Genomic DNA, 44,396 nt, shown 5'->3' on the forward strand with positions numbered 1-44,396 from the left:
CGGGAGCCGTCGGGGCGAGCGGCCGTCCGTTGGGCGGGCGTCGACCGGGCGGCGGGCGGCAGGGGCGGCGGAACGGTCCCCGGAGCGAACTGGTCGACCACGACGGTGCCGCCCCGGCCCAGGCCCGCGATCCGCCCCTCCTCGGCGAGGCGGCGGTAGGCGTCGGTCACCACGCCGCGCGAGACCCGCAGGTCGGCGGCGAGCACCCGGGTGGCGGGCAGCCGGCTGCCGACGGGGAGCCGGCCGTCACCGATCGCCTCCCGGAGCCGCCGCGCCAGCCAGTCCGCGAGTCCACCGGCGGGCGCCTGCCCGGGGTCGAGCTGGAGGAAGTCCGCACCCGCCGCTATGGACCTGTCGATCGAATGATCATTGGACCTGTGCACCGGTCCATTGTGCCGGGAGGGTGAAGGCATGACGACCACCACCGCCCCGACCGCCACCGCCACTTCCCCCTCGGACGCTGCCCCCTCGGACGCTTCGCCCGCGGCTGCTTCCCCGTCGCGCCCCGACCAGGCCTATGTGCACGGCTACTCCCCCGCCGAGGCCCGCCGCCTGGGCGACCAGGCCGACACCCTGGCCGGACTGCTGCACGCCGGAACGGTGTACCCGCCCGGCAGCCGGGTCCTGGAGGCCGGCTGCGGGGTCGGCGCCCAGACGGTGCACCTGCTGGAGGCCAGCCCGGGCCTGCTGCTTACGGCCACCGACATCTCGGCCGACTCGCTGGCCCGGGCCCGGGCCCGGGTCGCGGAACAGTTGCCGGAGGCCCAGGTCTCCTGGCATCACGGTGATCTGCACCGGCTCCCCTTCCCCGACGGTTCCTTCGACCACCTCTTCGTCTGCTTCGTACTGGAACACCTCGCCGACCCGGCGGCGGCGCTGACGGCACTGCGCCGGGTGCTGCGCCCGGGCGGCACCATCACGGTGATCGAGGGCGACCACGGCTCGGCGTTCTTCCACCCCCGCGGCGAGGCCGCGCAGCGGGTCGTCGGCCACCTGGTCCGGCTCCAGGCGGACGGCGGCGGGGACAGCCTGGTCGGGCGGCGGCTGTACCCGCTGCTCGCCGGGGCCGGGTTCCGCGACGTCTCGGTCGCGCCGCGCACGGTGTACGCGGACGGCGGCCGGCCCGACCTGGCCGAGGGGTTCACCCGGCGCACCTTCGTCGCGATGGTCGAGGCGGTCCGCGCCGACGCGCTCGCGGCCGGCCTCGACACGGCCGAGGACTTCGACCGCGGCGTCGCCGAGCTGCGCCGCACGGCCGAGCCGGACGGGTCGTTCCACTACACCTTCTTCAAGGCGGTGGCGGTCAACCCGTGACCGGCCGTCGACGGTGCGGCGCGGTCACTCCGGGTCGTCCCCGAGGGTGCCGAGGAGGGTGCGCAGGGCGGCCACGAAGGCGGCGGTCCTCGGCTCGTCGAGGTCGCCCAGGATGCGGCGCTCGGTCGCCAGGTGGTCCGGCAGGGCCCGGTCGATCAGGGCGTAGCCCTCCTCGGTCAGCTCGACCTCGCGGCTCCGGCGGTCGGAGCCGCTCGGGGTGCGGGTGACCAGGCCGCGCGCCTCCAGCCGGTCGAGGCGCTGGCTGATCGCCCCGGAGGTGACCATCGCGCACTGCATCAGCATGGTCGGTGTGAGCCGGTACGGCGGGCCGCTGCGGCGCAGGGTGGCGAGCACGTCGAAGGAGGCGAAGTCGAGGTCGTGCCGGGCGAAGGTCTCCTTCAGCTCGGCGTCGACCAGTCGGGACAACCGCTTGAGGCGGCCGATCACCTCCATCGGCGAGACATCCAGGTCGGGGCGCTCGGCACCCCACTGCTGCACGATCCGGTCCACATGATCCACGCGCTCTGCCATACGCCCAGCCTAAACGATGCCTTAGCGGTGAGATACCTCACAGCACCCGCCCCTCTGCCGGACCTTGCGGAGATTCCTTAGCGCTGAGATATATTGGCTTAGTGCTAAGGAATCGACTCGCCATCGTGCTGCTGACCGCCCTGGCCCCCGCCATCTGGGGCTCCACCTACCTCGTCACCACCGAACTGCTGCCGCCGGGACGCCCGCTGCTCGCCGGCGTGCTCCGCGCCCTGCCCGCCGGACTGCTGCTGATCGCCCTCACCCGCCGCCTGCCGACCGGCAGTTGGTGGTGGCGCTCGCTCGTCCTCGGCGCCCTGAACATCGGTGCCTTCTTCGCCCTCCTCTTCGTCGCCGCGTACCGCCTCCCCGGCGGGGTCGCCGCCACCGTCGGCGCCGTACAACCACTGATCGCCGCCGGCCTCTCGGCCGCCCTGCTCGGCGACCGGCTCTCCCCTCGCACCCTCCTCTCCGGCACAGCCGGGGTGGCCGGCGTCAGCCTGCTGGTCCTGCGGGCCGGCGCCCAGTTGGACGCCCTCGGCATCGTGGCCGCACTGGGCGGCGCGGTGGTCATGGCGACCGGCGTCGTCCTCTCCAAGCGCTGGACCTCCCCGGCGCCGCTGCTCGCCACCACCGGCTGGCAGCTCACCGCCGGCGGCCTGCTGCTGCTCCCGGTCGCCTTCCTGGTCGAGGGACCGCCCCCGTCCCACCTCACCGGTGCCAACCTGCTCGGCTACGGCTACCTGAGCCTCATCGGCGCGGCCGTCGCCTACGCGCTCTGGTTCCGCGGCATCCGCGCCCTCCCTCCGACCTCGGTCACCTTCCTCGGGCTGCTCAGCCCCGTCGTCGCCACCGCGCTCGGCTGGCTCGTCCTCGGCCAGGACCTCTCGCCCGTCCAGGCCCTCGGCGCGCTGATCGTGCTCGGCTCCCTCGTCGCCGCCCAGACCCAGCGCCCGCGCACCCCGTCGGGGACGGTGACCGGCCCGCCCGTCGGCGTACCCTCCGACCACAGCGGTCGACCGACCAACGACCGCACCCGCCAGTCCGCCTGACCGAGCGGCCGCCCCACCTCCTTCCCTTCGTTTCCGATCCGTCCGACCCGCCCCAAGGAGAACCACCCATGAACATCACCGTCTTCGGCGCCACCGGCAACGTCGGCAGCCGGGTCGTGGCCGAGGCCGTCGCCCGCGGCCACCAGGTCACCGCCGTGCTGCGCGACCCCCACCGCCCGCACCCGTTCCCCGCCACCGTCCGGATCGCCACCGGGGACGCCCGCGACCCCGAGGACGTCCGCCGCCTCGCCGCCGGCCAGGACCTGCTGGTCACGGCCACCCGCCCGGCCCCCGGGCGGGAGGACGAACTGGCCGTCGCCACCAAGGGTCTGCTCGCCGGACTGGCCGGCACCGGCGTCCGACTGCTGGTCGTCGGCGGCGCAGGAAGTCTCACCCTGCCCGGCGGCGACGGCGTCACCCTCGCCGACTCCCCGGACTTCCCCGCAGGCCTGCTGCCCATCGCCAACGCCTGCGGCGAGCAGTTCTCCCTCTACCTCGCCGAGACCGAGGTCGACTGGACCTACCTCAGCCCCTCCGCCCTCCTCGCACCGGGCGAGCGCACCGGACTCTTCCGGCTCGGCCGCGACGAACTCCTCGTCGCCGCCGACGGCAGCTCGACCATCTCCATGGAGGACCTCGCCGTCGCCCTCCTCGACGAGGCCGAGCGGCCCGCCCACCGCCGCACCCGCTTCACCGCCGGCTACTGAGTGCCGCCCACCGGCATCACTCCCCCGCCCTCTCCGCCCGAAACGCCCCATCACCGACACGATGGGGTGTTTCGGGCGGAGAGGCATGACGCCGCGTCAACTGCTCGACAGCGCACTAGATCAGGAGAGTGCGGGGCTGTACTGGGCAACCGGGTCGGGGTGGTGCAAGCACCACCGGAAAGACGGGTGCACGCCTGATCGACCACGATCGATCCGACCGTCAGGATCGTGCCATGACCACACGAGACCTGAACCGCACCACCAGCACCCCCACCACCGGCACCTCCACCCGCCGGACCAATCGCACCCGCCGCACCACGTTCGGCCGGCGCACCGCCGCACTGCTCGCCCTCCTCACCCTCGCCTCCGCGACCGGCACCACCGGCGCCGTCGCGGCGCCCACCGGGGCGGCCGCCCCCGCCGTCCCCGCCCGCTACACCCACCAGCAACTCACCTGGCAGCCCTGTGCGGAGGAGGCCACGTTGGAGTGCGCCACCATGACCGCGCCCAGGGACTGGCACCATCCGGGCCGCGGACCGGACATCACCGTCGCGGTCTCCCGGCACCGCGCGACCGATCCGGCCCGGCGGATCGGCACCCTGCTCACGGCCGCGGGCGGCCCCGGCGGCCAGGGACTGCTCCGCCCGGCGGACCACGCGCGCAACGCGCCCGCCCTCGGCGCCTCCTACGACATCATCGGCTTCGACCAGCGCGGCGTCGGCCACAGCACCCGGGCCGTCTGCCAGACCCCCGAGGAGTTCCGCTCCTTCCTCTCCGGGGACTTCCGGGACGACACGCCGGCCGGCCGCGCCCGCGTGATCGCCAACTCGGCCGCCCTCGCCGCCAGCTGCGAGCAGCGCAGCGGCGGCCTGCTGCCCTTCCTGACCACCGAGCAGACCGCCCGGGACATCGACCTGCTGCGCGCCCTCCTCGGCGAGCGCCGGATCAGCTACTACGGACCGTCCTATGCCACGATGATCGGCGCCTACTACGCCACGCTCTTCCCGCACCGGATCGAGCGGATGGTGCTGGACAGCAACATCGGCTTCGACGGCACCTGGGAGAGGTTCCAGCTGGGCCAGCCGATGAGCTTCCAGCGGCGCTTCGAGGAGGACTTCCTGCCGTGGCTCGCCGCCCGCGACGCCACCTACCACTACGGCACGACCCCCGCCGAGGCGAAGGCCCGCTGGGAGGCCCGCCGCGCCGCGCTGCGCGAGCACCCGATCGTCGACGGGCAGCTCACCCTCGGCCCGAACCAGCTGGACAACGGCACCATCCAGGGCATCTACCGCGAGAACAACGGCTTCACCCTGCTGGCCACCGCGCTGACCGCACTCGACGACTGGCCGGCCGCCGACCCGGCCGCCCGCACCACCGCCCGGCGGGTCTTCGGCGACTACCTCAGCCCGGAGTTCCTGGCCGAGTTCTTCGCCGTCACCTGCGGCGACACCCCCTGGACCCGCGACCTCTCCCTCTGGGCCGCCCGGGGCGCCGAGAACGCCGCCCGCTGGCCGCTGGTCGGGGCCCGCACCCTCGCCTTCGCCGCCGTCTGCGCCTCCTGGCCGACCCCGACCGCACCCCGAGTCCACGTCACCGGCGCGGGCCTGCCCCCCACCCTGATGCTCAACTCGGTGCACGACCCCGCGACGTACTACGAAGCCGCCCTCTCCGCCCACCGAGCCCTGCGCGGCTCCCGCCTGGTGACCGTCACCGACAACGGCGACCACGGCCAGTACCCCAGCCCCAACCCCTGCGTGCGCAACGCCGTCGAGTCCTACCTCCTGACCGGCGCGACCCCCGCCGGCGACCTCACCTGCCCCTCCCCCACCACATCCTGACGCTCTCCCGACGCTCCCCCCGACCCGCTGCTAGTTTGTACCGGCATCACCAACTGCTCTGATCGAAAAGGTACTTGTCCATCGTCCAAGGGGGGCTTGGAAAGATGCCACGACGTCCACTGTCCGTACTCCTCGCGGCTGTGCTCGCACTGCTCGGCACGGCGGCACTCGCTCCGGCCGCGGCCTCGGCCGCGCCCGCCACCGCACCCGCACCCGCACCCGCACCCGCACCCGCACCCGCACCCGCACCGACGAACAACCTCGACCCCGCGACCAATCCCACCCTCGCCGCCGGCTGGACCGGCTGGCAGGACCTCGGTGGCTACGCACTCAGCGCCCCGACCGTGTCGTCCTGGGCCGCCGGCCGGCTCGACCTGTTCGTCGTCGGCGGGGACAACGGCCTCTGGCACCGCTGGTACGACAACGGCACCTGGAACGCCTGGGAACCGCTCGGCGGCAACCTGACCGGCAACGTGTCCGCCGTCTCCTGGGGGCCCGGCCGCATCGACGTCGTCGGCGCCGATGCCAGCAGCTTCCACCTGGTTCACCGCTGGTACGACAACGGCACCTGGTACGCCTGGGAGGACCTCAGCGAAGGCCTGACGACGGTGAACCCGGCCGTCTCCTCCCAGGGCCTCGGCAAGCTCGACCTCTTCATCACCAATGGCGGGTCGCTGCTCCACCGCTCGTACAGCAACGGCACCTGGACGCAGTGGGGAAGCATCGGCACCGAGGCCGTCAGCTCCCCGGCCGCTGTCTCCTGGGGTCCCGGCCGCATCGACCTGGTCGGCCGCGCCACCGACGGCCGACTGCGCCACAACTGGTACAGCAACGGGACCTGGGCCGGTTGGGAGACCCTCGCCGCACGGACCGACGGCAGGCCGGCGATCTCCTCCCGGGGGACCGGGCGCCTGGACGTCTTCGCCCCGATCGCCGACAACCACATCTGGCAGCTCTCCTACGACTCCACCGGCTGGGACCAGTGGGACGACCTCGGGGGCGTCGGCATTCCGACCGTGGGTGCCGTCTCCTGGGGGCCGAACCGGATCGACCTGTTCACCTTCGGCAAGCAGCAGCAGATCGAGCACGGATGGTACAGCTGACCGCCCTGCGCGTCCCGGCCCCGCCGGCGGGGAACCGCTGACGGCGACCCCGGTCACCGGCAGCCCGACCGTGACCCGACCCTGACCCGACCCAGATCGCGACCACCGTCGCCGGGTCTCCCCCCGGAGGACCCGGCGACGGTGCGCGCGGCGGGTGCGGGTGGGCGGCCCGCCGATTCAGAGGCTCAGAAGGTCAGGAGGTGAGGGAGCCGGAGTGGCTCGGAGGTCGGGGACTCAGGGGCGGTCCAGGGTGATGGAGTTGATCGGGCCGAGGTCGGCGTAGACGCCGGCCTGGGCGGCGATGTCGTAGCCGCAGCCGGCACCGTTGTAGCCGGTGCACAGGTGGGCGTGGGCCCCACCGGACTGGTTGTTGAGCACCCAGTGCCAGCCGTACTGGTTGCGGAGGTTGTGGGGACCGTAGCTGTAGAAGACATCGGTCGGCGGCCGGCTGGTGTCGGAGTCCTGGGGGTAGATGCAGACCGCCCCGTACGGACACCCGTCCCAGGAGCCGTCGGCCGCCTGGGCGCCGGAGCTCCCCATCGTGGTGACGGCGGCCGCCGCGAGGGCGAGCGCAGCGAAGGTGTGCATGATCTTGCGCATAGCGGTTCTCTTCCAGTTGCCGGTCCGGCCCGGATTCGGCCGGTGTTCAGCAGCGTAGGAAGCCACCGCTCGCAGCGGTCCCTGACAGATGACAGGGTGGCGCGAGGCCGGGGCCGCACGGCCCCGGAGTGCAACGGCCCGGAGGCGCACGGCCGGAGCACGGATCAGCTCGGCGTCGCGAAGGTGTCGCAGCGGGCCGGGTCGCCGGAGCGGTAGCCGGCGGTGAACCAGGCCTTGCGCTGGTCCGAGGAGCCGTGGGTCCAGGTGTCCGGGTCGATCCGGCCGGTCGACTGCTTCTGGATCCGGTCGTCACCGACGGCCGCCGCCGCGTCCAGGCCCTGGGCGATGTCCTGGTCGGTGAGGGTGCGGATCAGCGGCCGCCCGGTGGAGGCCTGCGGGGTGGTGGTGGCGTGGTGCGCCCAGACACCGGCGTAGCAGTCCGCCTGGAGTTCGAGCTTCACCGAGGCGCTGTTGGCGCCCTGCCGGTCGCGGCCGACCTTCTGCATGGTGCCGGTCAGGTTCTGGATGTGGTGCCCGTACTCGTGCGCGACGACGTACGCCTCGGCGAACGGGCCGCCGGAGGCACCGAAGCGGGTGGCCAGCTCGTCGAAGAACCCGAGGTCGAAGTAGGCCCGCCGGTCGGCCGGGCAGTAGAACGGGCCCACCGCCGAGCTTGCCGCGCCGCAGCCGGTGGACACCCGCCCGGTGAACAGGACCGTCTCGGCGGGACGGTAGGCCACGCCGGACCGGGGCAGCTGGCCGCCCCAGTAGTCCTGGAGGCTGTTGGTGACGGCGACGATCCGGCAGTCCTGACGGCTGTTGGCGTCGGCACCGGTCCGGCAGACCTGCTGCACCTCGCCCGCCGTGGTGCCCCGGCCGGACCCGGCACCCGCGTCTCCCCCGCTGTCGGAGAGCCCGAGGACGCTCGGGTCGACGCCGAAGAGCACCGCGATCAGGACGGCGATCAGACCGGCCGCACCGCCCCCGACGGCGACCTTCCCGCCGGGGATGCGGCGCCGGTCGTCGACCTGCGAGGTGTCGAGGTCGCCCTGGTCGTCGAACTGCATGCCTGCCGTCCCTCGTGGTGCCGACGACGCCCCACGACGCCGCGCGGCCGACCCCGGCCGCCCGGCCACGCTAGCCGCTCGACCTGCCGGCGCAGAGGAAGGACGCGCAGGTCAGAGGTGGTTCTCGTCCTCCCCGGGTGGAGAGCCGCCGAACGGACCGGCCCGCCCCGCTCTGCCGCCCGCACCCGGCCACCACCACCCGCCCGCCACCGCGCCGAACCTGCCGCCGGCGGTGCCGCCGGACCCACCCGGAGGCAGGTCCGGCGGCCGGCCCGCCTACCGGGCGGCGACCGGTGCCGGGGCGTACCCGGCCGGCCGGGTGGTGAACGTGCCCCGGCCCTGGGTGCGGCTGCGCAGGGCGGTCGCATAGCCGAACAGCTCGGCCAGCGGCACGACCGCCGTCACCACCGCCGTGGCACCGTGCGGGTCCGAGCCCTGGACCCGGCCGCGACGGGCGGCGAGGTCACCGAGCACCCCGCCCACCGCCTCCTGCGGCACGGTCACCGTCACCTCGACGACCGGTTCCAGCAGCACCATCCGGCAGGCCCGCATCGCGTCCCGCAGCGCCGTCCGCCCGGCGGTGCGGAAGGCGAGGTCCGAGGAGTCCTTGCTGTGGGTGGCCCCGTCGGTCAGGGTGACCCGCAGGCCGGTGACCGGGTGGCCGCCCAGCGGGCCCTCGGCGAGTGCGTCCCGGCAGCCCGCCTCGACCGCCTGGACGTACTCCTTGGGCACCCGCCCGCCGGTCACGGTGGACGCGAACACGAAGCCCCCGCCCTCCTGCGCGCCGACCGGTCCGTCCAGCGGCGCCACGTCGATCACGACCTGGGCGAACTGGCCGGCACCGCCGTCCTGCTTGACGTGGCGGTGGACGTGGCCGGTGACTCCGCGTTCGACCGTCTCCCGATGGGCGACCTGCGGGCGGCCGACGACGACCTCCAGACCGTTGTGGTCGCGGCGGATCTTCTCCACCGCCACCTCCAGGTGCAGTTCGCCCAGACCCGACAGCACCCGCTGCCCGGTCTCCGGGTCGGTGCGGACGACCAGCGACGGGTCCTCCTCGGCGAGCCGGGCCAGCGCGACCGCCAGCCGGTCGGTGTCGACCGAGCGCCGTGCCTCGACCGCGACCGTCACCACCGGCTCGGCGGTGACGGGTGGTTCGAGGACCAGCGGCGCACCGGGCGCGCAGAGCGTGGCGCCCGTGCGCGCGGCCTTGACCCCGACCACCGCGACGATGTCACCGGCGACCGCCGAGTCCGTCTCGGTGTGGCTGTCGGCCTGCACCCGCAGGATCCGGGCGATCCGCTCGGTACGGCCGGTCGTGGCGTCCAGCACGGTGTCCCCCTTTCGCAGTGTTCCGGTGTAGAGGCGCAGATAGGTCAGTCGGCCGGAGGCGGTGACGTTCACCTTGAACACCAGCGCGGTGAGCGGCCCGGCGGGATCGGCGGCCCGCTCCACCTCGGCACCCTCAACACCCTCAGCGCCCCCAACACCTTCGGCACCCTCCGCACCCATGGCAGATCCACGCACCGCGGGAACGTCCAGCGGCGAGGGCAGGTAGGCCGTGACGGCGGCCAGCAGCGGTTCGACACCGCGGTTGCGGTAGGCCGATCCGCACAGCACGACCACGGCCTCGCCGCTGTGGGTGAGGTCCCGCAGCGCTGCGGCCAGGGTCGCGGTGGAGAGTGCCGTGTGCTCGTAGTACTCCTCCAGTGCGGCCGGATGGAGCCCGGCCACCGCCTCGTCCAGCCGTCGGCGCCGGTGCTCGGCCTCGGCCCGGAGCTCCTCCGGTACCGGCCCCTCCCGCAGACCGTCCCGTCCTGGGCCGTCGTCCCAGGTCAGAGCACGCATCGTCAGCAGGTCGACGACACCGGTGAAGTCGCCCTCCCGCCCGACCGGCAGTTGGACGGCGAGCGGGACCGGGTGCAGCCGTTCCCGGATGGAGGCGACGGCCGCGTCCAGGTCGGCGCCGGCCCGGTCCATCTTGTTGACGAAGGCGATCCGGGGCACGCCGTGCCGGTCGGCCTGGCGCCAGACGCTCTCGCTCTGCGGTTCCACCCCGGCGACGGCGTCGAACACCGCGACCGCCCCGTCCAGCACCCGCAGCGAACGTTCGACCTCGTCGGCGAAGTCGACGTGCCCGGGGGTGTCGATGAGGTTGATCCGATGGCCGTCCCAGAGGCAGCTGACGGCGGCGGCGAAGATGGTGATGCCGCGTTCGCGCTCCTGCGGGTGGCAGTCGGTGACGGTGGTCCCGTCGTGGACCTCGCCGCGCTTGTGGGTCTCGCCGGCCAGGAAGAGGATCCGCTCGGTGACGGTGGTCTTGCCCGCGTCCACGTGGGCGAGGATGCCCAGGTTGCGGACGGTGGTGATGCCGGCCAGGACGGCGGCAGCAGCAGCGCTGCTGGTGGTGGTGACGGCGTTGTGCGTACGGCGGACGTCGGTGCGCATGGCCCGGTGCCTTTCGAGGTGGAGCGAGGTGCTGGGGCAGCGCGATTGCGGCGACGACGCGCCCGGCCCTGCCTCCCCCGTCCGGCCCAACCGCTGACTCGCCTTCACCCCGCCCGGCCCAGCCCGGTCAACGCAGGCATGGAGGCGGGTCGAGTGCCCGAACCACAGAACCCAGGGCACACAGGGCACACAGGGCACACAGGGCACACAGGGAGCCGGGCACTCGGACGGGCAGAAGGCAACAGGAAGGCAGAAGAGCCGGAAGGCGGCGGACGACCGGAGGGGTGACCCGAGGTCAGCGGTGCGTCGCGCGGATCCGGTGCCGGCCGCGCAGCGGGCACCGGAGGGACGAGGACACCAGGATCACCTCGTACCGGGACGAGGGGACGACGGCAGCGGTGCGGTGTCGCACGACCGGTCCTCCCTCGACTCATCACGGCGCGCACCGCCACGGAACCACGGCGGTGCGTCTCTGGGTGCCGAGTGTAGGGAGCGGACCGCCGCCGGGTCACGTGGTTTTCCCGACTCGCCCTCCCCCGGCCGACGGTGCACCGGCCGTGCGACAGAAGGGTCCTGATTCTGAAACAGCACCGCGTACGCACCGATCGGGACACCTAGGCTCCGCCGCATGACTCTTTCAACGACCGCTGTCGCCGCCGCCGGTGCGGCCTGGGTGTGGACACCGGACGACGCCGAGGTGGTCGAGACCGCCGAGTACACGATCCTGCGACTGCCCGAACATGTCGCCTTCGACCTCTCGGTGGCCTCCTTCACCCCGGCCGGACCGCTCCCCGCGGCGGTCGACGCCGTCCTCGACCGGGCCCGTGCCTTCGGGCCGCCGATCCTGGACTGGCAGGTACTGGTCGGCTCCCCGACCGGTCTGGCCGCCGAACTCGCGGGCCGGGGCGGGCGGGTGAAGCTCGGCCTGGAGCTCCTGGCCGCGGACCTGAGCGGGGGCGCGCCCCCGTTGCGACCGCCGACGGTGGACGTGTCGCTCCGCTGGGTGACGGACGTCGCGACGGCGCGGGACGCGGCGGCGGTCGAGGTCACCGGGTTCGGCGGCGCGCTCCCGCCCGAGGCGCGGATCGAAGCGACCGCGGTCAAGGTCGCGAAGGCCCTTCCGGCCGGCGAGGGCGGCACGGTTGTCGCGTACGTGGACGGTGAACCGGCCGGTTGCGGCGGCGTCTCCGTCGTGGACGGGGTCGCGCGGCTGACGGGCGGAGTGGTCGCACCGCCCTGACGGGGCCGGGGCGTGTACCGCGCGGTACTCGCCGCCCGGCTCTCCTACGCGGCGACGCACGGCGCGACAATGGCCCTGGTCAAGGCCAACAGCACCACGTCCGGCCCGATCCTGCGCAGGACCGGCTTCACGGCCTTCGGCCCGGAACCCGTCTACGCCGTCCCCCTGCACTGAGACCCCGCACCCGTCGGAGCACCGTCCCCGAACAGAGCCGCCCGACCACAGCCACCCGAACGGACCCGCTTCCGAGCAGAACCGCTTCCGAACAGAACCGCCCCCGGACGGAACCGCCCCGCGCCTCCCGCGCGTCGAAGCGCGTGTGCGTACGCACCGGCCGCCCGCCACGGCTGTGCGGAGACAGCAGAGCCGGCGGACACGGCGGAGTCGGAGCAATCCGGGGAGGCTCTCCAGATGTTGATCCCACTCGTCCTGCTGATCGCCGGTGTCGGCCTCGTCCTCGTGGGCGTCAACAAGCTGAACGGCGCCGAGCCCACCTGCTACGGCCGGCCCATGTCACCCGGCGACGTCTGCCACGTCCAGGTGAAGGGCTCCTTCGGTGACGGCATGCCGGAACCTCACGACACCACCTACCAGGAGCAGTTGGACGGTCTGACCAGCGGTGGCTGGACGGCGATCGGCTTCGGCGTCGTCCTGCTGGCGCTCGCGGCCGTGATCACGATCTCCTGGGCCGCCACCGCCGCCCGTCAGGACCGGGAGTACTGAGGCCGATCACGCTCCGCCCTTCACGTCGCACCCAACCGCTCCCGCAGGGGCACGGAAGCCCTGCGGGAGCGGCCGGAGTGACGCCCGTCAGCCCTTCGCGGCCGCGTACGCGGTCTCGGCGGTGAAGCCCCAGCCCGGGGCGGCGTCCCAGGGCACCAGCAGCGCGTCGTCCGTGGCGTAGACGTAGCCGGCGCCCCGGGTGAAGGCGGCGTCGAGGGCGGTGCGCATCGCGGCCCGGTCCGGGGTGTCGTACACCAGGTGCCAGAAGGCCGTGCCGCTGGCGTCGAGGGCCGCGCCGGAGTAGTAGCCCGCCGTGGGGTTGAAGACGTTGCCGCCCAGCCAGGCGCCGGTGTAGTCGTCGAAGTCGCCCTCGAAGGTCACGAAGACGTCGGCCGTGCGGTGGCCGGGTTCGAGGTAGCAGTCGGCGACGGCGGTGCCGGGGTTGTTCACCACCAGGTCCTGGGTCTGCGGGGCGACGGCGTAGACGGTCTCCTGGACGTAGCGGCGCAGGTCCGCGTAGTAGTCGCGGGCGGTGTTGCCGGGGCCGCAGTCGCGCCCGGTCTGGTCGAAGAAGATGCCGTCGACGTGCAGCCGGTGGTCGGCGGTCCTGAGGTAGTTGTCGACGACCGCGCGGACGGCGGACTGCGGGAGCGAGCCGTGGCCCGTGTCGACGTAGCCCAGCACCCGGGTGGCGGTGCCGTGCGCGGTGACCCCGGCGCGCAGCGCGTCGGCCTGCGCCTGCCAGGCCGCGTCGAAGGGGGCGTAGCCGTTGGACGGGTTGAGAACGACGATCGACGGTGCCGGGTGGGCACTCGCCGCGGCGGCCAGCATGGGCTCACCGGGAAGGACATAGGCCGGAACGGCGACCTCCAGACCGTGGGGTCTTTCGGCGGTCGCCGCGTCGGCCCCGCTGGGGGACGCCAGCGCGGCTGCGGTGAGCGCCACGCCGGCCAGCAGGACGGGCAGGGTCTTGGTGAACGAACGCATCGGGTCCCTTGCTCGCAGAAGACAGGAAAACCGGAGGGGGCTCCCCCGCGGCGCCCGGGCACGGTCCGTCCAGCCCCTCGCGCCCCGTCCCCTCCACCCGCCCCGGCCGGGTCGGGCGTTCCCATTCCTACCGGTCCGATCCGGTCCCGGTGGCCAACTTCTGGTGAACGCACGGAAGTTCGCGCAAGCACCGACGTCACTCGGAACCGCTTGGAGCACTCCGGCCACTACCGCCACCACCGTCACCGGCGCCGCTCCCACCCCCTCCGGCCACACCTGCTGCCGCGACACGCCCGAGCGGGCCACTCCCCGGGCGGCCCGCCTGGCGGCCCTCCGAAACGCCCTCCGCAGCATCCTCCGAGCCACCCCCCGAACCGCCACGCGGACGGCCGAGCGCGACCCCCGCCAGCACCAGCACCAGCCCGGCGAACTGCGGCGGGCCGAGCCGCTCGCCCGCCACCACCGTGCCGAGCAGCACACCGGTCAGCGGATTGAGCAGCCCCAGCAGCCCGACCGTGCCCGCCGGCAGCCGGCGCAGGCCCGCGAACCAGGCGGCGAAGGCCAGCGCGGTCGCCACCACCGCGACGTAGCCGAAGGCCGCCAGCTCCCGCCCGGCGGGCACCACGGGCGGACCCTCGAACACCGCGGCCAGGGGCAGCAGGACCAGTCCGCCCGCCAGCAGCTGCCAGGCGGTGGTGGCGAGGACGTCCGCACCCTCCCGCCACCGGGCGGCCAGGACGTAGCCGAAGGAGGAGACCAGCATCGCCGCCGCCGAGGCGGCCAGGCCCGGCAGGCTGACCGGTTCGCTCCTGGTCAGCAGCATCAGCCCGACACCGGCCAGGCCGACCAGGGCGCCGAGCAGGTGCGCCCGGGCGGGGCGGGCGGCGGTCAGCGCCCAGGCCAGGAGCAGCATCGCGAGCGGCGAGGCCGCCATCACGGTGGAGGCGACGCTGGTGGCCAGGGACTGCGAGGCGATGTAGAGCAGGACGAAGAATCCCGCCGTGTTGAGCAGCCCGAGGACGGCCGTCCGCCACCACCAGGCCCCTCGCGGCAGCCGCGGGCGCAGCGCGAGCAGAAGCAGTCCGGCGGGCAGGGCCCGCAGGGCGGCACCCCAGAGCGGGCGGTCCGCCGGGAGGAACTCGCGGGTGACGTAGTAGTTCGCGCCCCACGCCACCGGCGCGACGGCGGTCAGCAGCACCCACCGAAAATTGGCTTCCATGGAAGACAATATAACTTCCATGGAAGCTACTGCGCTAGGATGGGGCCATGGCACCGACGCCCACCGGCCCCGAACACGGCCCCACCGACCCCGCGGCCCCCGACCCCGTGACCACCTCCCCCGTGACCACCTCCCCCGCGGCCCCCGACCATGTGGCAACCATCCAGGCCGAGTGGCGCCGGGAACGACCCGACCTCGACGTCTCCCCGCAGGCCGTGATCGGGCGCCTGCACCGGCTGTCCGGCCGGCTGACCGAGGAACTCTGCCTGGTCTACGGCCGCTACGGCCTCGGCGAGGGCGAGTTCGACGTGCTCGCCGCCCTCCGCCGGGCGGGCGCACCGTTCGAACGGGCCCCCGGGGAACTGGCCGCCCACACCATGGTCACCACCGGCGCCATGACCAAGCGGATCGACCGACTGGAACGGGCCGGCCTGGTCACCCGCCGCCGCAGCGAGGCCGACGGCCGAGGCCGGGTGGTGGCACTCACCGAAGCCGGCCGACGGCTCTTCGACGAGGCCTTCACGGCCCACATGCGCAACGAGCACCGCCTGCTGAGCGTCCTCACCCCCGAGGAGGCATCCGCCCTGGAGGCCCTGCTCACCACCTGGCAGCACCGCCTCGACCACTCCGAAGCACCCCCGACCGGGCGCCCTCACCCATGAGCGGCCGCCCCGGCGGCCACCACGGCGACCGGACCGCCGGGCCCCGGCCCAGGACGAATAATGCCTGCGGATCATTGGACGTGCGTTCTAGGCTGCTCTCCAACCCGTGGACCGAGGAGGCACCTTGGCGGGCTACTCCTACCAGCTGATCTGCGACAACGTGCCCAACGCGGTGGTTCTGACCGACTTCGGCCCCAGGGTGATCGAGGTCGTGAAAGTGCTCCGTCGGCGGGCCGGGCTGAGTCTGTGGCAGGGCAGGTCGCTCCTGGATCGTCTTCCGGCAACCGTCCTCGAGGACGTGTCACAGGAGATGGCCGAAGCCATGGCCCGTGAACTCGTCGAAGTGGGGGCCAAGGCCGAAGTGCGACAACTGGCACAACTGCTGGACACTCGTGGCGGAACGCGCGGGCGACGCCGCTCTCCACGGGCCGAGCCTCATCACCTCGACGACTCAAGGGTGGGCGCATGTCCGAGTTCTCCGTGCGGGATTTCTACGACGAGTTGGCCCGTGACTACCACCTGATGTTCCGGGACTGGGGTGCGAGTGTGGCCCATCAGGCCGGGGTGCTGGGCGAGTTGGTCCGTCAGGGGCTCGGGCCCGGGGCGCAGCGGGTGCTGGACTGCTCGTGCGGGATCGGCACCCAGGCGATCGGGCTGGCCTCGGCCGGGCATCGGGTGGTCGGCAGTGACCTGAGCCCGGCCGCCGCCGCTCGGGCCGCGGCCGAGGCGGCGGCCGGGGGCGGCCGGCTTCCGACGGTTGCGGCGGACATGCGCCGACTGCCGTTCGCGGACGGGGCCTTCGATGTGATCGTCTGCGCGGACAACTCGCTGCCGCACCTGCTCTCCGGCGAGGACGTCGGGGCGGCGCTCCTCGGTATGGGGCGGGTCCTCCGGGAGGACGGACTGCTGCTGCTCACCGTCCGGGACTACGACGAGGCGCGGCGGGCCAGGCCGACCGCGACGCCTCCGCAGGTCTCGGAGACGGGCGCAGGGCAGGCGATCACCTTCCAGCTCTGGCAGTGGCACGAGGACGGTGAGCGCTACGACCTGGAGCACTTCCAGCTCGTCCCCGCCGGGAGCACCTGGGACGTCCGGGTCCGCCGGACCACCTACTGGGCGCTGACGCGCTCGCAGTTGACGGAGTTCGTGGCCGGGGCCGGTTTCACCGACATCACCTGGCACAGCCCGGAGTCCAGCGGGTACTACCAGCCCGTGCTCACCGCCCGGCGCGGTGGTACGGACAGCGGTTCCGTTGCACCCGGCCTCCCCGGCCGGCCGTGACGGACCGGTGGGCTGTCGGGCCGGTGGGCTGTCGGGCCGGCGGGCCGTCGGGCTGTCGGGCTGTCGGGGAAATCCGGATGATCCCTCCTGATCCCGCGCGATAGTGTCACCGGATGCCGAAACGGACTTGGGAGCTCGTACTGCTCGGTGGCGCCTCCGGCGTCGGGAAGAGCGTGGCGGCCGCCCGGATCGCCGGGGCGACCGGTGCCTTCGTCGTGGAGTTCGACGACGTGGTGTCCGCCGTCCAGGAGCTCACCACCGCCGAGCAGCACCCGGCCCTGCACCATTTCGACGGGCCCACCGCGCCCGAGCGGCCGGAGGACAGCTGGCCGCCCGAACGCGTACTGGAGCTGCAGATCGCCACCGCCGAGGCGTTGGAGCCGGCCGCGCTGGGCGTGGTGCGCAACCGCTTGACCGTCCCCGTCCCGGCCGTGGTCGAGGGCGACTACCTCACCCCCGCCGTCTGCGCGCGGGCCGTCGCGCTCGGGCGGGCGACGGGCCGGGACGTCCGCGCGGTGTTCCTGCACGAGGGCGACGCGGAGCGGATCGCCGCCAACTACGCGGCGCGCGAACCGGCGGGCGGCGAGCAGACGGGGCGCGCCGAGGTCGGTGCCCGGTACTCGCACTGGCTCGCCGACGAGGCCCGCCGCCACGCGCTCCCGGTGGTCGACTGCCGCCCGTGGAGCACGCTCGCCGAACGCCTGGAGGCGGCTCTGGACGCGGCTCCGGACGCCGCTCCGGACGCGGCTCCGGACGCCCCGCCGTCCGCCGCAGCGACCAACAGGACCGACGAGCAGCCGCAGGAGGCGCCGTAGCCCACGCGTCCCGCCGTGGTCCGGGGGACACCGCCCGTCCTGGCATGATCGGCGTATGAACGACCGAATCATCGCCGCCTGTGACGGGGCGGCCAAGGGAAACCCGGGCCCGGCGGCCTGGGCCTACGTGGTGGCGGACAGCGCCGGAGTGCCGCAGCGCTGGCAGGCCGGACCGCTGGGACACAGCACCAACAACGTGGGCGAACTCACCGCGCTGGAGCGGCTGCTGTCCGCCACGGACGCAGCCGTGCCGCTGGAGGTCCGGCTGGACAGCACCTACACCCGCGATTCGGTCACCAAGTGGCTGAAGGGCTGGAAGCGTAACGGCTGGAAGACCGCCGCGGGCAAGCCGGTCGCCAACCAGGAGCTGATCCAGCGGATCGACGAGCTGCTCGACGGGCGGGACGTCACCTTCGTCTACGTGCCCGCCCACCAGGTCGACGGCGATCCCCTGAACGCCGTCGCCGACAAGGCCGCCAGTGATGCCGCCCGCACCCAGGAGGCCGCCGGCGGGACGGCCGCCGACCTCCCCGTGCCGGACCCGGCCGCGAGCGGACCCGCCCGCGGGGGAGCCTCCCGCGGCGGCGCGGCCCGGAGCGGCGCCCGAAGCGCGGGCGCTGCCGCCCCGGCCGCCGCGAAGCGTCGGTCCTCGGGCGGCGCTCCGACGCTGTCCGCGCGCTTCCCCGGCACCTGCCCGTGCTCGCGTCCCTATGCCAAGGGGGACAAGATCACCAAGGTGGGCGGCAGTTGGGGCCACCCCGAGTGCGCGACGGCCGCGCAGGACTGAACTCCCGCGCCCGGGCCGATCCCAGGGGTTGTCGAAGAGCCCCCAGCGGCCCGGGCGCGCCTCAGGCGGCGTCCGTCCGCCGCTCCGCGCGGCGGGCCCTGAGCCAGCCGAGGGCGGCGACCAGTCCGACCGTGCCGCCGACGCCGATCTTCACGGCGCCCTTGGCGACCAGCCAGCCCAGGCCGGGAGCCGTCCAGCCCAGCCCGTGCAGTACGAGCAGCAGCACCAGCGCGCCGCAGACCGCGGCGAGGACGGTGACCAGGACGGCCAGGCCGGTCGGCAGTTCGCGCTCCTCCGGCTCCGGGCCGCGGTCCTCGGTCAACAGCTCCCGGGCCCCCGGCGCCGGCTCGTTCGTTCCCCCACTGTTCATGGGGTGAGTCTAACGACGGGCCGACCGGCCCGGTCCCCGCCGATCGGCCGCTCCCACCACGCCCGACCCCGCCGATCGGCCCCTCCCGCCCGGCCTCCTGCGAGCCTCCCCCGGTGTCAGCGCCGGGCGTGGTGGGTGTCCCCGGCATGCTCGCCGGTCTCGTGGTCGGGGAAGCTGACGGCGAGGGTGACCCGGTACTCGAAGACGTCGTCGCGATGGCCGGGGACACGTGCCCAGGCCAGCGAGTGCACCTCGGCCTCCGGTGCCTGCCGGCACCAGGCGGCGGCCTCCTCCAGCGCGCGGGCCGCCGACCGCCCGGTGCACACCACCGCGGTGTACGCGGCCACCGCGAGGTCCCCTCCGCTCCGGCCGCCCCGGGACGCGGCCCGGACGGCGGCGGCCGCACGGGTGAGGTCGCGGGCGAGGTCGTCGACGACTCTGGGCGGCGCGGGCAGCGCGGCCGGGGCCTCGACCACGGTCTCCGGCAGGTTGGTGCTCATTGTCAGGGCCTCCGTCCCTCAGGTGTCCCACTGGTCGCGCGACCCGCCCCGTCCCGGGATCCGCCTGATCACGGGCTCAGGATGACGGGCCGCCGTTCCTGGCATGACCACTTTCACCAGAACGTCACCCGTCCGGGGAAGACGCCCTCCGGTCCTCGACAGCGACCCGACCGCACTGGTAATGAAGGGTTCCGCATCCGGCCTGGTCAGTCGGTCGGCCGAGGGCGCCGCCCGGAGCCCGGCCGCACGTGCGCGTACCACCCCCGTGCCCCGGACCGCCGTCCCGGCCTCCGGAGGCGCCGACTCCGCGCCCGCGACCGGGGCCTCCCTGTGCCCGTGACAGGGTTGTCCAACTCCCGTAGCCGGAACGGGAAATATCGGCCCGTTCCCGGCCGTAGGATCCTGCCACCACGCAGTCCGCCGCACCGGTGGACGACCTTCGGAGGGGGTTCCATGGACCGCAGGACACCGATCACGCCCGGCCGCCGGTACACCTGGCTGCCGGCGCTGGCCCTCGCGGCCGTCGCGGTGGCCGGCTGCTCGTCCTCGGGCGGCGGGTCCACCGCGGCCTCCGCGCCGCCGAGCACCGCCGGCAGCGCCACGACCCCCGGCACCGCCACGGCCCCCGGCACCGGCACCGCGCCCGGCACCCCGAACAGTCCGGCGGCCACCACCCCCGCCGCACCGCCCTCGGCCACCGCCACCCCCGCGCCCACGGCCGCCACCACCCCGGCCGGCACCGGCAAGCGCCCCGCGGACGCCTGCACCCTCCTCACCTCGATGCAGGTCGTCGCCGCAGTCGGCACCTCCGGACCGTTCAACGGCACCCACCCCGACAAGGTGGACGGCAAAGAGGTCTGGGGCTGCACCTGGGGCTCCCGGCAGTCCTACGCCCACATCCGGGAGACCTCCCCCACCGTCCTCGCCGGCCTGAGGACCAACCCGGAGTACACGCTCACCCCGCTCCCGGGCGTGGGCGAGGAGGCCTACCTGGTCCAGCGCAAGGACGGCCTGCGGCCCGAGGTGTACTTCGTCTCCTCCGGACACCTCTACTCCGTCGAGGTGGTCAAGGACCGCGGCCCGAACGACGACGCCAACGCCCCGGCCGAGGCGGCGGCCGCGAGCGGACTGGCACTCGCCCTGTCCAAGCTGGTCTAGCGGGCGCCGGGGCCAGCGCCGGGGCCGGGGCCAGCGCCAGGACCGACCGGGAGCGAACCACCGCCCCCGGTCTACTCAGTTCGGGTGAAGGTCCGTCCACCGACCGATGCGGCCCGCGCCCCGCGCCATAGTCTCGGTGACGGACCGTCACCGTCACCACCCGGATGTCCACGGTCCGTTCGCAGCCGCGGGAACGCGGCTCTCCGGAAGGGCCATCGGCACCATGACACACTCATCGGACGAACACGTAGCGACGACCGGCGGGTCCGGAGCGACGACCGCCGGACACGAGGCGACCACCGGCGGGCCCTCCCGCCGCGAGCTCCTGAGGATCGGCCTCGGAGTCGCGGTGGGAGCGGGGGCGATGGGTGCGGGCGCCCCGGCGGCGGTCGCCAACGGGCCGTACGACCCGACCAGCCCGACGATCACGGTCAAGGTGAAGAACCTCAGCGGCCCGGCCGAGACCGGGCGGTTCGGGGCACCGTGGACGGACCTCGGCATCCCCGTCCGCTGCCCCGACGGCACCCTGCTCTTCGTCTGCGGCGACACCTTCGGCGGCGCCGAGGTGGGCGCGCCCGACTGGAACGCCCCGGTCGGCCTGCGGTCCAGCAGCGCGGACCTCGGCAACCTCCGCATCGACGACGTCGTCCGCGGCGACCACGGCATCAGCCTGGTCGAGGAGCCGCACAACCCGGTCGGCGACACCGCGCACACCACGGCGATCCCGTCCGACGCCTTCGTCGTCGACGGCGTGATGTACATGCACCTCATGCGCGGCGTCATCTACGACACCCACCACACCGACTTCTGGCGCTCCACCGACAACGGCCGGACCTGGGAGTACCTCTGCCAGTGGCCGGGCGACCTGCACGGCGGACAGTTCCAGCAGAAGACCTACGCCGTGGCCGACGACGGCTACTGCTACGTGCTGTCCACGGTCTTCAACCGTGACGTGCAGTCGGGCATGCTGCTGCACCGGGTGCGGCAGGACCGCCTCGGCGAGCCGGACGCCTACGAGCCGTGGGGCTGGGCCGACGGTGCCTGGCGGTGGAACGCGCCCGCCCCGACGACCGTGTTCGGCACCCGCAGGTGGGGCGAGCTGTGCTTCCGCGCCATGGACGGCAAGTACGTCCTCACCTGGCTCAACATGGACCCGCTGTCGATCAGGGCGATGGTCTTCCCGCTCCCGACCTCGGACCTGACCAGGACGCTGGAGCAGACCATGATCCTCCCCGGCAACCCGGGCCAGGAGGTCGGCAACCTGGTCGCCGCCCCGTACGGCGGCTTCGTCGTCCCCGGCTCGACCTTCGGCAACTTCCACATCGTCGTCAGCCAGTGGTACGACCCGACGAACTACCGGATCATGCAGTACCGCAGCGCCCTGCTGTCCTGACCGGGCCGGGTCCCCGGCCTGCTTCCGGCCGGGAGCAGGCCGGAAGCAGGCAGCGGGCGCCGCCGCCCGGCGCAGTGCGTTCCCCCCGGGGCGTGAACGGGGCGGGCTCCGGGGTTCGGGCGGATGCGGGTCCGGCGCGGGCGTTCGCAGAATGACGCGACGGCGCCGCAGCCGTACTCCCCCCCGACAGCCAAGGCGGATCGCATGAGCCGATCGCACCCACCCGCCCACTCCACCGGACCGCAGCCCGCCGGACCGCACCCGGAGCCGATACCCCCGGGTCCGGTGTCCCGGAGTCCGATGTCCCGGGGTCCGGAGCCCAGGGGCTCGACGTCCCGGGGTCCGTCCTCCCCGCCCCCGGGCCCCGCGGCGCCGCCGGCGGGCCCCCGGCGGAGGCGCACCGGGGCGGCCCTGCTCTCCGGCTTCGCGCTGCTCGCCCCGGCCCTCGCCGCCGGCGCGCTCGGCGGCGCGCTCCCCGCCCGGGCCGACAGCCCGACCGTCTCGGTCAACACCATGCGCACCGCCTGGGACGCCAACGAACCCGGCCTCGCGCCCGCCCAGGTGTCCGGCTCCGACTTCGGGCGCCGCTGGTCGACCGCCGTCGACGGCGCGGTGTACGCCCAACCGCTGGTGGCCGGTTCGACCGTGATCGTCGCGACGGCGACCAACCACGTCTACGGCGTCAACGCGGCGGACGGGAAGATCGTCTGGCAGCGCGCGCTCGGCACCCCGGTGGCGTCCTCCAGCGCCTGCCTCTCCCCGGGCACCGGCATCATCTCGACCCCGGTCTACGACAAGGCGACCAAGACCGTCTACCTGGTGAGCAAGTCCAGCGAGGGCGGCGCGCACTTCTCGGTGCACGCCCTGGACGCCACCACGGGCGCCTCGCGCAGCGGCTGGCCGGTCACCGTCTCGGGCTCACCGGTGAACAGCCCCGGGGTGCCGTTCAACACCAACACCTCCGCCCAGCGGGCCGGGCTGCTGCTGCTCGACGGCGCGGTCTACTTCGGCTTCGCCTCGGACTGCGGGCTCGGCACGTATGTCGGCACGGTCGCGGGCGTCAACACCAGCACCCGCAAACTCACCCTCTGGTCCACCGAGTCCGGCTCCGCCTCGCAGAACGCGGGGGTCTGGATGAGCGGCGGCGGCCTGGTCTCGGACGGCTCCGGGCGGATCTTCATCGCGACCGGCAACGGCGCGGGCGAGGGCTCCTCGCCGCTGAAGGGCCCGGGCGACAAGCCCGGCGGCCACTTCGCCGAGTCCGTCGTCCGGCTCGGCGTCAACAGCGACGGCAGCCTCGCCCCTCGCGACTTCTTCAGCCCCACCAACAACCGCGAGATGGACCACGGCGACGTGGACCTCGGCTCCGGCGGACCGGTCGCCCTGCCGTCCGGTTTCGGCAACGCCGCGCACCCGCACCTGATGGTGCAGGTCGGCAAGGACGGCCGGATCTTCCTGCTGGACCGGGACAAGCTCGGCGGCATGGGCCAGGGCCCCAACGGCACGGACGGCGTGGTCGGCACCACCGGCCCGTTCAAGGGCATCTGGGGCCACGCCGGTGTCTGGGGCGGCGACGGCGGCTACGTCTACCTGGTCGAGAACTACGGCTCGCTGCGCGCCCTCAAGTACTCGGTGAACAGCGCCGGGAACCCCCAGCTGACCAGTGCCGCGACCAGCGCCGAGGGCTTCGGCTACGCCTCCGGCTCCCCCGTCGTCACCTCCAACGGGACGGCGGCCGGCTCGGCCCTGGTGTGGTCGGTCTACTCGGGCACCGGACCGGGCGGCCAGAACGGCGAACTGCGGGTCTACGACGCGCTTCCGGTCAACGGCTCGCTCAAGCTGCGGCGCAGCTTCGCGCTCGGCACGGTGACCAGGTTCTCCGTCCCGGCGACGGACGGCGGACGGGTGTTCGTCGGCACCAAGGACGGCCACCTGGTGGCCTTCGGCCGGTCCGCCTGAGCCGGTCCGTCCGCGCCCGACACGCCCTGTCCGAAACCCCCCGCCGCACCCCGACACACCCCGTGACGCCCACTCGACACGGCACTGCCGGACCGGCACACTCGACACCGGTTTCCCTCCCGGGCCCCGCCCGGGTGCGGAGTCCGTCGCGTCACCCGTTCGATCGCGAATGTCACACGATCGCACGGTCCGGACCGGCGGGCGGACCCGGCGGCTCGTAGCGTCCTGCTCCAGGGGCCGCCGGACCCCGACCCCCACCCCCACTTCACCGAGGAGGGCAACTCCCATGAAGTCCACGCTCACGCCCCAGCTGAACGTCACCACCGCCACCGTCGCGCCGGCCGCTCCGGCGGCCGTCGCCAAGCCCGCCTGGTCCGCCCCGTCGGTGCAGTGCCACCGCACCGGCGCGGAGGTCACCGCGTACGCCGCGCGGACCACTCGGTGACCCAGGCTTCCACCATCGCGTCGACCCGCGAGGAGTTCGCGGCCAGGCTGTACGGCCTGCGGGGACGGTACTGGGACACCCACCCGTTCCACCTGCGCCTGCACTCCGGTGGCTGCACGCCACCGGAGTTGCGGCGCTGGGTCGCCAACCGCTGGTACTACCAGCTGTGCCTGACCCGGAAGAACGCCGCGATCATCGCCAACTGCCCGCTCCCGGAGGTCCGTCGGGAGTGGACCCGGCGGCTCGGCCAGCAGGACGGGCCGCAGGAGGGCGAGGGCGGGCTGGCCGACTGGCTGGTGCTCGCCGAGGCCGTCGGCCTGGACCGCGCCGAGGTCCTGGACGAGCGGCACGTGGCGCGCGGGGTGCGCTTCGCCGTCGACGGCTACCTGCACTTCTGTCAGACCCGGCCGTGGACCGAGGGTGTCGCGGCCGCGCTGACCGAGATGTTCTCGCCCGACCACATGGCCGAGCGGGTGATCGCCTGGCAGAAGCACTACGACTGGATCGACCCGGCCGGCTACGCCTACTTCGAGCACCGGATCCCCGACGCCCGCCGGGACAGCGCCCGGACGCTCGACGTGGTGCTGGACCACTGTGTGACGGCCGAGCAGCAGAGCGCCGCGGTGTCGGCGCTCGCCTTCAAGTGCGAGGTGCTGCGGGCGATGCTCGACGCGGTCGACTACGGCCCGGAGACCGCCGCCACCGCCGGGGCCGCCGCCACCCTGGAGGCCACCGGAACCGGGGCCGCCACCACCGAGACCGCCACCGCTCCCGTGCCCGCCGGGGCCGGCCGGTGAACGCCGCACCCGCCGCCGCGGCCCCCGGGCTGCGGCGCGGGGTGCGGCTGGTCCACGACCCGGTCCGCCAACAGGACGCCCTGCTCTACCCGGAGGGCGTGCTACTGCTCAACGGGACCGCCGCCGCCGTGCTGCGGCACTGCGACGGACGGCGCGACGCCGCCGGGGTCACCGCCCGGCTCGCGGAGGAGTACGAGGGCGTGGACGCCGGCCAGGTGCTCGCCCTGCTGGCCGACCTCGCCGAACGGCGGCTGCTCGCCCTGGACGGCACCGGCGGCCCGGCCGACCCGCAGCCGGCCGCCGGACTGCCCGGGGCCGCGGTCGGCAAGCGCGCCCCCGCCCCCCTCGGCCTGGTCGCCGAACTCACCCACCGCTGCCCCCTGCAGTGCCACTACTGCGCCAACCCGGTCGAACTCATCCGGCAGCGGGACGAACTGGACACCGGGCAGTGGCTGCGGGTGCTCGACCAGGCGCGCGGACTCGGTGTGCTCCAGGTCCACCTCACCGGCGGCGAGCCGCTGCTCCGACGCGATCTGGCCACCATCGTCGCGCACGCCCGGGGGCTCGGCCTCTACACCAACCTGATCACCAGCGGGCTGCCGCTGGACGGCCCCCGCGCCGCCGAACTCGCCGCGGCCGGGCTGGACCACGTGCAGCTGTCCGTCCAGGACGCCGACCCGCGGCAGGCCGACACCATCGCCGGCCTGACCCGGCTCAACGGCCCCACCGGGCACGAGCGCAAGCTCGCCGCGGCCGCCCTGCTCACCGGCGCCGGACTGCCGCTCACCGTCAACGCCGTGCTGCACCGCGCCAACGTCGAGCGCCTCGGCGAGATCGCCGACCTCGCGGTCGAGCTCGGCGCCGACCGGGTGGAGCTCGCGCACACCCAGTTCTACGGCTGGGCCTGGGTCAACCGGGCCCACCTCGCGCCGAGCGACGCGCAGGTCCGGCAGGCCGAGCAGGACGTCGCCGCCGCCCGGGCGCGGCACGGCGACCGGATCGAGATCACCCATGTCGTCGCCGACCACCACAGCGGCACCGCCAAGCCGTGCATGAACGGCTGGGGGAACGAGCAGTTGGTGGTCGCGCCCGACGGTGCCGTGCTGCCCTGCCTGGCCGCCGCCCAGCTGCCCGGGCTGCCGGTGCCGAACGCGGTCACCGACGGTCTGGCCGCGAGCTGGCACGACTCGCCCGCGTTCAACCGCTACCGGGGCACCGACTGGATGCCCGAGCCGTGCCGCAGCTGCGACCTGCGCGAGCAGGACTTCGGCGGCTGCCGCTGCCAGGCCTTCCAGTTCACCGGCGACGCGGGCGCCACCGACCCCGCCTGCCGGCTCTCCCCGCAGCACCACCTGGTGCACGCACCCGCGCCGGAGGCCGACCCGGCGCCGCGGGCGCGCCGGTTCACCGCGCCCGTCCCCCCGATGCCGTCGGTGCTGCCGGTCCAGGCCGTCCCGGCCCTGTCGACCGATCCGACCTTGTCGACCTTGTCGACCGATCCGGCCCTGTCGCCCGATCCGGCCCTGTCGACCGACCCGTCCGTGCCGGGCCCGGCGTGAGCGCCCCCGGCCCGGGACCCGTCCCTCGGAGCACGCACTGAAGATCAGGATCCTCGGCACCGCCGCCGGCGGCGGCCTGCCCCAGTGGAACTGCGGCTGCGCGGGCTGCGCCACCGCCCGCCGCACCGGCGCCGCCCGCAGCCAGGACTGCCTCGCGGTCAGCGCCGACGGCGCCGCCTGGTACCTGGTCAACGCCTCCCCCGACCTGCGGTCCCAGCTGCTCGCCACCCCCGAGCTGGCGCCCCCGCCGGGCACCCGGGACACCCCGCTCCGCGGCGTCCTGCTGACCAGCGGCGAACTCGACCACACCCTGGGTCTGGTGACCCTGCGCGAGGCCGCCGAGCTGACGGTGCACGCGACCGCCCCGGTCCGGGCCGCGCTGCACGAGGCGTTCCCGGTCGGTCCGCTGCTCGCCCCCTACACCAAGGCGCGCTGGCACACCGTCGTCCCCGGGGAGCCGGTCGAACTGGCCGGAGGGCTGGTGGCCGAGGCACTGGCCCTCGGCGGCAAGCGGCCCCGGTACGCAGCCGACCTGGCCGCCCTGCCGGCGGGCGAAGGGGCGGGGGGACCGTCCGGCGGCCGCACGGACTGGGTGATCGGCTACCGCTTCACCGAGGCCGGCGGCCGTGCCCGCGCCGTCTACGCCCCCGGTCTGGCCGCCTGGACGCCCGCCGTCGACCGGGCCGTGGCCGACGCGGACGTGGTGATCCTGGACGGCACCTTCGCGACGGACGACGAGCTCGCCGAACGCACCGGCGGCGCCCGCGGCTCGCGCGGCATGGGACACCTGGCGGTCGCCGACTCGCTCCCCCACCTGGCTGGCCGGCCCGGGCCGCGCTACCTCTACACCCACCTCAACAACACCAACCCGCTGGCCCACCCGGGTTCGCCGGAGGCCACCGCCCTGGCCCCGGCACTGGCGGCGGCCGGGGCGGCCGTGGCCGAGGACGGGATGCTCCTCGACCTCTGAAACGCGGCCCCGTCCCGTCCCGCCCCGGCGGCGCGTGACCGTGTCCGGTCGAACTGCTCCACCGTCCGTTCACCGAACGGTGGCGCCCGGTATTGCCCCAGGCCACCGGGGGCCTGTCAGATCGTCGTGATACTAATCATTCGGGTGATGAGATCTGTCATGCACCGGCAGGCACGATGGTGACAGCCTGTCCGTTCCCACGGGACCGGACGGTGACGGGGAGGGGCAGAGCATGGTGACCAGGAACGGCACGGCCACGCGAGGCGACGGCGGACCCACGGGGACGGAGCGACGGACCGGTCGGACGACCGGCCGCCGGCTGCGGCTCGGCAAGCGGCTCACCGGCATGCTGGCGGTCTTCACCGCCCTCGCGGCGCTGACCGGCTCCCAGGTGACCGGCCTCCGGCTCGCCCCGGCCGCCGCGGCCGAGCCCGTGCCGGACCAGCCCGGTGGCAGCGCCGCGCTCTTCCCGGGGCTCGGCGCCGACGGCACCGCCGCGCCGTTCGGCACCGGCGCCACCCCGCTCCCGGGCACCCTCGGCACCGCGCCGGTCGACGGCGGCGGCACCCTGCCGCTCGCCCAGCCGCCGCTCGCGCCGCTCACCTCGCCCTTCGCCGATCCGCTGCGCTCCGGGCCGGCCCTGCCGGAGACGGTGTTCGCCGCCTACCGCAAGGCCGAGGCCGCGCTGCTCCTGCGCTCCCCCGGCTGCCACCTGCCCTGGCAACTGCTCGCCGCGATCGGCGAGGTGGAGTCCGGCCAGGCCGGCCGCGGCGCGGTCGACGCCGGCGGGACGACGTTCCGTCCGATCCTCGGCCCGGTGCTCAACGGCGCCGGCTTCGCGGCGATCGGCGACACCGACGGCGGCCGCTTCGACGGCGACAGCCAGTGGGACCGCGCCGTCGGACCGATGCAGTTCATCCCCTCCACCTGGGCCTCCTGGGGCGTGGACGCCAACGGGGACGGCAAGGCCGACCCGAACAACATCTACGACGCCGCCGAGGCGGCCGGCCGGTACCTGTGCGCGGTCGGCCGCGACCTGTCCGACCCGGCCCAGCTGGACCGGGCGATCCTCGGCTACAACCACTCCGCCGAGTACCTGCGCACGGTCCGGAACTGGATGGCCCACTTCGGCACCGGCAGCCCGGTCACCACCCCCGACCGCCCGGGCACCCCGAGCCCGCTGACGCCGCTGCTCCCGGTCGTGCCGGTGGCACCGCTCGTGCCGACCACCCCGCTGGCCCCGGTCACGCCGACCACGGCCACGACACCGGCCACGACGCCCACCACGGCGCCGACACCGAGCCAGAGCAGCACGCCGACCGCCCCGGGCACCCCGAGCACCACCCCCAGCACGCCGTCGGGCGAGCCCTCGCCGAGCGCGACACCCTCCGGCACGCCCTCGCCCTCCGCGTCCGCCTCGCCGTCCGCCGAGCCGAGCGGCACCCCGAGCGGCACGCCCACCACCGCACCCACCACCACGCCGTCGGGAAGCCCGAGCCCCAGCGCGACCGCGACGCCGACGGCCACGCCCACCGCCACGCCGACCGGCACCCCGTCCACGACGCCCACCGCCACGCCGACGGCGACGCCCACGGACGCCCCGAGCACCTGCCCCACCCCGACCGGCACGCCGACCGCGACCGCGAGCCCCACCGCGACGCCGTCCGGCACCCCCTCCGCCACCCCCGGCGCGACGGCCACCCCGACCGCCCCGGGTTGCCCCACTCCCACCCCCACGCCGTCGGACACCCCGTCCGCGAGCACCACCCCGAGCGCCCCGAGCGCCACCACCTCCCCGTCCGCCGCGCCGTCCCCTTCGGCCCACTAGGGGTTGTCCGACCCGCGCCTGCGGGGCGCGGTGGCACGGAAGCGATACACGAGGGCCCGGCGCGACCGCCGGGCCCTCATCGGTCATCGAGCTGATCGGATGAGCGCATGTATGGCAGTCACTCCATAGACGCCCCCTGGGGCGCATCCGTGTTCGGCGCGGCGAGCGTGGACGCGGCGCCGGACCTGGCCCGGCTCCGGGTGGCGATCGCGGAGACGCGGCCGAAGCCGGGTGAGGCGTTCGAGGCCACCCGGGGCGGGGTCAACCGGATCCGGGACGTGCTGCGCGGTCACGGGATCCCCGACACGGCGGTCTCGACCTCCCGACTGGATCTGAAGTCCTCGTGGGACTACGGCGGCGAGCGCAAGTTCCTCGGTTACGAGTGCACCGCCTCGTTCGTGATCGAGCTGCGCGAGCTCGACCTGCTGGAGTCCGTGCTCGTCGACGTCGTCGAGGCCGGGGCGAACCAGGTCGACGGTGTCGAGTTCGACGTGAGCGCCAAGAAGGAACTGCGCGCGCAGGCCCGCAGGGCCGCGGTGGCCGCCGCGCGGGAGAAGGCCGAGCTGTACGCGGAGGCCGCCCAGGTCCGGCTCGGTCCGGTCGTCCACATCAAGGACGTGGACTCCGAGCAGATGCCGAACAGCTACCGCAGTCACCGCGGCGGCGGCGCGGGTGGCGACGGCGACGGCGACCTGACGCCGGGCAGGATCAGCGTCACCGCGGGCGTGGTCGTCGGCTTCTCGCTCATCGGGGGCTGACCGCACTCCCGGCCGGTTCGCGGTGCCCGGCCACGCCTACGGCCGGGCACCGCGGCCGGGCGGTCAGCGCCCGGCCTGCCGCTCCAGCGTCTCCTTCATCACCTGGGCACCCCGGACGATGCGCGGCCGGACCTGGTCGATCATCTTGTGCGGCAGCACATCGGTGATCCAGACCAGTCGGCAGTGCCCGGCCCTCTCGGGGAAGACCTGGAAGGCGGCGTGGTGGTGGGTCAGCGGGATCCGGAACCCCTCCACCGCCGAGTAGGCGAGCCGGCGCAGGCCGTCGTCGACGCTCACGATCAGCTCCCGCACGACCGCGCCACCCGGCACCGTCAGATACCGGGTGTCGCCGTCCGTCCGGACGTCGAGGACATAGCCGGGAACGAGCCGCTCGTGCACCGCGCCCACGTCCCGGACCGCGTCCCGCACGTAGTCGGCGCCGGCTTCGATCGTGATGTCCTTCACGACGGTGGCGATTGCCGTTCTCCTTGTCTGCGGCAATGACTGACGATCCATCATGATGATTGTCCGTCAGAACGCGACCAGGTCGGGACCGGAGCGGCGCAGCGCCGGGGAAGGGCTTCACCGATCGGGACGGGCCTGGCGAATCAGGCTGGGTCGAGGTCCGGGCCGGGGTCCGGGTCCTCGGTACCGGCGGGGTTGCCGTCCGGTCGGCCGGGGGCCCGGCCGGACGGGGGAAAGGCCGCGATGAGCGTGGTGGTCACGGCGAGGCCGAAGTTCCCGGCGTTGACCGCGGTAGCTCCGGCGAGGGTCATGGCGATTCCGGCGATCGCTCCGGACAGGGTGAGCCCGGCGAGCCGGGCGGTTCGGCCGGCGAGCCGACCGCGGAGCCGGCGGCCGGGGGTCCGCTCGGCCGGCCGCCGCGGATCGCGGCCGGTCGAGGGTGTCTGGTTGTGCACGCGAAGCCCTCCTCCCGTGCGGTCCGGCCCGCCGGCCGAACCGCCGTTCTCCGAGACCTCGGAATATCGTCATCCGATTCGATTCCGGAAATGTCCGTCGATCGACCTCGCGGAAAACTCCCCGTACCGCGTGACGGACCCGGAACCGAACGGTGCGACGGCGGTATTTCCCGACACCGCACCGTGTCTACAGATCACCACCCCCCGGGGCGTCCCGCCAGATTCGAAGCCGATCACGCGCCAGGTCCGGGCAGATCCCTCCTTTTCACGGACAACGGTTCGACGACTTGGGACACGGCGCGTCCCGGATTGGCGCCGGACGCGTATGCTGTCGGACACCTCGGGACACCGTCGGACAGGCATGGGGGCTGTGCGATCTCGATGAACGGGAACTCCACGGATCATCTCGATCCCGCTTCCGCCGCGAGCAAGGAAGACCTCGCGCGCTGTCTGAGAATGCTGCGGATCCGCGCGGACAGCCCCTCCTACCGGGATCTGGAGAAGCAGGCCCTCCAGATCGGCCGCTCGCTGCCGAGGACGACACTCGGCGAGGTCCTGTCCGGCCGCCGCTTCCCGAGCAAGGCGTTCCTGCTCGTCTTCGTCGAACTGTGCGGCGTCGACCCGGCCGCCGACCCGGCCTGGGAGGGCGCCTGGAACCGCCTGGCCGTCCGCTACAAGGCCGACGTCCGCGCCGAGCCGAGACCGGGTGCGGAGGACCCGCGCCCCGACGTGTCCCGCCAGGAGCTCCGGGCCGCCCGGCATCGGGTGCGGGAGCTGGAGGAAGAGGTGGCGGAGCTGCACGCCGCCGCCACGGCCCGCACCGAGGCGTCCCGGCAGGCCGGGGAGGCCGTCGGACGGGCCGTCGAGGCCTGGACGGCGGTGGCCGACGAACTCGACCGACGGGGCGAGCGCGCGCTCGCGGCCCGCGCCCGCACCGCGCTCGCCGAGTTGGCCGAAGCCGAGTTCGCCGGGGCCGCCGCTGGAGTGCGAACAGCGGCCGGAGCCGGTGCGGGAGCCGCGGCCGCACCCGCCGAGCGGACCACCGCCGGTCCCGTTCCCGCCCCTGCGCCCGTCCCGCCCGCCCGGTCGGCGCCCGAGGCCGACCCGGATGCCGCACCGCTGCCCGGCCGGGTCAGCGGCAGCCTCCCGGCGGTCTGGAACGTCGAGCCCCGCAATCCGGAGTTCACCGGCCGCGACACCGTCCTGGCTGACCTGCGCCACCGCCTCGACACCGGGAGCACCGGCGGAGTGCAGGCCCTGCGCGGGGTCGGTGGCGTCGGCAAGACGCAGATCGCGATCGAATACGCCTGCCGGTTCGCCTCCCACTACGACGTGGTCTGGTGGATCGCCGCCGAGGACCCGGCACTGATCGGCGAGCAGGTGGCGGCCCTGGCGGTGGAGCTGGCGCTGGCCGAGCCGGGCACCGACACGACGACGGCGGTCGCCGTCCTCAAGGCCCATCTGCGCGGCCGGAATCGCTGGCTATTGGTCTTCGACAACGCGGACGACCGCGCCGGGGTGGCCAAGTGGCTTCCGGGCGGCCCCGGCCACGTGCTGATCACCTCACGGGCCGGCGGCTGGGAACGGATCGCGACCACCGTCCCGGTCGACGTCATGGAGCGGGACGAATCGGTGGCCCTGCTGCGCACCCGCCGCCCCGAGCTGAGCCCGGAGGACGCGGACCTTCTGGCGCGGGCCCTCGCCGACCTGCCGCTCGCCCTGGCCCAGGCGGGCGGCTTCCTCGCCGAAACGGCCACCCGGGTCGTCGATTACCTGACCCTGCTGGACAGCCACGCGACGGCAGTGCTGACCGAGGGCAGCACCGGCGACTACCGCAAGCCGCTCGCGGGGGCCATCGACCTCAGTGCGACGCGGCTGGCCCGGCTGGACCCGCTCGGGCTGGCAGTCGTGCGGCTGTGCGCGTTCCTCGCCCCGGAGTCCGTCCCGGTGCACTGGCTGCTCGCGTTCGGACGGTCGACGGCGGCCCGGGCCCTGCTGGCCCCCGGTCCGCACGCCCCCGGCGGCCCGCTGGCCGCCCTGGCGCTGGCCGACACCGACCCGGTCGCCCTGCACCGTGGCGTCGGTTCGGCCGTCCGGCTGGGCCTGGCGACCAGCACCCATGACGGCGTCCGGCTGCACCGCCTCGTCCAGGCCGTCATCCGGGACCAGCTGGGCGCGGACGCCGCCGACGTGCGCCGCCACGCGCGGACCGTCCTCGTCCAGGCCGCGCCCGGCGACCCGGAGGACCCCGCCACCTGGGCGACCTGGGCCCGGGTGGTGCCGCACCTGCTCGCCGTCGACCCGGGCGGCGCCGACTCGCCGGAGCTGCGCGACCTCGCCTGCGACGCCGCCTGGTACCTCACCGAGCGCGGCGACTCCGAGGCCAGCGCCCGCCTCGCGACGGACCTCCGCACCCGCTGGACGGCCGTCTCCGGTCCCGACGACCGGCACGTCCTCCGGGCGAGCCGCTGCCTGGCGCGCGCCCACCGCGAGCAGGGCCGGTACGAGACGGCGCACCTGCTCTACGAGGCGTCGATGCCGCGCAGCCGCCGGGTCCTGGGCGAGGACGACCCGCAGACCCTGCGGCTGGCGCACGGGCACGCGATCAACCTGCGCCTCCGGGGCCGTTACGAGGAGTCACGGCGGCTCCAGGAGGACACCCTGACCCGGTACCGGCGGCTGCTCGGGCACGACCACCCGCACACCCTGCACTCGGCGAACCACCTGGCCGCCGACCTCAGCGCGCTCGGCCGCTACGAGGAGGCCCGCGAACTCCACGAGGAGACCCTGACCCGGTACCGGCGGGTGCTCGGCGACGATCATCCCGACACCCTCCGTTCGGCGAACCACCTGGCCGCCGACCTCAGCGCGCTCGGCCGCTACGAGGAGGCCCACGAACTCCACGAGGAGACCCTTGCCCGCTGCCGACGGGCGTTCGGCGAGGACAGCCCGCACACGCTCCGGGCGGCGGACTCCTACGGCACCACCCTGCGCCGCCTGGGGCGGCTGGACGAGGCGCACCGCCTCCAGCGGGACACGCTGGCGCGGTACCGGCGGGTGCTGGGCGACGACCACCCGCAGACGCTGCGGACGGCGCACAACTTCTCCGAGACGCTCCTCGCCCGGGGAGAGCGCGAGGAGGCCCACCGGCTCCAGGCCGACGCCCTGGAGGCCGCCCGGCGGGTGCTCGGCGCGGACCACCCGGAGACGCTCCACGCGGCCCGGCACCTGGCGCTCATCCGGTCCGATCCGGGCCGCTGACCGAACGGGACGCACGGACTTCCACCATTCCTGGGACAACGCTGGCCGCCGACGGTCAGGACATTCTACGATTGACCGACACCGGTCAGTAATCGGCGCATCGATCGCGTGGGAATTCCCCGGGCCGGCCAGCTGGTAGCTTACTGCCGCACTGCCGCCCCCGAGCCGAGGAAATGGCCGATGATCGATCCTAAGATCGCACTGGTAATGGCGAGGCCCCGTCCGGAAATCAATGCCGACCATGACATGCCCCTGCTCCTCCGGGCGCTTTCCGAGGCCGGTGCCGACGCAATCTCTACGGAATGGGACGATCCGGGCGTCGACTGGTCGGAATTCGATCTCGCGGTGATCCGATCCACCTGGGACTACACCTGGCGGAAGCCCGAATTCCTCGACTGGGTCGACCGCTGCAGCCGGGCGACCCGACTGGTCAACCCCCCGGAGGTGGTGCGCTGGAGCTCGGACAAGAGCTACCTCGGCACCCTCGCGGCGGCCGGCGTCCCGGTCGTCCGCACCCGTTACCTGGCCCCCGGCGACCCCGCCGACCTGCCCGACGACCACGAGTACGTGCTCAAGCCGGTGATCGGCGCCGGTGCCCGCTACGCCGCCCGCTACCGGCCCGAGCAGCACGACGAGGCGCACGACCAGGTGGCCCGGATGCACGCCGAGGGCCTCACCGCCATCCTCCAGCCGTACATGAGCGGCATCGACACCACCGGCGAACGGGCGCTGGTCTTCGTCCGGGGACGGTTCCTGCACGCGATCCGGAAGAACGCGGTGCTCTCCCCCGACGTGGCGTTCGACCAGCGGAAGGTCGCCCACCCGGGGATCCAGCCGTGGTCGCCGACCGCCGCCGACCTCGAGGTCGCCGAACGGGCGCTGGCCGCGGTGCCGGGCTCGTCGGACCTGCTGTACGCCCGGGTGGACCTCGTCGACAACGCCGACGGCACCCCCCTGGTGATGGAGCTCGAACTGGTCGAGCCCAACCTCTTCCTGGCCGCGCACCCGGGCTCGATGTCCACCGTGGTCCAGGCGATCACCACGGCCGCCGCGGACGCCGCCGCCCAGCGCGGCACCCGGCGCCACGCCGAGGACGACCGGGCGGTCCACGAACGACGCTGAGCCGGGAACACGACTGGCACCGGCCACCGCGGCCGGCGAGGGGGGACAGTTGATGAGTTCGGGCGACGACACCGCCACCGGCACCGGGGCGCCCGGCAGGGGGGCGGTCGGCGGCATACCGGCGACCGACCCGACCGCCGACGCGACCGGGGAGGCGGCCCGGAAGGCGGCCCGGAAGGCGGCCGGGGCCGCGGACGAGGAGGGCGTGCTTCCGTTCGCCTGCCCCGCCGCCCTGGCCGAGCCGCCCGGGCTCGCCGGGCTCCGCGAGCGCGGCGGCCTGGCCAGGCTCCCCACGGCCACCGGCGACCGCGCGTGGCTCGTCACCGGCCACGCCGACGTCCGCGCCCTCTGCGGCGACCCCCGGATCGGCAAGTCCCATCCCGACCCGGCCCGCGCGCCCCGGCTCTGGGAGGCCGCGCTGCTCGGCCCCGAGACCAATCACGCCACGGCGGTGGCGGACCACCGGCGCTGGCGGACCACCCTCACCGAGGCCTTCGGCGCCCGCCGCGTCGAACGGCTCCGGCCCCGGCTCCAGGCCTCCTTCGACGCACTGCTCGGCGCGCTGCTCGACACCGGCCCGCCCGCCGAACTGTGCGCGGACCTCGCCCGACCCTTCGCGCTCGGCGTGATCTGTGACCTCATCGGCATCCCGACGGAGCGGCGGGACGCCTTCGCCGCCTGGTCGGACCGGGTGCGCCGGGTCCCGGACCCCGGGGGGACGGCGGACGCGGCGGAACGGCGGGGCCTCGACCGCACCATCGGCGAGCTTCTCGACCGGCGCCGCCGCGCCCCCGCCGACGACCTCCTCACCGAGCTCGCCGCCCGTGCCGACGCGCCGGACGCAGTTCGGAGCGGCGCTCTGCGCCCCGACGAACTCCCGCACACCCTCAGCGGCATCCTCCTGGCCGGCTACGAGACCGTCGCCACCCGACTGCCCTACGGCCTGCTGTACCTGCTCGCCCACCCCACCGCCCGCGCGGCGCTCGTCGCCGACCCCGGCCTCGCCCCCACCGCCGTCGAGGAGGTCATGCGACTCGCGGTGCCGGGCGGCAGCTGGATGCCCCGCTATGCCCGCACCGACCTGGAGTACAACGGCAGCCGGATCGCCGCCGGCGACCTCGTGGTGTTCTCCTTCCAGTCCGCCAACCGGGACGAACGGGCCTTCCTCGACGCGGGCACCCTCGACCTCGGCCGCACCCCCAATCCCCACCTGGCCTTCGGCCACGGCAAGTACTTCTGCCTGGGCGCCGGACTGGCCCGGCTGGAGCTGCGGATCGCTTACGAGACCCTGTTCCGCCGCCTGCCGGACCTCCACCTCGCCTGCGCGCCGGAGGAGGTCCCGGTCGACGGCACGAGCGTGACCGGCGGCCTCCGCACCCTCCCCGTCAACTGGGGCCGCCCCAGCGACAGGTGACGGACCCGGCGCCGACCGGACGCGGGTGCGCGCGCTCCGGGGTGGTCCCTCAGCCGTTCTCCGCTCCTGCGCCGTCCCCGTCTCGGCTCTCCTCGTCCTCGTCCGCGTCCTCGTCCTCCGCGTGGAAGATGCCCGCCTCGCGGTCGCGCTGTTCCTGGACGCGCAGCGGGAGTTCCGGGTCCCAGTCCGAACTGCGGGGCAGTTCCGGGCCGTCGGGGCCGAGGCGGACCACCAGCTCGACCCGGACCAGTCGGAAGTGGCGGTCCGCCGCGCGGAGTTCGTCGGAGCGCTCGGCGTCCAGGCGGTCGGCGGCCTCCGCGTAGCGGGCGAGTTCCTCCTCGCCGAGGTGCGGGTCCAGCCGGGGGGCGAACTCCCGGAGGTAGGCGGCCAGGGTGTCGCGGGCGTGCTGGGGGGTCTCGCAGGCGCCGGTCATCGGGCCCCAGCCGCCGTCCCGGTACTCCGCGACCGCGCAGTGCACGGGCAGCACCAGCACGTTCGGGTAGAGCTGGGAGGAGCGTCGCGCCTGCTCCCGGACGTCCTCCGGGATGGAACGGCCGGTCGGCACCAGGGACATCATGTCCAGCCGCAGGATCCCGTCGACCAGGGTGACGCCCGCCGCCGGGTCGATCACGAACCCGGTCGTCCGGGGCGGCAGCCGGTGCCCCTCGCCGACGGCGGCCGGGTCCGGGTCGGTCGGCCGGGGCGGCTCGATGCCGTCCGGGCCGGAGCGCAGCACCTGCTCGGCACGGAAGATCCGGTAGTCGCGCCCGCCGGCGGAGATCTCGTCGAGCGCCTCCCACTCCAGCCGCTCGTGGGCCGCGCGGTAGGAGGCGCGATCCTCCTCGTCGAGGTCGCGGTCGGCGGCCCGGCCCGGACCGGGCTCGGCGAGCGCCCAGGACCGGAACGCGTGGCCCAGGTCGTCCCGGGCGGCCTGCGGGGTGGTGGCATGGAATTCGACGATCCGCCAGGTGCCCGAGCCGGTGCGCTCCAGGCTGCCGAAGACCGGCGGCATCATCATCAGGTTCGGGTACTTCTCGCGGGATGCCCAGGCCTCCAGACCGGCCACCGCGGCCACCGGGTCGTCCGTGTGGGTGACCCGGATCGTCAGGTGCTCCGGCAGCTGCGCAGCGTCATCGTCCATGCGGCCAGTGTTAGCGGACCCGCCGAGAGCCCCGCAGGGTTATCGCGGAACTCCACCCGACCGAACCCGACCGCGGTCGGCCGGGTGCCCGGGCACCCGGACCGGCCCGTCCGGGAGACCCGGGCGGGCCGTGCGGCCGAGCCGGTTCGGAGCCGGTTCGGAGGTGGTTCCGAGGATGGTTCAGAGGTACTTGACCAGCTCCGGCATGAGGTCCTGGAAGGTGCGGCCGCCGGCCGGCTGCCCGATCGCGGTCATCTGCCAACCGGCCTGGGTGCGCTGCATCTTGGCCATGATCTGCGCGGTGTACGCGCCGCCGCCGGTGAGCGTGTACCGGGCCAGCTCGGTGCCGGTCTGGGTGTCGACCAGGCGGCAGAAGGCGTTCTCGACCTCCTGGAAGGTCTGGCCGGTGAAGGAGTTCACGGTGAAGAGGATCTGGTCCACCTCGGCCGGTACGGCGTTGAGGTCGACGGTGATGGTCTCGTCGTCGGTCGCGTCCCCGGCGCCGCCGGTCAGGTTGTCGCCGCTGTGGCGCACCGAGCCGTCGTTGCTGGTGAGGTGCTGGAAGAAGACCACGTCGACCGGCTTGCCCGCGGAGAACAGCACCGCCGAGGCGTCCAGGTCGATCTCCTGGGAGGCGAACAGCTTGGCGAGGAAGCCCTTGCGCTGTGCCGCCCGCCAGCCGAGGCCCATCCGTACCACGCCCAGGCGGCCTCCGCCCGGCTTCTCCAGGCTGAGCTTCTGCCCCTTCGCCAGCGAAACGCTCATCGCGCCCTCCTCGTTGATCGCACTCGCGCCTTGAATCTACAGCACTGTAGATCTTTTTGGCGCTGCGGGACGCCTTCGTCCCGGGACACCTGCATACCCCGCGCGACCGCCGCGGATGCGGGCGACACCGCGCCGCGCCCGCATCGGTGGCGAGCGGCCCGGGCGGGCGGGCGGACAGGCGGGTCCGGTCAGGCCGTCCGCTCCAGTCGGACCAGGGCGTCCACCGCCACCGCGCCGCCGTCCTCCGACCCGCCCCGGTCCCGGTGGCCGGCCTCGGCGGCGAGCGGTCGGAGGGCCCGTTCGGCCCGGACGGTGCGCAGACCGGCGCCGGCCAGGTCGGCGAGCACGTCCTCGGGGGTGTAGAGCACGGCCGGGTCCTGCGGGCCGCCGACCCCCTCGGTCAGATTGGTGGAGTCGTGCCCGACCACCAGCAGGGTGCCGCCGGACGCGAGCGCCGCCGCGGCGCGCCGCAGGGCCGCCCGGCGGTCCTCGGCCGGGAGCTGGAGGTAGGCGACCAGGACCAGGTCGTAGCCCTCCGGCGGCGCCTCGAAGTCCCGGGCGTCGCCGTGCCGCCAGGTCAGCCGGTCGGCGACCTCGTCGGGCAGCGAGGCGGTGAGCCGTTCCGCGCGGCCGAGGGCGACGGTGGAGAAGTCGAGCCCGGTGACCTCCCAGCCGAGGCCGGCGAGCCAGATGCTGTTGCGGCCCTCCCCGGCGGCCAGGTCCAGGGCCCGTCCCGGTGCGAGTCCGGCCAGTTCACGGACCACCCAGCGATTGGGCTCGGTGCCCCAGACCAGCTCGCTGGCGGCGTAGCGCTCGTCCCAGGCGCGGCTGTCCATGGCCGTTCTCCGTTCGACGCGGGGACTTCTCGGGAGGCCACCGTACCGGTCTCCCGGCCGACCCACCGGGTGCACGACCGGTCCGCGATTCATCCAGCGGGCACCCTTGACGGCGAAGATTGGTCCAGTCCAATCTGTGATGTCGTGATGCGCCGGCCCCGGCCGGTCCGCGTCCGGGCTTCCGCACACCCGTACGCCTGCAACTCCGTACGTCCGCACCTCCTGCCGCACCGCACCGCACCGCACTGCCGCACGGCACTGCACTGCACCACCGCACTGCCGCACCGCCTTCACCCGGCCGCGCGCCCCCACAGCGCCCGGCCCGGCTCCCCAGGCCCAACCGGGCCGTCGCACCGCCGGAAACCCCACTCCTCCGGAGGACAACCGCATGCACGACCGTGTCATGTCCGCGCGCCCTGAAGAGCGCCGGGCCGTCGCGCCGCGCCGCCGAGCGCTCGCACTCGCCCTGGCCGCCACGCTCAGTACCGGCGGCGCCGCCCTCGCGCTCACGCTCGACACCGCCTCGGCCGCCGCCGTCAACCTGCTGACCAACGCGGACCTGGAGACCGGCACCCTGGCCGGCTGGACCTGTGCCAACGGCTCCGTGGTCAGCACCCCGGTCCACGGCGGCGGTTACGCGCTCAACGGCGCCGCGTCGGCCTCCGACACCGCCGAGTGCCGGCAGACGGTCACCGTCCTGCCGAACACCACCTACACCCTGGCCGGCTGGGTCCGGGGCAACTACGTCTACCTCGGCGCGACCGGGACCGGCGTCAACTCCCAGAGCTGGACGCCCGGCACGGGCGGCTGGACGCAGCTGAGCAGCACCTTCACCACGGGCGCGGGCACCACCTCGGTGACGGTCTTCACCCACGGCTGGTACGGCACCGGTGCCTACCAGGCCGACGACCTGAGCCTGACCGGCCCGGCCGGGCCCACCGGCACCGCCAGCCCGACCGCGACGAACAGCCCGACCGCAACCAGCAGCCCGACGGCGACCGGCAGCCCGACGACCAGCCCGACCGCGACCGGCAGCCCCACGAGCAGCCCCACCGTGACCAGCAGCCCGACGGCGACGAACAGCCCGACGGCCACCGGCAGCCCCACCGCCACCGGTACCGCGACGGCGACGCCCACCGCCACCTCCACGGCCACCGGCCCCGCCGGGGACGGCAAGGTCACCACGCCGGCCGGCGTCACCGTCACCAAGGTCACCCACAACGCCGTGGTGCTCCAGTGGCAGCCGTCCACCGCGACCGCCGGTGACGCCCCGGTCGCCTACAAGGTCTACGCCGGCGACCAGTTGGTGGCCACCTCGATGGGCACCTCGGTGGCGGTCAGCTCGCTGCTGCCGACCCGCGGCTACACCTTCACCGTCCAGGGCTACTCCGGCAGCCACGCCTCCGCCCAGTCGGCCCGGGTGAGCACCACCACCGCCGCGGCGCCCGCCACCAGCCCGTTCCGCTCGGCCTACTTCGACCAGTGGGGCGTCTACGAGAACGCGTACCACGCGAAGAACGTCGACACCAGCGGCGCCGCCGGCAAGCTGGACGTCATCAACTACGCGTTCGCCAACATCCACCCGACGAACCTCACCTGCTTCCAGGCGGTCAAGGCCTCGGACTCCGCGAACGAGAACAACCCCAACGCCGGTGACGGCGCCGGTGACGCGTACGCCGACTACCAGGCCGACTACAACGGCGCGACCAGCGTGGACGGCAGCGCCGACACCTGGGAGCAGCCGCTCAAGGGCAACTTCAACCAGCTGCGCCAGCTCAAGGCCAAGTACCCGAACCTGAGGTTCACCATCTCGATCGGCGGCTGGACCTACTCCAAGTACTTCTCGGACGCGGCGGCCTCCGACGCCTCCCGCAAGAAGTTCGTCTCCTCCTGCCTGGACATGTTCCTCAAGGGCAACCTGCCCGCGAACGTCGCCGGTGACCCGGCGGGCGGCGCGGCCACGGCGGCCGGGCTCTTCGACGGCGTCGACCTCGACTGGGAGTACCCGGGTTCGGCCGGCGGCCACACCGGCAACCACACCTCGCCCGCCGACAAGCAGAACTTCACCCTGCTGCTGAAGGAGTTCCGCACCCAGCTGGACGCCCTCGGCAACGCCCAGGGCAAGCGGTTCCTGCTCACAGCCGCACTGCCCAGCGGCCAGGACAAGATCGCCCAGCTGGAGACCGACAAGATCGGCGCGTACCTCGACTACGCCGACATCATGACCTACGACATGCACGGCGCGTGGGACGCCAAGGGCCCGACCAACCACCAGGACCCGCTGCACGACAGCCCGGCCGACCCGACCACGCCGATCACCCCGGGCAACCGGAAGTACAACATCGACACCACGCTCACCGCGTACACCACCGGCCTCCCGGAGTACGGCATCGCGGGCGGGTTCCCGGCGGCCAAGCTGGTGCTGGGCGTGCCGTTCTACTGGCGCGGCTGGACCGGCGTGCCGGCCGGCTCCAACTTCGGCCTGTACCAGAGCGCGACCGGTCCGACCCCGGCCAAGCCGCTGAGCGCGGAGGCCGGTCTGGCCGCCTGGAAGGAGCTCAACGCCACCGCCGCCAACACCCACTGGGACCCGGTGACGGAGTCCTCCTGGGTGTACGACGGCACCAACTTCTGGACCGGTGACACCCCGCAGGCCGTCCAGGCCCGCGGCGCGTACGCCAGGAGCAAGGGGCTGGCCGGGATGTTCGCCTTCTCGCTGGAGAACGACGACGCCGCCGGGTCGATGCTCAACGCGATGAGCAGCAGCCTGAACTGACGCAGGACCGGAACGCGGGGCCCGGCCGGGACGATTCCGGCCGGGCCCCGCGTGCGACTCGGTGTTTCCCGTCCGAGTCGGCACACCTGGACTGCTCAGCGCTCCGGCACCGGGTCCACGCCGCTCCTGCGCCGGGCGGCCGCGGGGCGGCAGCGCAGCAGCCGGCCGGCCGTGAGGCGGGCGCCGCGCACCGCGCCGTGCCGGTCCAGCGCCTGCACGGCGTAGGTGGAGCAGCTCGGCGTGTACAGGCAGCAGGCGGGGCGCTCCGGGCTGATCTCGGTGCGGTAGTGGCGCACCGCGCCGTAGAGCACCCCGGCCACCAGGCCCTGCGGCACGGGCGCGGCCCGGTCGGCCGTACGCGGCCCGGCGCCGCCTCCCCGGCCGCCGGTGAGGGCGAACCGGAGGCCGGCGGCCAGGGCCATCGGGAGCAGCGCGAGCAGGCAGGGCCCGTCGCACCCGCCGCCTCCCCCGCCGCAGCCGCCGTTGCCGCCACCGCAACCGCCGTTGCCACCACCGCCGTTGCCGCAGCCGGAAGGCAGGCAGTTGTCGAGGTCGTCGTCCTTCTTCCGCTCCCCGTGCCTGCGCAGGTAGGCCTTCCACTCCTGCTGCCGGCGCTTGCGGTCGCGCCGTTCCTCGGCCGGCAGCCACCACCAGGCACGTCCGGGACGCTGGGTCGTCGGGAACTGTTCACCCTGGCCGGGCTGCTGGTACGCCACTGCTCTCGATTCCTCTCGGCGCGCACGCCGGGGCCGACCCCCAACGGCCCGATCAGATTATCGAAGGCCCGGATCGTGGGGGTCGGCCCGTAGGAGGATCCCGCGCGGTGCGCTCAGCCGCTACCGCCACCCAGGGTGGGGAACAGGTCGGTGAACGTCTGGGTGGTGACCGAGACGCTCCGGCCGAACGGGTCGTCGAAGTCCCAGATCAGGAAGAGCAGGAAGGCGATCAGCGCACTGAACGCACCGGCCAGGATCAACTCCCGCGGGGAGCGCCGGATCTGGAGGAAGAACACCATGCCCACCGTCACCACGGCGCCGACGATCAGGCCGAACCAGACCACGCCGGGCATGCTCGGGCCGGCGTTCTGGCCGCGCGCGTTGCGGGCGTCGTCGACGACGCTGATCCGGTCCAGGATCGGCTGGTACGACTGGGCCTCCAGGTCGGAGGCCGGGGGGCGGGTCGCGACGTCGGTGCGCAGCTTGTCCAGCAGCTCGGTGCCCCGGTCGGAGATCTCGCCGTTCTCGCGCATGTACGTCCACTCCACGTCGACCACGTAGGAGACGTAGGCGTCGACGTCGGCCCGGATCCTGTCGCGGAACTCCACCGGGTAGACCTGCGCGCGCTCGCTCACCTCGTGCAGCGCCTGCGCCTCGCGGAAGACGTCGTCCTGCGCCGCGCCGCGGGTCTCCCAGACTCCGGCGATGGCCAGGCCGAGCACGATCGCGTAGACCACGCCGATCATCATCGTCATGTACTCGATGACGTCGGGTGTCTCGTCGGTGTCCTCGTCCGCACCGGCGCGGCGGTGCCTCAGCAGCACCACCGCCACCACCACGGCACAGGCCGCCAGCATGGCGATGGCCAGCGCCAACCATTCGGACATCGGGACTCCTTTCTCGGTCGGGGATCGACAGGAGTCGATCGGAATCAGTCGGACAGATGGGTCGGGCCGCTCCGGGCCCGGCACACGGGGAACAGGAACGCCTACGAGCGAGTCGCAAGGAGGCGGGAAAGGGGGAACGGAACGGGGACCGCGGCGACGTCAGGAGCCGCTCGAACCACCGGAGCCGCTCGAACCGGCGGAACCACCGGCTCCGGCCCGGCCGCCGGCACGACCCCGGCCGCCTCCCCCACCGCGCGGGCGCAGCGCCGCCACGGCGAGTACGGCGGGCACGGTGACCACCAGCATGGTCCGCGTCGGCGAGTTGCCGTGGTGCACGGGCGGCGCCGGCACGGGCTGGGCCCTCGGAACGGGCCGCAGCGTCGGGGCCGGACGCACCGGGCCGGGCGCCGGGGACACCGGGGTCGGCGTCGGGACCGGGGCCGGCGGTGC

General features: G+C 74.1%; 42 protein-coding genes. 26 read left to right on the forward strand and 16 right to left on the reverse strand.

Annotation, left to right across the window (positions count from 1 at the left end):
- Positions 1 to 383, reverse strand: a 383-nt coding sequence (locus tag BI06_RS38420) for a GntR family transcriptional regulator (RefSeq protein WP_233290460.1), incomplete at its 3' end; no start/stop codon positions are given.
- Between the two features lie 28 nt (positions 384 to 411).
- On the opposite strand from BI06_RS38420, the gene BI06_RS38425 reads away from it, so the two are divergent.
- On the forward strand, positions 412 to 1,314 hold the full coding sequence (locus BI06_RS38425) for a methyltransferase domain-containing protein (RefSeq protein WP_082558983.1): 903 nt from the start codon (positions 412 to 414) through the stop codon (positions 1,312 to 1,314).
- Between the two features lie 24 nt (positions 1,315 to 1,338).
- On the opposite strand, the gene BI06_RS38430 is transcribed toward BI06_RS38425, so the two are convergent.
- Positions 1,339 to 1,845, reverse strand: a complete 507-nt coding sequence (locus BI06_RS38430) for a MarR family winged helix-turn-helix transcriptional regulator (RefSeq protein WP_030398232.1) — start codon at positions 1,843 to 1,845, stop codon at positions 1,339 to 1,341.
- A gap of 101 nt (positions 1,846 to 1,946) precedes the next feature.
- Here BI06_RS38430 and BI06_RS38435 point away from each other — a divergent pair, with 101 nt between their 5' ends.
- The 4 genes from BI06_RS38435 to BI06_RS38450 all read left to right on the forward strand — a co-directional run bounded on the left by BI06_RS38435 (position 1,947) and on the right by BI06_RS38450 (position 6,542).
- On the forward strand, positions 1,947 to 2,894 hold the full coding sequence (locus BI06_RS38435) for an EamA family transporter (protein WP_051742770.1): 948 nt from the start codon (positions 1,947 to 1,949) through the stop codon (positions 2,892 to 2,894).
- 68 nt (positions 2,895 to 2,962) lie between these two features.
- The gene (locus tag BI06_RS38440) at positions 2,963 to 3,601 is read left to right on the forward strand and encodes an NAD(P)-dependent oxidoreductase (RefSeq protein ID WP_030398230.1); all 639 of its coding nucleotides are present in this window, start codon (positions 2,963 to 2,965) and stop codon (positions 3,599 to 3,601) included.
- Between the two features lie 233 nt (positions 3,602 to 3,834).
- Positions 3,835 to 5,439: an alpha/beta hydrolase gene (locus tag BI06_RS38445; protein ID WP_082558984.1), complete on the forward strand. Its 1,605-nt coding sequence runs from the start codon at positions 3,835 to 3,837 to the stop codon at positions 5,437 to 5,439.
- Positions 5,440 to 5,543: 104 nt separating this feature from the next.
- Positions 5,544 to 6,542, forward strand: coding sequence for a carbohydrate-binding protein (locus tag BI06_RS38450; protein WP_158516514.1), 999 nt, complete (start codon positions 5,544 to 5,546; stop codon positions 6,540 to 6,542).
- A gap of 234 nt (positions 6,543 to 6,776) precedes the next feature.
- Here the strand turns inward: BI06_RS38450 and BI06_RS38455 are convergent, their stop codons facing one another.
- The 3 genes from BI06_RS38455 to fusA form a co-directional block, all read right to left on the reverse strand.
- A complete protein-coding gene (locus BI06_RS38455) occupies positions 6,777 to 7,142 on the reverse strand; it encodes a hypothetical protein (RefSeq protein WP_043476003.1) in 366 nt (121 codons plus the stop codon).
- A 164-nt stretch (positions 7,143 to 7,306) separates the two neighbouring features.
- A complete protein-coding gene (locus BI06_RS38460) occupies positions 7,307 to 8,209 on the reverse strand; it encodes a neutral zinc metallopeptidase (RefSeq protein WP_030398226.1) in 903 nt (300 codons plus the stop codon).
- Positions 8,210 to 8,485: 276 nt separating this feature from the next.
- The gene (gene fusA, locus BI06_RS38465; protein WP_082558987.1) at positions 8,486 to 10,657 is read right to left on the reverse strand and encodes an elongation factor G; all 2,172 of its coding nucleotides are present in this window, start codon (positions 10,655 to 10,657) and stop codon (positions 8,486 to 8,488) included.
- A 628-nt stretch (positions 10,658 to 11,285) separates the two neighbouring features.
- On the opposite strand from fusA, the gene BI06_RS38470 reads away from it, so the two are divergent.
- The 3 genes from BI06_RS38470 (at position 11,286) to BI06_RS38475 (ending at position 12,620) form a co-directional block, all read left to right on the forward strand.
- Entirely contained in the window at positions 11,286 to 11,897 is a 612-nt protein-coding gene (locus BI06_RS38470; RefSeq protein WP_149030613.1) for an N-acetyltransferase, read from the forward strand.
- Between the two features lie 12 nt (positions 11,898 to 11,909).
- A complete protein-coding gene (locus BI06_RS51820) occupies positions 11,910 to 12,071 on the forward strand; it encodes a hypothetical protein (protein WP_158516515.1) in 162 nt (53 codons plus the stop codon).
- A gap of 237 nt (positions 12,072 to 12,308) precedes the next feature.
- Positions 12,309 to 12,620 (forward strand): hypothetical protein, encoded by a 312-nt coding sequence (locus BI06_RS38475; protein ID WP_043476005.1) that lies wholly within the window; start codon positions 12,309 to 12,311, stop codon positions 12,618 to 12,620.
- Positions 12,621 to 12,707: 87 nt separating this feature from the next.
- Here BI06_RS38475 and BI06_RS38480 read toward each other — a convergent pair whose 3' ends face one another.
- Positions 12,708 to 13,607 (reverse strand): spherulation-specific family 4 protein, encoded by a 900-nt coding sequence (locus BI06_RS38480; protein ID WP_043476008.1) that lies wholly within the window; start codon positions 13,605 to 13,607, stop codon positions 12,708 to 12,710.
- Positions 13,608 to 13,803: 196 nt separating this feature from the next.
- On the reverse strand, positions 13,804 to 14,826 hold the full coding sequence (locus BI06_RS38485) for a DMT family transporter (protein WP_082558988.1): 1,023 nt from the start codon (positions 14,824 to 14,826) through the stop codon (positions 13,804 to 13,806).
- Positions 14,827 to 14,873: 47 nt separating this feature from the next.
- On the opposite strand from BI06_RS38485, the gene BI06_RS38490 reads away from it, so the two are divergent.
- The 5 genes from BI06_RS38490 to BI06_RS38505 all read left to right on the forward strand — a co-directional run bounded on the left by BI06_RS38490 (position 14,874) and on the right by BI06_RS38505 (position 18,371).
- Complete coding sequence (locus tag BI06_RS38490) at positions 14,874 to 15,488, forward strand: MarR family winged helix-turn-helix transcriptional regulator (RefSeq protein ID WP_082558989.1); 615 nt, start codon at positions 14,874 to 14,876, stop codon at positions 15,486 to 15,488.
- A 172-nt stretch (positions 15,489 to 15,660) separates the two neighbouring features.
- On the forward strand, positions 15,661 to 16,011 hold the full coding sequence (locus tag BI06_RS55700) for a ribosomal protein L7/L12 (protein WP_369826366.1): 351 nt from the start codon (positions 15,661 to 15,663) through the stop codon (positions 16,009 to 16,011).
- Positions 15,954 to 16,769 (forward strand): bifunctional 2-polyprenyl-6-hydroxyphenol methylase/3-demethylubiquinol 3-O-methyltransferase UbiG, encoded by an 816-nt coding sequence (locus BI06_RS38495; protein ID WP_043476011.1) that lies wholly within the window; start codon positions 15,954 to 15,956, stop codon positions 16,767 to 16,769. Before BI06_RS55700 ends, BI06_RS38495 begins: the two co-directional genes overlap by 58 nt.
- Before the next feature lie 113 nt (positions 16,770 to 16,882).
- A complete protein-coding gene (locus tag BI06_RS38500) occupies positions 16,883 to 17,584 on the forward strand; it encodes an AAA family ATPase (RefSeq protein ID WP_051742773.1) in 702 nt (233 codons plus the stop codon).
- A gap of 55 nt (positions 17,585 to 17,639) precedes the next feature.
- Entirely contained in the window at positions 17,640 to 18,371 is a 732-nt protein-coding gene (locus BI06_RS38505; RefSeq protein ID WP_043476014.1) for a ribonuclease H, read from the forward strand.
- Positions 18,372 to 18,432: 61 nt separating this feature from the next.
- Here the strand turns inward: BI06_RS38505 and BI06_RS38510 are convergent, their stop codons facing one another.
- Both BI06_RS38510 and BI06_RS38515 read right to left on the reverse strand, forming a co-directional pair.
- On the reverse strand, positions 18,433 to 18,741 hold the full coding sequence (locus BI06_RS38510) for a hypothetical protein (protein ID WP_149030614.1): 309 nt from the start codon (positions 18,739 to 18,741) through the stop codon (positions 18,433 to 18,435).
- Positions 18,742 to 18,857: 116 nt separating this feature from the next.
- Positions 18,858 to 19,241: a hypothetical protein gene (locus BI06_RS38515; protein WP_030398215.1), complete on the reverse strand. Its 384-nt coding sequence runs from the start codon at positions 19,239 to 19,241 to the stop codon at positions 18,858 to 18,860.
- A gap of 453 nt (positions 19,242 to 19,694) precedes the next feature.
- Between BI06_RS38515 and BI06_RS51825 the strand changes: the two genes are divergently transcribed.
- From BI06_RS51825 to BI06_RS38555, 9 genes are all read left to right on the forward strand, one after another.
- On the forward strand, positions 19,695 to 20,399 hold the full coding sequence (locus tag BI06_RS51825) for a hypothetical protein (protein ID WP_051742774.1): 705 nt from the start codon (positions 19,695 to 19,697) through the stop codon (positions 20,397 to 20,399).
- 364 nt (positions 20,400 to 20,763) lie between these two features.
- Complete coding sequence (locus tag BI06_RS38525) at positions 20,764 to 21,792, forward strand: DUF4185 domain-containing protein (RefSeq protein ID WP_199523420.1); 1,029 nt, start codon at positions 20,764 to 20,766, stop codon at positions 21,790 to 21,792.
- A 300-nt stretch (positions 21,793 to 22,092) separates the two neighbouring features.
- Positions 22,093 to 23,751 carry a PQQ-binding-like beta-propeller repeat protein gene (locus BI06_RS38530; protein WP_030398212.1) on the forward strand — a complete coding sequence of 553 codons (1,659 nt, stop codon included), beginning with the start codon at positions 22,093 to 22,095 and terminating at the stop codon, positions 23,749 to 23,751.
- A 286-nt stretch (positions 23,752 to 24,037) separates the two neighbouring features.
- Positions 24,038 to 24,196 carry a pyrroloquinoline quinone precursor peptide PqqA gene (pqqA, locus tag BI06_RS45635; RefSeq protein WP_063795114.1) on the forward strand — a complete coding sequence of 53 codons (159 nt, stop codon included), beginning with the start codon at positions 24,038 to 24,040 and terminating at the stop codon, positions 24,194 to 24,196.
- Positions 24,193 to 24,993 (forward strand): pyrroloquinoline-quinone synthase PqqC, encoded by an 801-nt coding sequence (pqqC, locus tag BI06_RS38535; protein ID WP_082558992.1) that lies wholly within the window; start codon positions 24,193 to 24,195, stop codon positions 24,991 to 24,993. Before pqqA ends, pqqC begins: the two co-directional genes overlap by 4 nt.
- A complete protein-coding gene (gene pqqE, locus BI06_RS38540; protein WP_063795115.1) occupies positions 24,990 to 26,552 on the forward strand; it encodes a pyrroloquinoline quinone biosynthesis protein PqqE in 1,563 nt (520 codons plus the stop codon). The genes pqqC and pqqE overlap by 4 nt, the downstream gene beginning before the upstream one ends.
- 49 nt (positions 26,553 to 26,601) lie before the next feature.
- A complete protein-coding gene (locus BI06_RS38545; protein WP_304440903.1) occupies positions 26,602 to 27,522 on the forward strand; it encodes an MBL fold metallo-hydrolase in 921 nt (306 codons plus the stop codon).
- A 232-nt stretch (positions 27,523 to 27,754) separates the two neighbouring features.
- Positions 27,755 to 29,350 carry a lytic transglycosylase domain-containing protein gene (locus BI06_RS55270; protein ID WP_063795116.1) on the forward strand — a complete coding sequence of 532 codons (1,596 nt, stop codon included), beginning with the start codon at positions 27,755 to 27,757 and terminating at the stop codon, positions 29,348 to 29,350.
- 107 nt (positions 29,351 to 29,457) lie between these two features.
- On the forward strand, positions 29,458 to 30,108 hold the full coding sequence (locus BI06_RS38555; protein ID WP_030398207.1) for an SIMPL domain-containing protein: 651 nt from the start codon (positions 29,458 to 29,460) through the stop codon (positions 30,106 to 30,108).
- Between the two features lie 63 nt (positions 30,109 to 30,171).
- Here the strand turns inward: BI06_RS38555 and BI06_RS38560 are convergent, their stop codons facing one another.
- Entirely contained in the window at positions 30,172 to 30,573 is a 402-nt protein-coding gene (locus BI06_RS38560; RefSeq protein WP_199523421.1) for an SRPBCC family protein, read from the reverse strand.
- Positions 30,574 to 30,716: 143 nt separating this feature from the next.
- Positions 30,717 to 31,028, reverse strand: a complete 312-nt coding sequence (locus BI06_RS38565; protein WP_043476018.1) for a hypothetical protein — start codon at positions 31,026 to 31,028, stop codon at positions 30,717 to 30,719.
- 381 nt (positions 31,029 to 31,409) lie between these two features.
- Between BI06_RS38565 and fxsT the strand changes: the two genes are divergently transcribed.
- The 3 genes from fxsT (at position 31,410) to BI06_RS55275 (ending at position 36,825) form a co-directional block, all read left to right on the forward strand.
- Positions 31,410 to 34,289, forward strand: a complete 2,880-nt coding sequence (gene fxsT / locus BI06_RS38570) for an FxSxx-COOH system tetratricopeptide repeat protein (protein WP_158516517.1) — start codon at positions 31,410 to 31,412, stop codon at positions 34,287 to 34,289.
- A gap of 180 nt (positions 34,290 to 34,469) precedes the next feature.
- A complete protein-coding gene (locus tag BI06_RS38575) occupies positions 34,470 to 35,411 on the forward strand; it encodes a RimK family alpha-L-glutamate ligase (protein ID WP_051742776.1) in 942 nt (313 codons plus the stop codon).
- A 52-nt stretch (positions 35,412 to 35,463) separates the two neighbouring features.
- Positions 35,464 to 36,825, forward strand: coding sequence for a cytochrome P450 (locus tag BI06_RS55275; protein ID WP_051742777.1), 1,362 nt, complete (start codon positions 35,464 to 35,466; stop codon positions 36,823 to 36,825).
- 49 nt (positions 36,826 to 36,874) lie between these two features.
- Here BI06_RS55275 and BI06_RS38585 read toward each other — a convergent pair whose 3' ends face one another.
- From BI06_RS38585 to BI06_RS38595, 3 genes are all read right to left on the reverse strand, one after another.
- The gene (locus BI06_RS38585; RefSeq protein WP_051742778.1) at positions 36,875 to 37,966 is read right to left on the reverse strand and encodes a DUF5954 family protein; all 1,092 of its coding nucleotides are present in this window, start codon (positions 37,964 to 37,966) and stop codon (positions 36,875 to 36,877) included.
- A gap of 180 nt (positions 37,967 to 38,146) precedes the next feature.
- On the reverse strand, positions 38,147 to 38,731 hold the full coding sequence (locus BI06_RS38590) for a TerD family protein (protein WP_030398205.1): 585 nt from the start codon (positions 38,729 to 38,731) through the stop codon (positions 38,147 to 38,149).
- A gap of 188 nt (positions 38,732 to 38,919) precedes the next feature.
- Entirely contained in the window at positions 38,920 to 39,567 is a 648-nt protein-coding gene (locus BI06_RS38595) for a bifunctional 2-polyprenyl-6-hydroxyphenol methylase/3-demethylubiquinol 3-O-methyltransferase UbiG (protein WP_030398204.1), read from the reverse strand.
- A 388-nt stretch (positions 39,568 to 39,955) separates the two neighbouring features.
- Here BI06_RS38595 and BI06_RS38600 point away from each other — a divergent pair, with 388 nt between their 5' ends.
- Entirely contained in the window at positions 39,956 to 42,343 is a 2,388-nt protein-coding gene (locus tag BI06_RS38600; RefSeq protein WP_051742779.1) for a glycosyl hydrolase family 18 protein, read from the forward strand.
- Positions 42,344 to 42,438: 95 nt separating this feature from the next.
- Here the strand turns inward: BI06_RS38600 and yidD are convergent, their stop codons facing one another.
- Together yidD and BI06_RS38610 are read right to left on the reverse strand one after the other, a co-directional pair.
- Complete coding sequence (gene yidD, locus BI06_RS55280; RefSeq protein ID WP_233290461.1) at positions 42,439 to 43,059, reverse strand: membrane protein insertion efficiency factor YidD; 621 nt, start codon at positions 43,057 to 43,059, stop codon at positions 42,439 to 42,441.
- A gap of 113 nt (positions 43,060 to 43,172) precedes the next feature.
- Entirely contained in the window at positions 43,173 to 43,946 is a 774-nt protein-coding gene (locus BI06_RS38610) for a DUF4239 domain-containing protein (protein ID WP_030398201.1), read from the reverse strand.
- Positions 43,947 to 44,396: the final 450 nt, after the last annotated feature.

The sequence above is a fragment of the Kitasatospora sp. MBT66 genome, assembly GCF_000710405.2.
GTDB classification, from domain to species: domain Bacteria; phylum Actinomycetota; class Actinomycetes; order Streptomycetales; family Streptomycetaceae; genus Kitasatospora; species Kitasatospora purpeofusca.

What these genes read in the sequence shown, in the direction of transcription:
- BI06_RS38600 (WP_051742779.1), top strand. Translation starts at nt 39,956, where the DNA reads ATGCACGACCGTGTCATGTCCGCGCGCCCTGAAGAGCGCCGGGCCGTC.
- pqqA (WP_063795114.1), top strand. Translation starts at nt 24,038, where the DNA reads ATGAAGTCCACGCTCACGCCCCAGCTGAACGTCACCACCGCCACCGTC.
- BI06_RS38515 (WP_030398215.1), bottom strand. Translation starts at nt 19,241, where the DNA reads ATGAGCACCAACCTGCCGGAGACCGTGGTCGAGGCCCCGGCCGCGCTG.
- BI06_RS38460 (WP_030398226.1), bottom strand. Translation starts at nt 8,209, where the DNA reads ATGCAGTTCGACGACCAGGGCGACCTCGACACCTCGCAGGTCGACGAC.
- BI06_RS55270 (WP_063795116.1), top strand. Translation starts at nt 27,755, where the DNA reads ATGGTGACCAGGAACGGCACGGCCACGCGAGGCGACGGCGGACCCACG.
- BI06_RS38425 (WP_082558983.1), top strand. Translation starts at nt 412, where the DNA reads ATGACGACCACCACCGCCCCGACCGCCACCGCCACTTCCCCCTCGGAC.
- BI06_RS38610 (WP_030398201.1), bottom strand. Translation starts at nt 43,946, where the DNA reads ATGTCCGAATGGTTGGCGCTGGCCATCGCCATGCTGGCGGCCTGTGCC.
- fxsT (WP_158516517.1), top strand. Translation starts at nt 31,410, where the DNA reads ATGAACGGGAACTCCACGGATCATCTCGATCCCGCTTCCGCCGCGAGC.
- BI06_RS38450 (WP_158516514.1), top strand. Translation starts at nt 5,544, where the DNA reads ATGCCACGACGTCCACTGTCCGTACTCCTCGCGGCTGTGCTCGCACTG.
- fusA (WP_082558987.1), bottom strand. Translation starts at nt 10,657, where the DNA reads ATGCGCACCGACGTCCGCCGTACGCACAACGCCGTCACCACCACCAGC.
- BI06_RS38590 (WP_030398205.1), bottom strand. Translation starts at nt 38,731, where the DNA reads ATGAGCGTTTCGCTGGCGAAGGGGCAGAAGCTCAGCCTGGAGAAGCCG.
- BI06_RS38430 (WP_030398232.1), bottom strand. Translation starts at nt 1,845, where the DNA reads ATGGCAGAGCGCGTGGATCATGTGGACCGGATCGTGCAGCAGTGGGGT.
- BI06_RS38475 (WP_043476005.1), top strand. Translation starts at nt 12,309, where the DNA reads ATGTTGATCCCACTCGTCCTGCTGATCGCCGGTGTCGGCCTCGTCCTC.
- BI06_RS38595 (WP_030398204.1), bottom strand. Translation starts at nt 39,567, where the DNA reads ATGGACAGCCGCGCCTGGGACGAGCGCTACGCCGCCAGCGAGCTGGTC.
- BI06_RS51825 (WP_051742774.1), top strand. Translation starts at nt 19,695, where the DNA reads ATGGACCGCAGGACACCGATCACGCCCGGCCGCCGGTACACCTGGCTG.
- BI06_RS38455 (WP_043476003.1), bottom strand. Translation starts at nt 7,142, where the DNA reads ATGCGCAAGATCATGCACACCTTCGCTGCGCTCGCCCTCGCGGCGGCC.
- BI06_RS38510 (WP_149030614.1), bottom strand. Translation starts at nt 18,741, where the DNA reads ATGAACAGTGGGGGAACGAACGAGCCGGCGCCGGGGGCCCGGGAGCTG.
- BI06_RS38500 (WP_051742773.1), top strand. Translation starts at nt 16,883, where the DNA reads ATGCCGAAACGGACTTGGGAGCTCGTACTGCTCGGTGGCGCCTCCGGC.
- BI06_RS38445 (WP_082558984.1), top strand. Translation starts at nt 3,835, where the DNA reads ATGACCACACGAGACCTGAACCGCACCACCAGCACCCCCACCACCGGC.
- BI06_RS38585 (WP_051742778.1), bottom strand. Translation starts at nt 37,966, where the DNA reads ATGGACGATGACGCTGCGCAGCTGCCGGAGCACCTGACGATCCGGGTC.
- BI06_RS38505 (WP_043476014.1), top strand. Translation starts at nt 17,640, where the DNA reads ATGAACGACCGAATCATCGCCGCCTGTGACGGGGCGGCCAAGGGAAAC.
- BI06_RS38480 (WP_043476008.1), bottom strand. Translation starts at nt 13,607, where the DNA reads ATGCGTTCGTTCACCAAGACCCTGCCCGTCCTGCTGGCCGGCGTGGCG.
- BI06_RS38530 (WP_030398212.1), top strand. Translation starts at nt 22,093, where the DNA reads ATGTCCCGGGGTCCGGAGCCCAGGGGCTCGACGTCCCGGGGTCCGTCC.
- BI06_RS38470 (WP_149030613.1), top strand. Translation starts at nt 11,286, where the DNA reads ATGACTCTTTCAACGACCGCTGTCGCCGCCGCCGGTGCGGCCTGGGTG.
- BI06_RS55275 (WP_051742777.1), top strand. Translation starts at nt 35,464, where the DNA reads ATGAGTTCGGGCGACGACACCGCCACCGGCACCGGGGCGCCCGGCAGG.
- BI06_RS38485 (WP_082558988.1), bottom strand. Translation starts at nt 14,826, where the DNA reads ATGGAAGCCAATTTTCGGTGGGTGCTGCTGACCGCCGTCGCGCCGGTG.
- BI06_RS38440 (WP_030398230.1), top strand. Translation starts at nt 2,963, where the DNA reads ATGAACATCACCGTCTTCGGCGCCACCGGCAACGTCGGCAGCCGGGTC.
- BI06_RS38490 (WP_082558989.1), top strand. Translation starts at nt 14,874, where the DNA reads ATGGCACCGACGCCCACCGGCCCCGAACACGGCCCCACCGACCCCGCG.
- BI06_RS38575 (WP_051742776.1), top strand. Translation starts at nt 34,470, where the DNA reads ATGATCGATCCTAAGATCGCACTGGTAATGGCGAGGCCCCGTCCGGAA.
- BI06_RS38525 (WP_199523420.1), top strand. Translation starts at nt 20,764, where the DNA reads ATGGGTGCGGGCGCCCCGGCGGCGGTCGCCAACGGGCCGTACGACCCG.
- BI06_RS38555 (WP_030398207.1), top strand. Translation starts at nt 29,458, where the DNA reads ATGTATGGCAGTCACTCCATAGACGCCCCCTGGGGCGCATCCGTGTTC.
- BI06_RS38495 (WP_043476011.1), top strand. Translation starts at nt 15,954, where the DNA reads ATGTCCGAGTTCTCCGTGCGGGATTTCTACGACGAGTTGGCCCGTGAC.